Genomic DNA, 57671 nt, shown 5'->3' on the forward strand with positions numbered 1-57671 from the left:
CGGATATCGCCGAATGACATTCAAAGCTCCTACCGCACCGGTCAAAGCTTTGAATCACATCCAGAAATCGCTGGGAATCACTTTCGGGCATCCCGTAGCCCCTCAGAGGAGAGAACCCTCACCCGCCGCTGGGGCGGCGACCTCTCCCGCAAGCGGGAGAGGCTCGGACCGAACTCGCGGAAAGATCGCCTTCGACAAACTGACACTGATGCCAACTAAATCTTATTGCTCTCCGCCGCGATCCCCAGCCGCCGGACGATCTCGGCGCCCACGGCACGGGCCTCGAGCCGCGAGCCGATGCGGGGGCTACGAAAGCGCCGCCCGGAGTGCAACCGGATCACGACGATGCAGTGCTCGTCCTCGGATCGGCCGCGGCGCTCGACCGTGATCGCCTTCACGTCGCGGCCCTCGATATGGTCGGCGCGCGGCGTGCCGTCGCCCCACAGGCGTTCGACGCGAATATCCCCTTGCCGGATGATCCAGAAAGCGCCGGTCACGAGGTTGGCGTATCTGTGCACGGCGAACGCGGCGATCGCGCCAACCGGCAGCAGCATGATGTCGATCGGTCCGGGCGGCAGTCCGCGCCAGAGTTTGTAGGCGTAGGGAACGGCGCACAGTGCGACGGCGATCAACGCCACGATGCGGATGTCGCGCGCGGAAAACGGCTCGAGGGGTTCGCCGAGATGCATCTCGGGATTGCTGGCATCGAGCGGATTGCTAGGTGCCTCGACATTGGGAACGCCGAATTGCGCGGCGATCTGGGCCACGGTATCGCGCACATGCGTGACGTCGGACATCGGTGGGGACGTCAGGCGTTCCCCGGAGGCCAGCGTGAAGGCCAGCTGGAAGCGGGCTTTCGCCCTCTTACTGCCGGGAACCTGCAATTCCCTGATGTGGTCCTTCGGGACGACCCGCGTTCGGAGCTTTCCGAAGGGACGCTGTCGCCCGATCAGGATCTCGTTCGGAGTGATGATCCACACCACCGCCGGCGCCAGCATGATCCCGCAGACGAATGCCGCGCCTAGGAGGAGAGCGGCCACCGAGATCGTCACTTCCAGTGCGTCGTGCGTGAACAGGCCGGGCGTGAAGCACAGCGCAACCGCGGCCGCAGAGCCGGCCATGATCAGCCGCTGCGCGATCGAGGAGCCTTCACGAAGGCGAATGTCGGTGCTGGTGGTCGCGTCGTCCATCGCGGGCGGCTGATTTCCGGGGCTGCGAAACTCCACGGACGGCTCCGTGGAGTCAAGCAACAAGGACGACAGATGAAGCCAGTGGGGCGATGCCGGCGCGGCATCAGCTGTTCACGTTCAGGAGCCGCGCCACCGTGCGGTCGATCTGGTCGTAGCTGCCTTCGCCTTCGTGCTGGAACACGATCTTGCCGGTCTTGTCGATGATGTACTGCGCCGGCCAATATCGGTTGCGGTAGGCGTTCCAGGTCTTGGAATCATTGTCCTGCGCCACCGGATAGGTGATGCCGTGGCGTTTCAGCGCAGCCTGCACGTTGGAGGCGGAACGCTCGAACGGGAATTCCGGCGTGTGTACGCCGACAACGACGAGACCTTTGTCCTTGTACTTGGCGTAGAGATCGGTGACGTGCGGCAGCGTGTTGACGCAGTTGACGCAGCCATAGGTCCAGAAGTCGACCAGCACGACCTTGCCGCGCAGCTCGGCCATGCTCAGCGGCTTCGAGTTGAACCAGGTGTTGATGCCGGTGAAGTCGGGCGCGGTCTGCTGGCTCGCGGCCGCGGTGACGAGGGGCGCAGCGCGTGCGGCCTCGTCGCAGATGCCGGGGATGACGGCGCCTGATACGGTCATGCTGATCAGGGCGGTGGCCACAGCGAGCAGTTTGAAAGCCATGGACGAGTCCTCCGGTTGAGATGCGCGATGATCACAGGCCGATCTGGCCAGTCGGGTAGAAGCCGGTGAGCCACGCCACGATCAGCGTGTCGTATTGAAAATAGGCCGCAACCGCGAAGGCGATCACAACGATGCCAAAGCCCTGCTGCAGCCGCGGCGAGATGCGGGCGAGGCTGCGCACCCGTGTGCTGGCGGCCTGCCCGCCATAGGCGATCGCCAGCATCGGGATCGCCGCGCCGATGGCGTAGGCGACCAGCAGCGTGCCGGCCCAGGTCAGATTTTTGGAGGTCGCAACCAGCGTCAGGATCGAGCCCAGCACCGGACCGGCGCAGGGCGTCCAGACCAGGCCGAGCGTGGTGCCGAGCATGATCCCACCCAGTGCGCCCTCGCGCTGGGTGGCGCTGGAGCTGCCGAGATCGAGCCAGCCATTGAGCCGGATCGACAGCCATTCGAACGGTGCCGGCCACAGCATCAACAGGCCGAAGCCGAGCAGCAGGATGGACGCGGCCTCGCGCAACACGTTCGGATCGAAATCGAACAGCCGCGTGATTGCTCCGAGCAGCAGCGCGGTGGCCGAGAACGAGATGACGAAGCCGAGCGCGATCATCGCGGGGCGCACGTGCCCCGCGCGCCCGATCGAGGCGCCGAGCAGGATCGGCAGCATCGGCAGCGTGCACGGCGCGGCGATAGTCAGGATTCCGGCAAGGACGGCGAAGAGAAGTTCGAGCATGGAGGCACTCGTGCATGAGGTCACGAGGGCTGTTCGGGATGGATGTGTCAGACGTTACGCAGCGTCACGCCTTCGTGACGGGAGATGCCGGCCACGGCGATGGTGCGCCCTCTCCAGCGAGCGGGTGAGGCCGCCAGCCCGCGGCGATAGGCTTAACCCCAAACACAAAACGACCCGGAGGGGGGCATCCCGTCCGGGTCGCTGGAGGTCCTTGGGAGGTTTAAAGCGTATGTGAGTTTTATAGGAGGGAAGTTTTTCCGCCTGATGTTGTGCTTTGTTTCAATTGTTTCGTCGGCGGTAACACTTCCGTGTCCGGGGATGGGGCCACAGGAGCGGTCCTATCCCGTTGAATCCATCGAGCTTAGGCGGCGAAACGATCGACGCCGGCGCCCTTAAGCAAATCGGCCAGTTGTTTGCGGGCGTAGAACATCCGCGTCTTCACCGTGCTCTGGGGGATGCCGATGATCTGACCGACCTCCTCCACCGACTTCTCGTGGTAGTAGATGAGATTGATGATCTCGCGGTGGGCAGGCGACAGCTTCTGCACGCAGGCGCGGAGGATGGCGCTGGTATCGTTGCGATCGAGCGAGGTCTCGGGCGTCTCGGCATCGTCGGGGATCTGGCGCACGTCCTCCTGGTCGATGTCCTCGAAACGCCGCTGGCGCATCGCGGTCAGCGCCTTGAAGCGGGCGATCGAGAGCAGCCAGGTCGAAACCTGCGAGCGGCCTTGGAACTGGCCGGCGGTCCGCCACACGTCCAGAAACACCTGGCTGACCAGATCTTCCGCCGTGGTGGCATCGCGCACGATGCGCAGGATGAAGCGGTACACCCGAACGTTATGGCGGCAGTACAGCATGTGCATGGCCGTCCGGTTGCCGTCGGCGATGCTTTCGAGAAGCATATCGTCCGAAGTCGCCTGAACGGCAATGATGCTGTGGCTGGCTTGGGCGTTGATGGCAATGACGTTCGGCATGGACTTAGCTCCCCGTAGCGCCGCAACCGAGCGGCGTTTCCTTGAGCCGAGTGTTAATGAGCCAACGTTTCGGGACGTCTGCACGAAAAGGAGAAAATGGTTTCGTGCGTCGCCAAATTGTTTCTTCGGAAGGGGTGCGACGAAACATTCGGGGCAAAAAGTCGTGGAATTTCAATGTGCGGAAAATACGGGAATGGGGATTCGGGGCCGGACAGGCACGCCGCGGAACGAATTTCGGGGGATTGCGTTTGGTGGCGCCGTTACCCGTCATTCCGGGGCGATGCATAGCATCGAACCCGGAATCTCGAGATTCCGGGTTCGCCCTTCGGGCGCCCCGGAATGACCAGAGCCCTTACGCCTTCTCGCCGGCCGGCGAGAACAGATAGCCGCCGCCGCGGATGGTGCGGATCACGGCGGGCTTGGCCGGGTCGGGCTCGATCTTGCGACGGATGCGCATGATGCGCAGGTCGACCGCGCGGTCGAAGGCCTCGGCGTCGCGCGCGTTGGCGAGCTCCAGCAGGCGCTCGCGCGACAGCACGCGTTTCGGATTGGCCGCGAACACTTTGAGCAGCCCGAACTCGGAGGCGGTCAGCGGATGCTCGTTGCCCTCGTCGTCGCGCAAGGCCTGCGCTTCGAGATCGAGCCATTTGGTGCCGAAGCGCACCAATTGATCCTTGTCCGACTTTGCGGCCGCGGCGTCAGGCGCCGCCGCCTTGGCCGGCCCGCTTCGCCGCAGCACCGAACGGATGCGCGCCATCAGCTCGCGCAGCTCGCACGGTTTTGCCACGTAATCATCGGCGCCGAGCTCGAGCCCGACGACGCGGTCGATCGGGCTCGCGGTTGCCGTCAGCATGATCACGGGCACGTTGATGCGGCTCTTGAGATCGCGGATGATCGAGAGCCCGTCTTCCTCGGGCATGTTGAGGTCGAGCACGACGAGATCGGGCATGCTGCCCTGGATCGCGGCGCGCAAGGACTTGCCGCCGTCGCACAGCGTCACGGTGAAGCCGTGCATCTTGAGGTAATCGCCGACCATCTCCCGGGCCGGGGCCTCGTCGTCGACGATCATGATGTGCTGGCTTTGAGTCATGGTCTTGAGATCACGGCATTTCGGTCGCGGGGAGGGTGATGGTGAAGGTCGAGCCCTTGCCAGGGCCGTCGCTGTTGGCGGTCACCTCGCCGCCATGCATGTCGATAATACGCTTGACGATGGACAACCCAAGCCCCGTCGAGCTCTCGCCGGCGGTCGGCTTTGCGGACAGGCGCTGGAACCGTCCGAACAGGCGGCCGAGATCCTCCGGCGACAGGCCGGCACCCTCGTCGCTGACGCGGACGGTGGTTTCGGTGCCCTCATGGGTCACGGCGACGGTGATCTTGCCGCCGATCGGCGAGTATTTGATGGCGTTGCTGATGAGGTTGTCGATCGCCTCGCGGATGCGGTCGGTATCGCACATGGTGACGATGTTGGGCGGTGCGGCGACGCTGATCGTCTGCTGCTTGTTGACGGCGAGCGGCTGGTTGGCATCGGCGACCTCCTTGACCAGGGCCGCGACGTCGACCGGCTCGCGGCGGATGGTGATGTCGAAAGCATCGGCCATCGCATCCGAAATCAGGTGATCGACCATCGTGGTCAGCCGCTTGGTGGCGTCGCGGATGTGATCGACTTGAGCAACCACGCCGCTTTCCGATGCGCCGGTCGAGATCAGCTCCTTCAGCATCTCGGTGCGGCCGAGGATGACGCCGAGCGGATTCTTCAGATCGTGCGCGACGGTGCCCAAAATCTCGTTCTTGAAGCCGTTGGCGCGCTGCAGCCGCAGCCATTGCGCGGACAGGCGGCGGTTCGCCTGCATCAGCGCGCGGGTGCGCTGGGCGACGCGATCCTCCAGCTGCGTATTGGCGTCCTGAAGCTGCTGATAGAGGATCACATTGTCGAAGGCGATCGAGAGCCGGCTGGAGAAGATCTCGACCAGCGAACGGTCGGTCTCCGACAGTTCGCGCTCGGCCTGGAGCAGCACCACCACCTCGCGGCCGCTTCCGGTGCGCAAGTAAATCACGCTGCGGTGGTCGGCGAATTCGTTCTTGCGGCGCTGGAACGCGGCTTCCACCATCTCGCGCAGATCGGGATCGAGCGCCTTCGATGTCGTGCTGCCGATGAAGCGGCTGTAGCAGCCGCTGCCGGCGAGCACCGAGAGCTCGGGATCGATGCCGCCATTGTCGCGCAAGACCAGGATGCCGGCGCAATCGACGTTGAGCAGCGAGGCGAGCTGGGTCAGCACGCCCTCGGCGAGCCGCTGCATCGACTTGAAGTCGTACAGCGTCGAGGCGGCGTCGATGATGATCTCGAGTCCGCGCCGCGTCTGCACCATGCGCTCGAGCTGCTGATAGGAGCGCAGCGCCGCGGTCAGCGAGGTGAACAGCTTGTCGGCGGTGAGCTCGGTCTTGGCCTTGTAGTCGTTGATGTCGTACTGCACGATCACGCGCCGCTCGGGCGCCTGGCCGGGCTGCCCGGTGCGCAGGATGATGCGGACGGTCTCGTTCTTGATCTCGTTGCGGATGAATTCGACGAGCTCGAGGCCTGCGACGTCGGTCTCCATGATGACGTCGAGCAGCACGGCGGCGATGTCGCCGTGCTCGGCCATCAGCTTGCGGCCTTCTGCCGCGGAATAGGCCGACAGGATCTCCAGGCTCTGGCCGTTGAGGCTGTAGTCGGACAGCGCGAAACGGGTGCCGTCATGCACGGCCGGATCGTCGTCGATGACGGCGATCTTCCATTTCCGGGTGTTGGCATCCTCCGACGCGGTACCGGTGTCGTCGATCAGGTGGAGGACATCGTCCTGTTCGGCCATTGAGAAGTCCCGTCACTTTCTGTGCTTTGCGCGCCGCCCTTGGCAATGCGCGGCATGATAATGCGAAAAGTAGTGCCTTGTCCCAGCTTGGATTCCAGCATCATGCGGCCGCCGAGCTGCTGGGTGACGAGGTTATAGACGATATGGAGGCCAAGTCCCGTGCCGCCTTCATTGCGCCGGGTGGTAAAGAAAGGGTCAAAGGCCTGGCGCTGCACGTCGGGGGTCATGCCGGCGCCGTCATCGGTGAAGCTGATCTCGATGTCGTCGGTCCCGCGCGGCCGCGCCGAGATGATGATGGTGCCGGCACGTCCGTCGGCGAAGGCGTGGTTGGCGGCATTGAGGAACAGGTTGGTCAGAATCTGGCCGTAGGAGCCGGGATAGCCGTCGAGCAGGAGCCCTTCGGGCACGTCGACCTGAAGCGTGATCGGCGAGCGCTTCAGCACCGGGCGCAGGCTGGCAATGATCTGCTCGGTGGCCTCGCTGAGCGAGAACTGCCGCCGCTCGGCATGGGAGCGGTCGACAGCGACCTGCTTGAACGACTGGATCAGCTCGCCGGCGCGCTGGAGGTTGGCCACCAGCTGCTGCGAGGCCTCGCGCGAGGACTGCACGAACTCTTCGAGCTGCGAGCGGCGCAGGCCCCCATCGCCCTTGAGCTGCGCCTCGAAGATCTCGCTTCGCCGGGCAAAGCTCGAGGCGACCGTCAGGCTGATGCCGATCGGATTGTTGACCTCGTGGGCGACGCCGGCAACCAAGCCGCCGAGCGCGGCGAGGCGCTCGGCGTCGATCAGATTCTGCTGTGCGGTGTTGAGCTCGAGCAGCGCACTCTCGGCTTTTTCCTTCGACGCGCGCAGCTCGTCCTCGGTCTGGCGCTTGGCAATCGCGTTCTCGCGGAACACTTCCACGGCGCGCGCCATCGCGCCGACCTCGTCGCGTGCCTTCGTGCCCTGCACCTCGCGGCCGAGGTCGCCGAGCGTGATCGCGCGCATCGCCGTCATGAGCTGCTGGAGCGGCAGGCGGATCGACAGCGCGATCAAGACGCCGGCGGCGAGGATGATGCCGAGGAAGATCACCGCAACGGAGAGCACGCGGCGAGAGATGTCGGCCAGCGTGCGGTCGAAAGTCTCCTGCGCCTTCTGCTCGCGGTGGCGCATCTTGGTCGAGAGGTCGTCGATGGCGCCGATCGCCTCGGCCTGGCTGGCATCGATGGTGTTGCGCAACAGCTCGGTGCGGCTCGCGAGCTGCTCGGACAGTTTTGCAAAGCCCTCGCGCAAGGACGCGGTGCGGTCCGCGAGCCGCCGCAAGGCCATGCGCTGGAGGTCGTTGTCGGCGAGGTCGATCATGACCGGAATGGTCTTCTCGATCGTCTCGGTGTTGCGCCGCGCGTCGTCGGCCGCGCCTGACGACAGCGACAGATAGTAGGAATTGGCCGCGACCAGCATCGCGGTGAAAGCCTCGCGGGATTTTCCGAGCGAGGGCCAGATCAGCGCGTCGCGATGGCCGGTGGCGCCTTCGATAATGGAATACAGGCCGGCCATGTCCCTGGCCGGACCCTGCACCTGCTCCTCATAGGTCTTGGCGATGGTGGCCTGCACGCTGCGCAGCTCGCCAAAGCCGTTGAGGAAGCGGTCGGTGGTGCGCTCGAGCTCCTCGACCGAGCCTGACAGCATCGGGTCCTTGGTGGCGCGGCCCGTCAGCGTGCCCAGCACCGCCTCCCGCAGCAGCAGGATCTCGGCAAACAGGTCCGGGCTCGGCTGGTTGATGTAGCGGTGGATCAGGTTTTGCAGCCGCCCGGTCTCGCTTTCGAGCAGCGCCAGGATCCGGTCGGACTCGCGCACCTGGCGCACGTCGTCCCAGGCCGAGCCCAGCACTTGCACACCGTTCCAGATCATCGCGACCAGCACCACCACCACGGCGGAGTTCAGCGCCGCGATTGACAGGATGCGCCAGCGGATCGGCACTGCCCGGAGCGCGGCGACGATGCGCGCGCGCACCCGTCCGAGCGGGCCGGGCGGTCTTTCTGCGGTCTCGCTGTGTCCGAGCCCAGCCAAGAAGCTCTACTCCACCTTGCGAATGCGTTCGATCAGCGCGGCCGCGGCCGGATCACGCCCAGCCTTGGCATAGATTGGAGCCATCGCCTCCTCGAACGGCTTGCGGTCGACGTCCTTGATGACCGTGACGCCCGCGTCCTGGGCCTTGCGCTGCGACTGCTCCTCGAGGTCGCGCCATTTCTCGCGCATGAAGCGGCCAGAGCGCTGCGCGGCCTCCCTGAAGATCACCTGCTCCTCCGCCGAGAGGCTCTTCCAGGCCTTCAGCGAGATCACCAGCACTTCCGGGCTCATCGTGTGCTCGGTGAGCGCCAGATGGCCGGCGTGTTTGTAATGGTCTGTCGTCACGAAGGATGGCCAGTTGTTTTCGGCGCCGTCGATTAGGTGGTTGGCAAGCCCGGTGAGCACCTGCCCGTAAGGCAGCTCGACCGGTTCGGCGCCGAGCGCGCGCATCATCTGGCTCATCAACTCCGACTGCTGTACCCGGATCCGCATTCCCTTGAGATCGGCGACGCTGCGGACCGGGCGGAGAGCGTTGTAGATCGACCGCGCGCCGGAATCGTAGAAGGCGAGCCCGACGAACCCATAGGGCTCGAAGCTGCCGAGGATCTCGCTGCCGATCGGCCCGTCCAGCACCTTCTGCATGTGCTCGATGGACCGGAACAGGAACGGCATGGCCAGCACATTCATCGCCGGAACGAAATTGCCGATCAGCGCCACGTTGGTCCGGTTGAGGTCGATCGCGCCAGCGCGGGTCTGCTCGATGGTCTCCTTTTCCTCACCGAGCTGGCGGGAGTGGAACACCTTGATCTCGTGCCGGCCGCCGGTGTGCTCGGCGATCAGCGCCCCCATGTAGCGCAGCGCCTGGACGGTCGGGTAATCCTCGCTCTGGGTATCGGCGGCGCGAAATTCGCGCGCAACCGCGTCCGTCGCGCAGACGGCAAGCAGAAGCGCGACGAAGATCACCCCGGTCCGCGAGAGTTCGGCACGGCTCAGCACTGGCACACTCAACCCCTCAGTGGTGCAGTCTATGGCGGAAGGAAAAGGTTCAACGCAATCTAGCAGATGGTAAAGGGAAGGCCATCCCGCTCCGGACGGTGGCCGATTGTGCGGCGCGGCCGCTGCGCATTCCCGGTTGAAACTGCCAATGCCGCGCCTTAAGCAGGGCAGCCGCCTTTTGTCGCGCGCGCCGGGAAGAGCCATCGTGATTTCAGCATTGCGCTTTTTGCAGGTCGCCGCCGTCTTTGCGGCTGTCGCCTGGGCCACTCCAGTGCGTGCCGTCACGGACATCGCGCTGTGGCACGCGATGTCCGGCGAGCTCGGCCGGCAGCTCGACAAGCTCGCCGCTGACTTCAACGCTACGCAGTCCGATTACCGCATCGTGCCTGCGTACAAGGGCAATTACACCGAAACGGTGACGGCGGCGATCTTCGCCTTCCGCTCGCGCAGCCAGCCCGCGATCGTCCAGGTCAACGAGGTCGCCACCGCCACCATGACCGCGGCGAAGGGCGCGATCTATCCGGTGTTCAGCCTGATGCGGGACCAGGGCGAGCCGTTCTCGCTGAGCGATTACCTCCCCGCCGTCTCCGGCTATTACACCGATGCGGCCGGCAATCTGTTGTCATTCCCGTTCAATTCTTCGACGCCGATCCTCTACTACAACAAGACCATGTTCCGGGATGCGGGCCTCGATCCGGAGACGCCGCCGAAGACCTGGCCGGAATTGGGGCTGGCTGCAAAGCGCCTGCGCGAGCGCGGCGCTCCTTGCGGCTTCACCACGTCCTGGCCGTCCTGGATCCATGTCGAGAATTTCTCCGCCTTTCACAATCTGCCGCTGGCGACACGGGCGAACGGCTTTGCCGGGCTGGATGCGGAATTGACCATCAACAATCCGTCTCTCGTGCATCACATCGCAGTGCTCAGCGAGTGGCGGAAGACCAAGCTGTTCGACTACAGCGGCCGCGGACAAGCGGCCGAGCCGCGTTTCCAGAACGGCGAATGCGGCATCTTCATCGGCTCCTCGGCAACGCGGGCCGACATCAAGGCGAATTCGAAGTTCGAGATCGGCTACGGCATGATGCCGTACTGGCCCGACGTGAAGGGCGCGCCGCAGAATTCGATCATCGGCGGTGCCACGCTCTGGGTGCTGCGCGACCGGCCGCGCGAGGAATACAAGGGCGTGGCGCGGTTCTTCGCCTATCTGTCGCAGCCCGGCGTGCAGGCCGCCTGGCATCAGAACACCGGCTATCTGCCGATCACCCGCGCCGCCTTCGAGCTGACGCGGGCGCAGGGCTTCTATGAACGCAATCCCGGCTCGGCGATCTCGTTCGAGCAGATCACGCTGCATCCGCCGACGGAGAACTCCAAGGGCATCCGGCTTGGCTCCTTCATTCTGATCCGCGGCGCGATCGAGGACGAGCTGGAGCAGGCTTTTTCCGGCCACAAGAGTGCGCAAGCCGCGCTGGATTCCGCGGTCGAGCGCGGTAACAAACTCTTGCGCCAGTTCGAGCGTGCCAGCCCGGAGCGGTAGGCACCTCGGTGCCGTCGCAAAGGAGGTGCGCTCCCTCCCCCGCAGGCGGGGGAGGGCAGGGGAGAGGGTTGTCTCCGCAACGGGACAATCCCCTAGAGGAGAAAACCCTCACCCGACGCTTCGCGTCGACCTCTCCCGCAGGCGGGAGAGGTGCACGATCGCCGTGGCTTGCACCAATTCAACAAAAGAAGACTCTGCCTCTCATGAGTAAGCGCCAATGACGATCACGCAGTCGCAACAACTCCCTCACTTCACCGACGCAGAAAGCTTCCGCGTCTATCGCGCTGATCCATCGCAATGGCTGGGAAACGCGCTCGACATCGCGCGCGGCCACGGTCTCGATGCCAGCGAGCCCCAGGTATTTTCCACCGGCACCAATCTCGTCATCGGCCTCGGTGAAAAACTCATCCTCAAAATCTTCCCGCCGCTGCTGCGCGCGCAATTCATCTCCGAGCGCGGCTCGCTGACGCAGCTTGCCGGCCGCTTGCATCTGCCAATTCCGGAGATCGTCGCGGAGGGGATGCGCGACGGCTGGCCATACCTGATCATCACGCGCCTTGCCGGCACGCTGGGCTCGGAGGCCTGGCCGCACTTGGCGGAAGACCAGAAGGAGCGCGTGCTGCACCAGATCGGCGAGACCATCGCCTCCGTGCAGCGCGCCCCGCTCGGAGAGCTCGCGCACATCGAGCCGCGCTGGGACGATTTCATGCGCCAGCAGATGCAGGGCTGTAAGGCGCGGCACTTGCGTCTTGGCCTTGCGCCGAAATTCCTCGGAGGTCTGGAAGATCTCCTGCGCGATGCGGCAAAACTCATTCCAATGGATGCGCCGCCGGTGATCTTGATCGGCGAATACATTCCGGAGAATTTTCTGCTCGCCTGTGATGACGGCCAATGGTCGCTCGCCGGCCTGTTCGACTTCGGCGACGTCCTCGCGGGATCGCGCGATTACGATCTGCTCGGGCCCAGCGCGTTCATGGCGGCGGGGCGGCCGGGCAGGGTGCGCAGCCTGCTCGACGGCTTTGGCTATGCAAAGCTCGATTTCGCGCTCAAGCGGCGCCTGATGGCCCTGATGCTGCTGCACCGCGCCAGCGACCTCAACAGCCATATCTGTGTCGAAGGCTGGCAGGAGAGGGCGAATGACCTGGTCGAATTGCAGGAGCTGATCTGGCCTGGGTGATCCCGCCCCACAGTCCGGGGCGCTGCGGAGCGGCAAGGCCGGAATCATTGTCCCGCGCATTCTGCGGCTGGATAGATTCCGGGCTCGATGCTGCGCATCGCCCCGGAATGACGGCCAATCCTCATCGCTTCAGCAGGTCGCCACGCTACCTGCTCAAGGGATTCTGCTATCGCCTTCTGAATGGGCCTCTGTATCGCCGGCCTAATATTTAGGCAATTTCCTGTCCTTGTATGCAGAAGAGGAGCGTGCCGCATCGGCTTTGAGAGGCCTCCTGTTTACATTCTCGTGGAATACCAATCTCTTAGGATCGGGCTAAGCCTCCATTAAGCCTTGGCACGAACCTTGCGAATCCGGCTCCAACCAAAAACGTTGTGTTGGAGCGATTTCATGAAGCGCCGCGATTTCCTCAAGTCCGTTTCCGGATTGGCCGCTGGCGCGGCGCTTCCGGCCATGCCCTCGATGATCTCCTCGGCCAAGGCCGATGCGCGCTCCGAGACGCTACTGATCGTCTCCGAGGGCGGCCCCAACAATCTCGACATCCACGGCGTCGGCACCAACGTGCCCGGCTATGAGGTGTCCTGGAATTGCTACGACCGCCTGATCAGCCACGAGATGAAAAGCGGACCCGGCGGCGTGCCTTATTACGACCGCGACAAGTTCAAGGGCGAGCTCGCCGAGGACTTGAAGATCGACGACATGTCGGTCACCTTCAAGCTGAAGAAGAACGCCAAATTCCACGACGGCGCGCCGGTCACCGCCAAGGACGTGAAATGGTCGCTCGACCGCGCTGTCAGCGTCGGCGGCTTCCCGACCTTTCAGATGAGCGCGGGCTCGCTGACCAAGCCGGAGCAGTTCGTCGTGCTCGACGACCATACGGTGCGCGTCGATTTCCTGAAGAAGGACAAGCTGACGATTCCCGATCTCGCGGTCATCGTGCCCTGCATCGTCAATTCCGAGCTGGTGAAGAAGAACGCCAGCGAGAAGGATCCCTGGGGCCTCGAATTCACCAAGCAGCAGACCGCGGGCTCCGGCGCCTACAAGGTGACGAAGTGGACCGCCGGCACCGAAGTCATCATGGAGCGCAACGAGGATTGGGTCGGCGGTCCCTTGCCCAAGATCAAGCGCGTGATCTGGCGCATGGTGCCGCAGGCCGGCAACCGCAGGGCCCTGCTCGAGCGCGGCGATGCCGACATCTCGTATGAGCTGCCGTTCAGGGATTTTCAGGAGATGAAGGCGAACGGCAAGCTCAATGTGGTGTCGCTGCCGTTCTCCAACGGCATCCAGTATATCGGCATGAACGTCACCAAGCCGCCGTTCGACAATCCCAAGGTGCGGCAGGCCATCGCCTATGCATTGCCGTATCAGAAGATCATGGACGCGGTGCTGTTCGGGCTCGGCAATCCCATGTTCGGCGCGCCCAAGGACAAGCCGACCGAAGTCGCCTGGCCGCAGCCGCACAAGTTCAACACCGACATGGACAAGGCGAAGGCGCTGCTCAGCGAGGCCGGCTACGCCAACGGTTTCGAGACCACGATCTCATTCGATCTCAACTTCGCCGGCGTCAACGAGCCGCTCTGCGTGCTGGTGCAGGAGAGCCTCGCCCAGCTGGGCATCAAGACAACCATCAACAAGGTGCCCGGCGCTAACTGGCGCACCGAATTGAACAAGAAGGAGATGCCGCTTTTCACCAACGTGTTCTCGGGCTGGCTCGATTACCCCGAGTACTTCTTCTACTGGTGCTATCACGGCAACAATTCCGTCTTCAACACGATGAGCTACAAGTCGGCGGAGATGGACAAGCTCATCGACGGCGCGCGCACGGCCGCAGCCACCGGCGACAAGGCAGCCTATGAGGCCGACGTAAAAGGCTTCGTCGATCTCGCCTATTCCGACCTTCCGCGCATCCCGCTGTACCAGCCCTTCGTCAACGTCGCGATGCAGAAGAACATCAGCGGCTACCAATACTGGTTCCACCGCCGCCTGGATTACCGCGCGATGGCGAAGGGGTGAGTAGGGTGAATGGCGAATAGCGAACAGTGAATAGCGTTCTGGCGAATGGCGAATAGGAGTAGCGAATGGTGTGCAACGAGGCGGACGTTCTGCTGCTCGCCACTCGCTATTCGCCATTCGCCCGAGAGCCGCGGAACGAGAGGCTTGCCGCATGTTAGCAATCATCGGCAAGCGGTTGATGTTCGCGATCCCCTCGCTGATCGGCGTCGTCATCGTCACCTTCCTGCTGACGCGCGCGCTGCCAGGCGATCCCGCCGCCTACTTCGCCGGCCCTGCCGCGACCAAGGAAGCCGTCGAGCAGATCCGCAAGAAGCTCGGTCTCGACAGGCCGCTGATCGAGCAATTCTTCCGCTACACGGGCGATCTCGCTCATGGCGATTTCGGCAACTCGCTGACCACCGGCCAGCCGGTCGCGGCCGAGATCCGCAACCGCCTGCCGGCGTCCGCCGAGCTGACGCTGCTCGGCCTCTTCGTCTCGATCGCCATCGCCATTCCGCTCGGCGTGCTGGCGGCAACGCGGCCGGGATCGTGGATCGATCATCTCTGCCGCGTCACGACGACGGCCGGCGTGTCGCTGCCGGTGTTCTTCACCGGCCTCGTGCTGGTCTATGTCTTCTATTTCCGCCTCGGCTGGTCGCCGGCGCCGCTCGGCCGGCTCGACGTGTTCTACAGCGCGCCGCCGACAGTAACCGGCTTCTACCTGATCGACACGCTGCTCGCGCGCGACATTGAGGCGTTTCGCTCCGCGCTGAGCCAGCTGATCTTGCCCGCGACGACGCTCGCGATCTTCTCGCTGGCGCCGATCGCGCGCATGACGCGCGCCTCGATGCTGGCGGTACTGGCTTCGGAGTTCGTGCGAACGGCCCGCGCCAGCGGCCTGTCGCCGGGGACCGTCATCGTCACCTACGCCTTCCGCAACGCCATGCTTCCGGTCATCACCACGTTGAGCATGGTGTTCTCGTTCCTCTTGGGCGCCAACGTGCTGGTGGAGAAAGTGTTCGCCTGGCCGGGCATCGGCTCCTATGCGGTGGAAGCGCTGATCTCGTCCGACTTCGCGCCGGTGCAGGGCTTCGTTCTGACCATGGCCGTCATGTACGTGCTGCTCAATCTCGTGATCGACATTTTGTACGGCGTGATCGATCCGCGCGTCAGGCTGGAGGGCTAGCGCATGAGGTTTGGTCGGTTGCGAGCCCCAAGGAAGGTGGGCTCCCTCCCCCGCTTGCGGGGGAGGGTTGGGGAGAGGGTGTCTCCACAATCGAGAACCCCCAAGAGGAGAGAACCCTCACCCGGCGCTCCGCGCCGACCTCTCCCGCAAGCGGGAGAGGTGAGGCACCTTCGCTACGCGTTAGCTCAATCAAGCGCTATCTGGACGACATCATGAGCACCGTTGCGCCTGCGGTCGAACCCGTCGGTCCTGCGCGGACCTCCGGCCTCGTCGCGATCCTCGATCAGACCCGGTACGTCCTTGGCGAGAACAAGGTCACGGGCTTCGCCTTCGCGCTGCTCATCCTGATCCTCCTGGCCGCGATCTTCGGCCCCTATGTCGTGCCGTATGATCCGCTCGCCTCCGATACCGCCGCCGCGCTGAATCCGCCGTCGGCGGCGCACTGGTTCGGCACCGACCAGCTCGGCCGCGACATTTTTAGCCGCGTCGTGGTGGCGACGCGGCTCGATGTTTTCATCGCGGTCGCCTCCGTCGCGCTGGTGTTCTTGATGGGCGGGCTCGCCGGCATCGCCGGCGGTTATTTCGGCGGCTGGACCGACCGCATCGTCGGCCGCATCGCCGACACCATCATGGCTTTCCCGCTGTTCGTGCTGGCGATGGGCATCGTCGCTGCGCTCGGCAACACCGTGCAGAACATCATCCTCGCAACCGCGATCGTGAACTTCCCACTCTACGCCCGCGTCGCTCGCGCCGAGGCCAATGTCCGCCGCAATGCCGGCTTCGTGCAGGCGGCACGTCTGTCCGGCCGCGGCGAATTCCGCATCCTCCTGGTGCACATCCTGCCGAACATCATGCCGATCATGATCGTGCAGATGTCGCTGACCATGGGCTACGCCATCCTCAACGCCGCCGGCCTGTCCTTCATCGGGCTCGGCGTCCGCCCGCCGACCGCCGAATGGGGCATCATGGTCGCCGAAGGTGCGGGCTTCATGGTCTCGGGCGAGTGGTGGATCGCGCTATTCCCCGGCCTTGCTTTGATGATCGCTGTGTTCTGCTTCAACCTCCTCGGCGACGGCCTGCGCGACATCGTCGACCCGCAGCGGAGAACGTGATGGCTGTTGTCCGCGCGAATTTTCGACCGAAATTCTGCAATGAAATCAAGTGCCTTCTACTGTGCATGGGGTTGTTTTCGCCATTTTTGATTGGGAGGTCCTCGTGACCGCCCGGCCCCTGCTCGAGGTCCAGGACCTCACCGTCGAATTCACCACCCGTCGCGGCATCGTCAAGGCGGTGCAGCAGGTCAGCATCTGCCTCGCCAAGGGGGAGACGCTGGCGATCGTCGGCGAGTCCGGATCCGGCAAGTCGGTGACCTCCTATGCGGTGATGCGCATCCTCGATCGCGCGGGGCGGATCGCCGAAGGTTCGGTCATGTTCTCCGGCATCGACGTCAAGGCCGCGACCGAGGACCAGATGCGCGATCTGCGCGGCCGCGAGGTCTCGATGATCTTCCAGAATCCGCGCGCTGCCCTGAATCCGATCCGCAAGGTGGGCGATCAGATCGAGGACGTCTTGCGCACCCATGTGCAGCAGGCCCAGGTCGCCGATCACGGCGAGAAGGCGATCGAGGCGCTGGAGCAGGTCAAGATCGCCCGGCCGCGCGAGCGCTACCACGCCTATCCGTTCGAGCTGTCAGGCGGCATGTGCCAGCGCGTCGTCATCGCGCTCGCGCTGGCCTGCAATCCGCAGCTCCTGATCGCGGACGAGCCGACCACCGGCCTCGACGTCACCACACAGAAGGCGGTGATGGACCTGATCGTCGAGCTGACCAAACGACGTGCGATGTCGACCATCCTGATCACGCACGACCTCGGCCTCGCCGCCGCCTATTGCGATCGTGTGGTGGTGATGGAGAAGGGAAGAGTGGTCGAGACCGCGAAGGCTGCCGACATCTTCGCCAGCCCGCAGCACCCCTACACCAAGAAGCTGATGCGCGCGACGCCGCGGCTGGGTGCATCGTTGCGAGACTTGCTGCCGGAGGAGGGGGCTGGAGCGGCGCAATCCCCATTCGTCATGGCCGGGCTTGACCCGGCCATCCATCACACTTCGAAAGACCTCTCTCAGTCGATGGACCCCCGGGTCAAGCCCGGGGGTGACGAGAGTACAAAGCCCCTCCTCCTCGTCGAAAAGCTCGTCAAGGAATATTCCCGCCAGGGCGCGACCGCCGTGCTCGGCAAATTGTTCGGCCGCAAGCCGCCCGTCGAGCCGGAGGTGTTCCGCGCCGTCGACGGCATCAGCTTCTCGATTCGCGTCGGCGAGAGCGTCGGCCTGGTCGGCGAGTCCGGCTGCGGCAAATCGACGACGTCGATGATGGTGATGCGCCTGCTCGACCAGACCTCGGGCCTGATCCAGTTCGGCGGCGATGACATCGGCAGCATCGCGCCTGCCGCATTCGCCCGGCTGCCGCAGCGCAGCCGCATCCAGATGGTGTTCCAGGACCCGACCGACAGCCTCAACCCGCGCTTCACCGCCGCGCGCGCCATTGCGGACCCGATCATGCAGCTCGGCGACATCAGCGGGCGCGACGCGCTGCGCGCCCGTTGCGAGGAGCTGGCCACGATGGTCGGCCTGCCGCACAACTTGCTCGATCGCTTCCCGCATCAATTGTCCGGCGGCCAGAAGGCCCGCGTCGGCATCGCCCGCGCCATCGCCCTGCATCCAAAACTCGTGATCCTGGACGAGCCGACGGCGGCGCTTGACGTGTCGGTGCAGGCCGTTGTCCTCAATCTGCTTCAGGACCTGAAGCAGCGCCTAGGTATGAGTTATCTGTTCGTCTCGCATGATTTGAATGTGGTGCGCTTGTTGTGCGATCGTGTCATTGTGATGCGGACGGGACGGATCGTCGAAGAAGGCTCTTCCGAGAAGGTCTTGAGCGATCCGCAGGACGACTACACCAAGGAACTGCTGACGGCGATCCCGCATCCGCCGATGCAGGTTCACTGAGATAGTGTGGGAGCGTGATGGCCGAGCCGCAAGACAATCATATCGACGACTATATCGAAGCCGTATCGAAGGCGCTTGCGCTACCGGTCGAGGAGGCCTTGAGACCCGCCGTTCGCGCCAATCTCGAAGTCTCGCTGCGGCTTGGCCGCCTCGTCGACGAATTCGCGCTGCCGGACGAGACGGAGCCGGCGCCGATTTTCACGGCCTGATGTCGCCATGACCATCAAGCCAGAGATGACCGCTGCTGAGATCGCGAGCGCGGTTGCGGGCGGCAGGATGTCGGCGCTCGCTGCCACGGAAGCAGCTCTCGCGCGTATCAAGCAGCACGATACGATCCTCAATTCGTTCACCGACGTCACCGCCGACCGTGCCCGCGCCAAGGCGCGCGCGATCGATGCCGACATCGCGGCGGGAAAGAAAGTCGGTCCGCTCGCCGGCGTGCCCTTTGCAGTGAAGAACCTGTTCGACGTAGCTAACCTCGTGACGCGCGCGGGCTCGAAGATCAACCGCGACCTCGCGCCAGCCAGGCGCGACGCCACGTTGATCGAACGGATGGAAGCAGCCGGCGCCGTGCTGGTCGGCGCGCTCAATATGGGCGAATACGCCTACGACTTCACCGGCGAGAACATCCACGACGGTCCCTCGCGCAATCCACACGACACCACGCGGATGACCGGAGGCTCCTCGGGTGGATCGGGCAGCGCCGTTGGCGGCGCGCTGGTGCCGATCGCGCTCGGCTCGGACACCAATGGGTCGATCCGGGTGCCGTCCTCGTTCTGCGGCATCTTTGGTTTGAAGCCGACGTACGGTCGGCTGTCGCGGGCGCGCTCGTTCCCGTTCGTTGCGAGCCTCGATCATCTCGGCCCGCTGGCGCGCTCCGTCGCCGACCTCGCGCTCGCCTATGACGCGATGCAGGGACCGGATGCCGACGATGCCGCATGCAGCACGCGTGAGGTCGAACAGGTGGCGCCGCTGCTCGGCCAGTCCATCTCGGGCTTGCGCATCGCGATCGCCGGCGGTCACTTTCAGAAGAACGTGTTTCCGGAAGCGGTCGAAGCCGTCAGCCGCATTGCCAAGGCGCTTGGCGCGACTGAGATCGTCGACATTCCCGAAGCCTCGCGCGCCCGCGCGGCGGCTTATGTCATTACCACCACCGAAGGCGCCTCGCTGCATCTCGATCGCCTGCGCAAGCGCCCGAACGATTTTGATCCTGCCGTGCGCGACCGGCTGATTGCGGGCGCCATGGTGCCGGCGCCGCTGGTCGACCGCGCACAAAAATTCCGACGCTGGTATCGCGGCCAGCTCGCCGAAATCTTCAAGTCGGTCGACGTGTTGCTTGCGCCGGCAACGCCGTGCACTGCGCCGAAGCTTGGCCAGGTGAATTTTACGCTCGACGGCGTCGAGCTGCCGGTGCGCGCCAATATCGGCATCCACACCCAGCCGATCTCCTTTATCGGCCTTCCGGTCGTCGCCGTGCCGGTGCCGCTCGAGCCGCTGCCGATCGGCGTGCAGATCATCGCCGCGCCGTGGCGCGAGGACGTCGCGTTGCGCGTCGCGTACGCACTGGAGAAGATGGGCGTGGCATCGGCGCCGTCGCCAAGGGGACTTTGAGGATTTTGAGATGGAGATCGATCTTCCCGACGTGATCGCCGAAGTCAGAGCCGCGTTCGAGCGCTATGAGCAGGCCCTGGTCAGCAACGACGTCGCCGTGCTCGGTGAGCTTTTCCGCAACGACCCCCGCACGCTGCGCTACGGCATCGGCGAGAACCTCTACGGCTATGAGGCGATCTCCGGCTTCCGGGCCGGCCGCTCGCCGGTCGGCCTGAACCGGCGCACCGCGAAGACCGTGATTACGAGCTATGGCCGCGACACGGCCGTGGCCTCCACCTTGTTCTATCGCGACACCGTGCCCGGCAAGGTCGGCCGGCAGATGCAGACCTGGATTCGCTTTCCGGAGGGCTGGCGCGTCGTCGCCGCCCATGTCAGCATCATCGACGAGCCGAAAGAGACCGTATGACGCTTGACGACTTTCCGCACGGAGCGCTGCCGGTCGAGCCGGTGGTGCCGCGCGTCGACCGTCCCTCACAATCGCTGCACAAGGTCACGCGCGCCGAGGAGCTACGTCTTCAGCTCGCCGACGAGATCGTGCGTGGAACTTTGGCTCCCGGGGCGCCGCTCGACGAGACCGACATCGCGCGCCGCTTCAGCGTCTCGCGCACGCCGGTGCGCGAGGCGTTGCGCCAGCTGGTGGCGAGCGGTCTTGTCGAGGCGCGCGCCCATCGTGGGGCAGTGGTGGCGCAGCCCTCGATCGAGCGGCTGAAGAGCATGTTCGAGGCAATGGCGGAGCTCGAGGCATTGTGCGCCGGCCTTGCCGCAGAGCGCATGTCGGCCGCCGAGCGGCATGGTCTGGAGGCCATCCACGAGGAGCTACGGGTGCTGAGCTATGCCGGCAATCCCGAGCGTTTCCACGATGTCAACGAGCGCTTTCACAACGCGATCTATGCGGGATCGCAGAACGGCTACATCGCCGAGATCACGCTCGCCACCCGCGTGCGCGTTCAGCCGTTCCGCCGCGCCCAGTTCCGCAATCTCGGACGGCTCGCCAAGTCGCAAGCTGAGCACGACCGCGTCGTCGTCGCCATCATGCGCGGCGACAAGCAGGGGGCCGCGGCAGCCATGCGCGCGCATATCGAATTGGTGCGCGGGGAGTATGAGATCTATTCGGTGTCGGTGTAGGGCGACTCGCTCGGTGCGGTAGGGTGGGCAAAGCGAAGCGTGCCCACCATCCTAACATCCTTGCGGATGGATGGTGGGCACGGTGCTTCGCACCTTTGCCCACCCTACCGCACCTATGTCGTCGCGGCTTCCGCCATATACTTCCGCCAGCCGCCATACGCCGTGATGTCGCGTGCGTCTGGCAACGCCTCCGGCTCGACGAGAAACCCTTTCACGCTGCGGCCGTCGGTAAGCCTGATCGTGCCGATCGCCATCGGCGAAGGAATCGCATTGACGAACTTGCCGAAGGCAGAGGACGACAGGGACCAGATCTCCAGCTCGATTGCGGCGCCCTTGCCGGCTTCGACGCGCAGCATGCCCGGCTTGGGCGGCGTGGTCTTGAGTGCATAGAGCTGGTAGTCCGGCGCGGTCTTGGTCGCTTCGATCAGGCGTCCGTTCAGCGCCTTGAGCTCGCCATTCAGCGCCATGCCGGAGAGATGGGCGCCGACGACTGCGATCGGAATCTCCTCACCGCTGCTTGCGGGCAGCGGCGCGAGCGGTGCTTGCGCCACGCTCTTTGCGCCGAGACGGAGCTTCGTATCCGCATGGAACACACGGCCGATGCTGGCGAGCAACGCGTCGCATCCTGCGGGGGCGAGCAGCGTAATGCCGAACGGAATGCCGTCGGCGCGCATCGACGCCGGCACGGCAAGGCCGCAGAGGTCGAGCAGATTGACAAAGTTGGTGTAAGTACCGAGCCGGCTGTTGAGCTCGACCGGATTGGCCAGCACCTCCGCGCTCGTATAGGCGGTCGGCGCGGTCGGCAGCACCAGCGCGTCGATGTTCGCAAATGTGCGCTCGGCGATCTTGCGCAAGCTCTGCAGGCGGTAGAGCGCGGAGAAGGTCTCCTCCGCCGTCAACCGCGCGCCGGCCGCCGTGATCTCGCGCGTCACGGGGTGGATCGCATCGGGTGCGGACGCGAGCAGATCCTTGATCACGAGGTAGCGCTCGGCGACCCACGGCCCCTGGTAGAGCAGCCGCGCCGTCTCATAGAATGGCTCAAGGTCGAACTCGACGAGATCCGCGCCAAGCGCGGTCCAGCGCTTCAGCACATCGCCGTAAGCGGCTTCCGCCGCCTTGTCGCCGAAGAAGATCAGCTGCCCGTTGCGTGGCACGCCGAGGCGCAAATTCGCCGGGAACGACGTGAGCTGCTGAAGCGGCCGGTCGCGCGAGAACGGGTCGGCCTGATCCGGGCCGGCCATCACGGAGAGCGCCAGCGCAGCGTCGTCGACTGTCAGTGCGAACACCGAGATGCAGTCCAACGTGCGGCAGGCGGGCACGAGGCCCGCGGTCGAGATCATGCCGAGGCTCGGCTTCAGCCCGACGATGTTGTTGAGCATCGCCGGCACGCGGCCGCTGCCGGCGGTGTCGGTGCCGAGGGAGAGCGGCACGAGCCCGGCGCCGACGGCCACTGCCGAGCCCGAGCTCGAGCCGCCGGGAACGAGATCCTCATGGATCGAATTTTTGGGAATGCCGTAGGGCGAGCGCACGCCGACGAGGCCGGTCGCGAACTGATCGAGATTGGTCTTGCCGATGATAATGGCGCCCGCAGCGCGCAGGCGCTCCACGGCGGTGGAGTCGCGCGTTGGCGTATAGGCGAAGGCGGGACAGGCCGCGGTGGTCGGAAATCCCAGCGCGTCGATATTGTCCTTCACCGCAACCGGCACGCCGTAGAGCGGCAGGCTCGCGGCATCCTTCGTGGCAAGTCTCTCGGCCTCCGCGATCGCGTCCTCCTCGTCGCGCAGGCTGATGAAGACCGCGGGATCGTTGTGGTTGCGAATGCGCTGGTAGGTCCGTGCGACCGTCTGCGCCGGCGTCAGCGTGCCCGCGCGATGCGCGGCCACAATCGCGGCGATCGTTTCAGGCTGCTCAGCCCCCATGACGACAAAACTCCGGCAACTGGTTCACCCCGGCTCGAAGCAAGCGATGTGCCATTGTGTACAGTATAGAGGTTGGGCAAGTACCCGGATAATATCGTGAGATCAGGGCCTTGCCGCGAGCTGGGCGTCGAGCGCACGCGCTCGGTTAGGGGCATCTGCTTAAATTATGAGCAGCGGGGGTCAGGTGAAGTCGGCGAGAATCCGAAGCAGGTGCTGCCGGTTCTCCCTGCCGATCTTCGCCTCGACATGCCGCTCGTGCTCCGCGGCAAGTCGTTTGAACTTGGCCAGTTCCGTCGCGCCCTGTGCGGTGAGGTGCAACGCGTGCGAGCGCCGGTCCGTCTTCGACTTGACCCGCTTCACATATCTGCGCCTTTCGAGGCTGTCGAGCAGATGCACCAGCCGCGCGCGCTCGATGCCGAGGCGCTTGGCTACGGCCATCTGCGACAGGCCGGGATTGGCACCGATCACCGTCAGCACCGAATATTGCGTCGGCCTGATGTCGACCTCACCGAGCGTCCTGATGAAGTCCTGAAAGATCCATATTTGGAAGCGCCGCACCGCGTAGCCGGCGTGCCCGACCAGCGCATCGAGGCCGACCTCGTCGGAGTCACTCCGCTGCACTGCGCCGTTGCCGGCGCGTTTGCGTGGGGACGTCTGGGCTGCGCTGCTTGTCACATCGTGTCTCCCTCGGCGCGACCTTAGCGCCTCGACGGGCGGTGCGAAAGATTGTTGTTGACGACAACAATTGTCCCGCCCAACATTGCGGCCAAGCAGCCCGGAACGAGGCGGCCGCCGATCCCGAATCGGGGCGGAGGAGGAAACCCCATGATGACCGCCCCACGCGGTGACGCTGCAAGCCTGTTCGCAACGCCAAGGACGGTCGCAGAGCATCGCGCCGACGGCAGCATCGTGCTGCGCTCGCCCGAGCCACTTGGCGCGAGCGCGCGCTGCACCGGCGACTGGCTGGAGCAATGGGCGCGGCAAACACCCGATACGATCTTCCTCGCCGAGCACGGCAGTGCCGATGCGCCCTGGACTACCGTCACCTATGCGCAGGCGCTGCGGCAGGTGCGGGCGGCCGCGTCCTGGATCCTGGCGCAGGGCCTCAGCGCCGAGCGACCGCTCGCTATCCTCTCCGACAACAGCATCGATCACGCGCTGCTCGCGCTCGCGGCGCAGCATGTCGGCGTGCCCTCAGCGGCGGTTTCACCCGCCTATTCGCTGATGTCGAAAGATTTCGACAAGCTCAGGAGCATGATCGCGCTGCTCGCGCCGGGTGCGATCTATGTCTCCGCAACCAAGCCATTTGCGGCGGCCCTGGCCGCGATCAGGCCGTTGCACACGGCGCAGATCATCAGCGGTCATGCCGACGACGCCGATGCGCTGTCGTTCCGCACCATTGCGGAGACGCCAGAGACGCCCGACGTCGCCAAAGCCTTCGCCGCGGTGACGCCGGATACCATCGCGAAATTCCTGTTCACCTCGGGCTCGACCGGTACGCCCAAGGCGGTCATCAACACCCAGCGCATGCTGACCTCGAGCCAACAGGCCAAGGCGCAGGCCTGGACGTTTCTCGAACCGAGCCGCGGCGATCTCGTGATCCTCGATTGGCTGCCCTGGAGCCACACCTTCGGCGCCAACCACAATTTCAACCTCGTGCTGCGCAATGGCGGCTCGCTCTATATCGACGGCGGCAAGCCAGCGCCGGGTCTGTTTGCGATGTCGCTCGCCAATCTAAGAAGCGTGATGCCGACGGTCTATTTCAACGTGCCGCGCGGCTTCGACATGCTGATCGCGGCACTGCGCGGCGACGAGGAGCTGCGCCGCCGCTTCTTCGGCGAGGTGAAATTCGCTTTCTATGCCGGCGCGGCGCTGCCGCAGAATCTGTGGGATGCGCTCGAAGATCTCTCGATCAAGACCGTCGGCCGTGCGTTGCCGATGGTCTCGGCCTGGGGCTCAACCGAGACGTCCCCGCTCGCGACCGATTGCCATTTCCTCGCAGAACGCTCGGGCAATATCGGCGTGCCGATTCCCGGCACCGAGCTCAAGCTCGTCGCCGCCGGCGACAAGCTGGAAGTTCGCGTGCGCGGTCCCAACGTCACGCCGGGCTATTGGAAGGCGCCGGAGCTGACGAAGCAGGCGTTCGACGACGAAGGATTCTATCTCATCGGCGACGCCGTAAGGTTTGCCGATGCCAAGCGGCCTGAGCGCGGCCTGTTCTTCGATGGGCGCGTCGCGGAAGATTTCAAGCTAAATTCCGGAACTTGGGTCAGCGTCGGCACCTTGCGTGTCGCCGGCATTGCCGCATTGGCGCCGCTCGCGCAGGATATCGTCGTCACCGGCCATGGCGGCGACGAGGTGCGGTTCCTGGTGTTTCCGAATATCGCAGCCTGCCGCGCTCATGCCGGGCTGGGCGACGCGGCGGCTGTGAACGACGTGCTGGCGCATGACAAGGTCAGGACCGCGATCGCGCAGGGTCTGACGCGGCTGAAACAGCAGAGCAGCAACTCCTCCGGCCATGCCACGCGCGCGTTGCTGCTCGCCGAGCCGCCATTGGTCGACGGCGGCGAGATCACCGACAAAGGCTACATCAACCAGCGCGCCGTGCTGACGCGTCGTGCCGATGCGGTGGCACGGCTGAACGATGATGCGTCGCGCGAGTGGGTTGGCTTATAGCTATTAGCTAGCGAGACGAACAGGCACTCGCTTTCCACGTCGTCATTGCGAGGAGCCCTTGCGACGAAGCAAATCCAGACTGTTGCCGCGGAAGGATTCTGGATTTGCTTCGCTGCGCTCGCAAATGGCGGAGAGTGGGGCAGGAAGTGAAAGAGCTCGCCCAATACGCCAGTCACCCTGCCGCATTATCTTGTCGATTATTTTGTTGCCCAAGCAACTAATTTGTGCGAACCGTTCCAGAGAAGGATGACGGCGGACGAACCGCTGCGTCTGATCCTGGAGGAAACAATGCGCGGCCAGAATGGTGCCGTCGGCAAGTGCCGGCGCAAGCCTGGACACGAAAGGAGCAGACGGCCGGCGCGCGATCTGTCAGGCCTCAGTGCTGCCGGTGACCGCGCCGAGATTTTCGTGCAGCCGACGGAGCAGGTCGATCAGCACCTCGCGCTCGTCCTTGCTGAGGCAGGACAGGAGGCGCCGCTCGCGTTCGAGCGCCGCGATGATCACCTTGTCGTGGGTGGCGCGGCCCTTCGCCGTGAGCGAGATCGAATGGGTGCGGCCATCGTTCGGGTCGGTGCGGATCGACACCAGCCCACGCTTTTCGAGCCCCGCGAGCGTCCGGCTCACCGGGCCCTTGTCGAAGCCGATGACGTGGCAGATGCGCGAGGCCGGAATTCCGGGCTCGATCGCCAGCAGCGACATGATCCGCCATTCCGTGACGTTGACGCCGAACTGCCGCTGATAGAACGCGGTCGCGCTGTTCGAGAGCTTGTTGGCGATGAAGGTGATGAAGGCCGGGACGTAACGATCGAGATCGAGCGTCGGCCCGAATTCGGCGGGCGCAGGCTTTTGGCGGGCTCTATTCAAGGACGGCGGCATATCGGGGTTCTGAGTCGCGGCTTGTCCCATGACCTAAGGGTAAGCGCGGCCGTTTCACAAGTTCAAAATGAGGGAGGTCTTCCATGACTGCATCCGGCTCCCCTGTAGCAGCTGACGTCGCGGCCGTGCCGCATCTCGACGTCGATCCCTTCGCGATGAGTTTTTTTGCCGATCCCTATCCTACACATGAGCTGCTGCGGGAGGCAGGCCCGGTCGTCTATCTCGACAAATGGAGCGTGTACGGCGTGGCGCGTTATGCCGAGGTCCACGCCGTGCTGAACGATCCCGCGACCTTCTGCTCCAGCCGCGGTGTCGGCCTCAGTGATTTCAAGAAGGAGACGCCGTGGCGGCCGCCCAGCCTGATCCTGGAGGCCGATCCACCCGCGCACACCCGCACCCGCGCCGTGCTGTCAAAGGTGCTTTCCCCCACCGTGATGAAGCAGGTGCGCGACCGCTTTGCCGCAGCGGCCGAGGCGCGGGTCGATGCGCTGCTGGAGAAGCGCAGCTTCGATGCAATCGCGGATCTTGCCGAGGCCTATCCGCTCTCGATCTTTCCGGATGCGCTCGGGTTGAAGCCGGAAGGTCGCGAGCATCTGATTCCCTATGCGAGCGTCGTGTTCAACGCCTTCGGACCGCCGAACCAGTTGCGCCAGGAGGCGATCGAACGTTCGGCGCCGCACCAGGCTTATGTCGCCGAGCAGTGCCAGCGCGAGAATCTGGCACCCGGCGGATTCGGCGCCTGTATTCATGACCGCGTCGATGATGGCGAGATCACCGCGACCGAAGCGCCACTGCTGGTGCGCTCGCTGCTGTCGGCCGGGCTCGACACCACCGTCAACGGCATCGGCGCCGCGGTCTATTGCCTCGCGCGCTTCCCGGATCAATGGCAGCGCCTGCGCGAGGATATCTCGCTCGCGCGTGGCGCTTTCGAGGAGGCCGTGCGCTTCGAAAGCCCGGTGCAGACCTTCTTCCGCACCACCACGCGGGAGGTCGAGCTGTCCGGCGCGAAGATCGGCGAAGGCGAGAAGGTGCTGATGTTCCTCGCCGCCGCCAACCGCGATCCGCGGCGCTGGGACAAGCCCGACAGCTACGACATCACCCGCCGCACCTCGGGCCATGTCGGGTTCGGCTCCGGCATCCATATGTGCGTCGGTCAACTCGTCGCCCGCCTCGAAGGCGAGGTGATGCTGGCGGCTCTGGCGCGCCGTATCGCGAAAATCGAGATCGCGGGTGAGCCGAAGCGCCGCTTCAACAACACGCTGCGCGGGCTCGACAGCCTGCCTGTCACCATTATCCCGGCCTGACGAGGAGCTTCATGCCCGCCATCACCTTCATCCATTTCAACGGCAGGTCTGATCGTGTCGAGACCAGTGATGGCGAAAGCGCCATGCAGGCCGCGACCCGCCACGGCGTCGACGGCATTCTGGCCGAATGCGGCGGCAATGCCATGTGTGCGACCTGTCACGTCTATGTCGACGAGAGCTGGCTCGCGCGCCTGCCAGCAATGGCCGACGAGGAGGATGCGCTGCTCGAGGGCACCGCAAGCGAGCGGCTTCCGAACAGCCGGCTGTCCTGCCAGATCCACCTCACGCCCGCGCTCGACGGGCTCGTCGTGAGGCTGCCGGCGCGGCAGGTCTAAAATCTGAACCGCGACGGCAACAATCGGCGTGGCAACACATTCAACAGGGGAGGGAACGATGAAGCATCTGAAGTGGACGCTCGCACTGGCTGCGAGCCTGATGGTCGGTGCGGCAAGCGCCGAGATATCCGACAATGTCGTGCGCGTCGGCGTGCTCAACGACATCTCCGGCATCTTCCAGGACACCAACGGCATGGGCTCAGTCGAGGCGGCACGCATGGCGGCCGAGGATTTCAACGGTGGCGGCAAAGGCATCAAGGTCGAGATCGTCTATGCCGACCATCAGAACAAGGCCGATGTCGGCAGCGCCATCGCGCGCAAATGGCTCGACGTCGAAGGCGTTGATGCCATCGTTGACGTGCCGAACTCGGCGGTCGGCCTCTCCATCAACTCGCTCTTGCGCGATAGCCGCATGACGTTCCTGGCGTCCTCGACGGCAAGCTCCGATCTCACCGGCAAGGCCTGCTCGCCCAACACCATTCAATGGGTCAACGACACCTGGGCGACCGGAAACACCACGGCGGCCGCGATGATGTCACGTGGCGGCAAGGAGTGGTATTTCCTCACGGTCGACTACGCGCTCGGCAAGGGAATCGAGGCCGAGGCACAGAAATACATCGAGGCGCATGGCGGCAAGGTGTTGGGTTCGTCCAAGCATCCGCTCGGGACCTCCGATTTCGCGTCCTTCCTGTTGCAGGCGCAAAGCTCGAAAGCGCAGGTTATCGGCCTTGCCAATGCCGGCGGCGATACCATCAACGCAGTGAAACAGGCCGCCGAATTCGGCATCCAGCAGAGCGGCCAGAAGCTGGTTGCCTTCCTGCTCTTCATCAACGACGTCCACGGCATGGGCATCAAGGTCGCGCAGGGACTCCAGCTGATGGAAGCCTTCTACTGGGACATGAACGACGACACCCGCGCTTTCGCCAAGCGCTTCGCCGCGCGGCCCGGCATGAACGGAAAAATGCCGAGCGGCAATCAGGCCGGCGTCTATGCCTCCACGCTCGCCTATCTCAACGCCGTCGCCGCCACGGGCAGCGATAATGCCAAGAGCGTCGTGCCCGAGATGAAGAAGTTCAGGGGCAAGGACAAGCTGTTCGGCGACACCACGATTCGTCAGGATGGCCGGGTCGTGCACCCAATGTACCTGTTCGAGGTGAAGAAGCCCGAGGAGTCGAAATACCCGTACGATTATTACAAGTTGGTCTCGACGATTCCGGCGGACCAGGCGTTCCGCCCGCTGGCGGAGGGCGGGTGTGAGTTGGTGAAGTAGCGCGAGCTGCGCGCGCTGCTGCACCCTCTCCCCTTGCGGGCCCCCTTGTGGGAGAGGGTGGCTTCGCAAAGCGGAGCCGGGTGAGGGGTTGTCTCCTCACGAACTCCCTTTCGAGTTGAGAGAACCCCTCATCCGGCGCTTCGCGCCACCTTCTCCCACAAGGGGAGAAGGAGAACTACACCACCTTGCTACTGCCCTGCGTGATCAGTCGCGCCGCCCGCTGGTCGCGGGCGTAGATCCAGAGCCAGCTCAGCGCGACGCTGAGGCGGTGGCGGAGGCCGATCAGAAAGTAGATGTGGGCGATGCCCCAGATCCACCACGCGATGGTGCCGCGCAGCTTGATGCGGCCGAAATCGATCACCGCGAGCCGCTTGCCGATCTGCGCGAGGCTGCCGGCGTGCTTGTAGCGGAACGCACCCTTCGTCTGCCCACGCAGCCGAGCCTTGATGGTCTCGGCGACATGGCGGCCCTGCTGCTTCGCCGCCGGCGCGATGCCGGGCACCGGCTTGCCCTCCCAGGCATCGATGCTGACGGTATCGCCGATCGCGAAGATCTCGGGATGCCCCGGAATGGTCAGGTCCGCCTCGACCTGCACGCGCCCGGCGCGATCGCTTGGTGCGCCCAGCCATTCGGCAGCGGGCGAAGCGCGCACGCCGGCGGCCCAGATCCTGGTCTTGGCGTTGAGCCGCGTGCCGCCGAACACCACGCCATCGCGGTCGATCTCGGTCACGGGTTGCCCCAGCACGACCTCGACCCCGATCTTTTCCAGCGACGCCTGCGCGTAAGCCGAGAGGTCGTCGGCAAAGCCCGCGAGCACGCGCGGGCCGGCCTCGATCAGCACGACACGCGCCTTGGTCGTGTCGATGTTGCGGAAATCGCCGGGCAGAGTGTGGTGCGCCATCTCGGCGATGGTGCCGGCAAGCTCGACGCCGGTCGGGCCGGCGCCGACGATGACGAAGGTCAGCCGCGCCGCGCGCCTCTCCGGATCCGTTTCGCGCTCGGCGCGCTCGAATGCCACCAGGATGTGCCGGCGCAGCGTTGTCGCGTCCTCCAGCGTCTTCAGGCCGGGCGCGAATTGCTCCCATTCGTCGTGGCCGAAATAGGCGTGCCGCGCACCGGTGGCGAGCACCAGTGTGTCGTAGGGCACCTCGCTGCCGTCGTCGATCAGAACGCAGCGACGTGCCGTGTCGACGCCGCTCACTGTGGCAAACAGCGTTGTCACCTCACGGCGATCGCGCATGAGATGGCGAATTGGCCAGGCGATCTCGCTGGTCGCCAGCGAGGCGGTCGCGACCTGATAGAGCAGCGGCTGGAACAGATGATGGTTGCGGCGGTCGATCAGCGTGATCTCGACCGGCGCGCCCGCGAGCCGATAGGTCGTCTCCAGCCCGCCAAAGCCGGCTCCGACGATGACGACGCGGTGCGGTGTCGTGGTCATGATGCGTCCCTCGAATCGCGCTGCTCTATTTGTTCATTTAAGTGCGGTTCTGGGGCCGCGGTCCAATAGGCGTCATCAATCGTCGAATAGGCCAAGTGTATCGATGTGGCGCGAAAAAGCGCCGCAGCCTTGACCATGACTTGGCCGAAGTGAGTAGAACTATATTTCTTGCCATCTCCAATTGGGGCGAAATATGGTGCAGGGGCGGGCCCTGAGCCATTGGCGGCTCGACAGATTTTGCGTCAATAGAGACTGGCCCGAGGGGCGGCGATCACCCCGCCTCCGGGACCGATAATCAAGGAGGGGAGTGGCTATGAGGACGGCATTCTGGCTGGCGGGCGCAGCGGCGCTGGTGCTGGCAAATCCGGCGTGCGCCGGCGACACCATCAAGATCGGCTTCGTCTCGACCTTCAGCGGCCCGACCGCCGTGATCGGCAATGACATGCGCAATTCTTTCGAGCTCGCGCTCGATCATCTCGGCCGCAAGATGGACGGCAAGCCGGTCGAGGTGATCTACGAGGACGACGGGCAGAAGCCGGATGTCGGCAAGCAGAAGACCGAGAAGCTGGTGCAGTCCGACAAGGTCGATTTCATCGTCGGCTACATCTGGTCGAACGTGCTCCTGGCCTCGCTCAAGACCGCGGTGGACTCGCAGACCTTCCTGATCTCGGCCAATGCCGGTCCCTCGCAGCTCGCGGGCGAGCTGTGCTCGCCTTACGTGTTCTCGACCTCCTGGCAGAACGACCAGACGCCGCAGGCGATGGGCCTCTACATGAACCAGAAGGGCGTCAAGAGCGTGTTCCTGATCGGGCCGAACTACGCTGCCGGCAAGGACATGCTCGCCGGTTTGAAGAGCACGTTCAAGGGCGAGATCAAGGGCGAGGAGTACACGGTCTGGCCGAGCCAGCTCGACTTCTCCGCCGAGCTCTCCAAGGCGCGCGCCTCCGGCGCCGAGTCGATCTTCGTGTTCTACCCCGGTGCCGCCGGCGTGCAGTTCCTCAATCAATATGCCCAGGCCGGCCTCAAGAGCACCATGCCGCTCTACACCGTCTTCACCATCGACGAGCTGTCGCTGCCGCTCCAGAAGGAGAATGCGCTCGGAGTGCCCGGCGCGCAGGAATGGGTCAATGATCTCCCCAACGAGCAGAACAAGCGCTTCGTCGCCGATTATCGCAAGAAATATCCCGGCCTGCGGCCGACCTACTACGGCGCACAATCGTATGATGCCGCCCAGCTCATCAACAGCGCCGTGGTCGCGGTGAAGGGCGACACCAGCAAGAAGGATGCGATGAAGGCCGAGATGGAAAAGGCCAACTTCAAGTCGCTGCGCGGCTCCTTCAAGTACGGCAACAATCACATCCCGATCCAGAGCTTCTATCTCCAGGACGTGGTCAAGGACGCCGAAGGCCAGCTCGCGCTGAAGACCGTCGCCACCATCGTCGAGAACGACCAGGATCGTTTCCACGACAAGTGCAAGATGAAGTGAAGCCTCTACTCTCCTTCTCCCCGCCTGCGGGGAGAAGGTTGGGGTGAGGGGGAGTCTCCGCGAGTTGCATGAAAATTGGGAGAAGCGCTCTCTCAACACGTCATTGCGAGCGCAGCGAAGCAAATCCAGAATCCCTCCGCGGACAGATTCTGGATTGCTTCGTCGCAAGGGCTCCTCGCAATGACGTGGAGAGAGTTTTACAGTCTCGGCATGCTCGCAGGCCGTACCTCGCGGGCCTGCGCTGCGAGCCTGATGCCGGCATTGGCCGCGCCAAAGCCCTGATAGCGCCGCCGTTCGACGATCTCGAAGAAGAAGCGCTCGTCGAAGATGTGGGTGTAGACCTGGAAGAATTCGCCGTCACCCTCGCGGTCGTAGAGGATGTGGTTGGCGCGCAGTTGCGCCATAAGCTCGGGCGAAAGATCGTATTTGGCTTCGATGTCGTCGTAGTAATTATCAGGGATGTCGAGGAAATCCGCGCCGCGCTTGCGCATCTCCGCGACCGTCGCAAAGATGTTGCGGCACGAGAATGCGACGTGCTGCACGCCCGAGCCGAAGAACTCGGAGATGAAGCGCGACGGCAGCGTGCGGTTGGCGGAGGAGCCGTTGAGCACGAAGCACAGGCTCTGGTCTGCGTTGATGATGGCTTGGCTCTGCACCAGGCCTCTGGGGTCGACGATCTCCATCTGCGGCAGCCGCGTCAGGTCGAGAATGCCGGTGTAAAACAATAGCCAGGACAGCATCTCGTCATAGGGCATCGACTGCGCGATGTGATCGACCGCCAGCAGCGCGTCCGGGCTCGCCTCGCTCGGTACCGGCTCGAAATCGGTGTCCCAGTTCTTGCCGGCCTGATCCAGAAAATAGAGCAGGCTGCCGCCGACGCCGTGGATCGCTGGGATCTCGAGTTCGCCCGGCCCGACCGGCTGGTAGAAGGTGCGCGCCTTCAGCGCTTCGGCGCGCTGCATGGAAAGGCCCGCATTGTCGACGTCGAGTGCGATCGCACAGACGCCGGGGCCGTGGGTGACGTAATGCGAATGCGCAAAGCCGTCGGTCTCGCAATTGATGACGAGTTCGATCTTGCCTTGCGACCAACGCTCCACCGCCTTGCTGCGGTGCTTGCCGGTCTTGCGAAAACCGAGCTGCGCGAACAGGCGAGCAAGCTCGCCGGCCTTGGTCTCGTTGACGGCGAACTCGACGAAGCCGGTACCGTGGGTTCTGGATTTCGGCGCCAGCGGCTCGCGGACAAGCTTTGGCCAGTCCGGTGCGAGCTGGTCCTCCAGCAGGATCAGCGAGCGCAGGCCGTCGACCGCCGTCTGGGCCGCCGAGCCGGCGCGGAACTGGTCGTTGAAGATCTCCAGCGACAGCGGCCCGGCATAGCCGGTCGCCGCCACCGCCGCCATGAACTCGCGGACCGGGAGGTCACCCTGGCCCGGGAAAGAGCGGAAGTGCCGGCTCCAGGAGAGGATGTCGAGCTCGAGCTTCGGCGCGTCCGCAAGCTGCACCAGAAAGATCTTGTCGCCGGGGATCGAAGCCATCGCGCGGGTCGGAAAGCCGGGCGCCAGCGCATGAAAGCTGTCGAGGATGATGCCGATTGCCGGATGATCGGCGCGGCGCACGATCTCCCAGGCGTCGCGGTAGTCGTTGACGTGCCGTCCCCAGGCCAGCGCCTCGTAGCCGACGCGCAAACCACGTTTCACCGCACGTTCGCCGAGCTCGCGAAAATCGTCCGCGGCACGGTCGATGCCGCCAAGCGAGACGGGCGAAACGTTGGAGCAGATCAGCAAGAGATCGGTGCCGAGCTCTTGCATCAAGTCGAACTTGCGCATCGCGCGGGCAAAGTTGCGCGAACGCTGCGGCTCCGGCATGCCTTCGAAATCGCGGAACGGCTGGAACGCGCAGATCTCGAGATTGAGGTCCTTGCAGAGCTGTGCCACGTCGCGCGGGCCCGCGCCGAACGACAACAGATCGTTCTCGAAGATCTCGACTGCGTCGAAGCCGGCTGAGGCGATGGCGCGCAGCTTTTCGTCGAGGGCGCCGGAGAGAGACACGGTTGCGATCGAACGCTTGTTCATGCGGCGCTCTCCTCCATGGCGCCGCCCAGGAACAATTGCCCGATGCGGGGATCGTTCAGAATGCGCTTGGCGTCGTCGATCATCCGGGTCTGGCCGAGCTCGAGCACGATGCCGATGTCCGAGATCTCCAGCGCCGAACGAGCGTTTTGCTCGATCATCAGGATCGTGACGCCGCGTTCGCGCAAGCTTTTGAGGATATCGAAGGTCTGCTGCACCATCAACGGCGACAGGCCGATCGAGGGCTCGTCGATCAGCACCAGCTTGGGTTCGAGCAGCAGCGAGCGGGCGATCTCGAGCTGCTTCTGCTCGCCACCGGACAGCGTGGAAGCCTGCTGAATCGTTTTTTGCCGCAGCGCCGGAAACAGGTCGAGTGCCGCCTCGATCCGCTTGGGAAGATCGAGGCCCTTGTCCGCAGCGACGCCGCCGAGTTCGATGTTGTGGCGCACGGACAGCTCGGGAAAGATGTTGCGGCCCTGCGGCACGTAGCAGATGCCGGCATTGAGCAGCGCGCGCTGGCTCAGGTTCGTGACGTCGCGGCCGGCAAAGCTGATCTTGCCCTCGCGCAGCTTGAGCAGGCCGAAGATTGCCTTGAAGACGGTGGACTTGCCGGCGCCGTTCGGGCCGATGATCGTCGTGATCGTGGCTTGAGGCACGGCGAAGGTCGTGCCGTTCAAAATCGTCATCTTGCCGTAGCCGCCGACGAGATTGTGAACAGAGAGGATCGGGTCGCTCATGGCTCGCGCTCCCTAATGTCCGAGATAGGCTTCGATCACGGCGAGGTTTTTCCGCACCTCATCCGGCCGTCCCATCGCCAGCACCTTGCCTTCCGCCATCACCATCACCCGCGAGCACAGCGACATCACGAATTCCATGTTGTGCTCGATCACGACGAAGGTGGCGTTCTTCTCGCGGTTGATCGCAACCAGGCGGTCCTTGAGGTCCGCCAGCATCGACGGGTTGACGCCGCCGGCGGGCTCGTCGAGCAGCACCAGGCGCGGTCCGCCCATGAAGGCCATGGCGGCATCGAGCAGTTTTTGCTGGCCATAGGAGAGGCCGCCGGCCGGCTCGTCCGCGAGATGGTCGAGCTTGAAGAAGCCGATCATCTGGTTGGCGGCGTCGGTCAGCCCGGCATCGGAGCGGCCGACGAGGCGCGAGGCCATGTTGCCCTGGTGCTCCTGTCCGGCCAGAATCAGGTTCTCCCGCACCGAGAGCTTTGGAAAAACCTGCAGGAGCTGGAAGGTGCGGCTGACCCCCAGCTTGTTGAGTTCGGAGGGCCGCAGGCCCGTCACCACCTTGCCGTCCAGCCTGACCTCGCCGCCTGACGGCGTGAGCTGGCCGAGGATGCAGTTGAACAGCGTCGACTTGCCGCAGCCATTCGGTCCGATCAGGCCGAGGATCTCGCCCTCGCGCACGTCGAAGCTGACGCCATCGACGGCGCTGATGCCGCCAAAGTTCTTCTTGATATTGGTGACCTCGAGGACTGCGCTCATTGCACCGTCTCCAGGCGTGACTTTGCGACGGCGCGCAGCGCGGACGCCGCCTTGGTCCGTCGCGCTGCCATCGCGCGATCGAGGATTCCCAGAATGCCCGTCGGCGACCAGATCAAGAGCAGCATCACCGCAACCGCATAGAGCATGAGATAATAGCCTTCGGTGAAGCGCAGCCATTCCGGCAGCAGCACGGCAATCATCGCGCCCAGGAACGGACCGAAATAGAAGCCGGCCCCGCCGACGATCACCATCATCAGCAGGTCGAGCGAGAGCGACAGGTTGAACGGCACGGGATCGATATATTGCGTCAGCGGCGCATAGAGCGCGCCGGCGACGCCGCCGAGCGCCGAGCCGATCGCAAAGGCCATCAGCGTGTAGCGCCGGGTGTCGACGCCGAGCGATTGCGCGCGCAGCGGATTCTCGCGCAGCGCCATGAAGGCGCGGCCCCAAGGCGAGCGGATCAGCCACCACACCGCAAGCGACACGATCGCGAGCGAGCCGAGGCAGAGATAATAGAAGGGCAGCGGCTTGTTGGTCGCTAGCCCGAAGACGTGCGGGCGCGGGATGTTGGAGATGCCGTAGATGCCGCCGGTGAGCCAGCTCTCGTTGCGGAACACCAGGAAGGCGAGAGTGGAGAAGGCGAGGGTGACGAACGCGAGGTAGTGGTGCTGCACGCGCAGCGCGGGATAACCCAGCACCCAGCCGACCGCAAAGCTCAAGGCGATCGCGACCAGAATCGCGGCCGGCAGCGGCCAGCCATGGGTGGTCATGATCGCCGCCGCATAAGCGCCGATGCCGACGAAGGCGCCCTGCGCCAGCGAGACCTGGCCGGCATAGCCGAGCGTAAGGTTGAGCCCCATCGCGGCGATGCTCATCACCGCCCATTGGCTCAGGATGAACAGACCGTAACGATTGAAGTTCATGGGGACGATGATCAGCGCGGCGATGGCGATGAGGCCGAGCGCAATCTGCAGGGGTTTGCCAAAGCTGATCATACCGTGCGCTCCTCGGCGCGGCCGAGCAAGCCCTGCGGCCGAAACAGGATGACGGCGATCAGGAAGATCATCGGAACGGCGGCGCGATATTGCGTCGAGACATAGGCGGCCGCGAGATTGTCGAGCACGCCGATCAAGAGACCGCCGGCGATTGCGCCGCGCACCTGGTTGAAGCCGCCGACGATCGCGGCGATGAATGCCGCCTGGCCCAGCACCTCGCCGGAGGAGAACTTGGCGAGATAGATCGGCGTGATCAGCAGTGAGGCCAGCGCGACCAGGAAGGCGTTGATCAGGAAGGTCAGCAGGATCATGCGCTCGACCGGCACGCCGATGATCCGCGCCACCGTCGGGTTCTGCGCCGCCGCCTGCATCTGGTGGCCGAGCGAGGTGCGGTTGAGCAGTGCGGTCAAGCCGAAGACGGCGAGGATGGCGAGGACGAGGACGCCGATACTTTGCAGCGACACCGCATGGCCGAGGATGGAGATGTCGCCTGTCGGCACGATCGACGGGAAGGGCGAGGCCTCGGCGCTGAAGAACTGCTTGACGGATTCCTTGATGCCGATGGCCAGCGCCATGGTCGCGATCGCCAGCGGCAGCACGCCGTGGCGCATCATCGGATCAACCAGCAGCAGCTTGAAGGCGAGACCGAGCAAAATCATCGAGAGCAGGATGCCGAGGATGATCGCGAGCCAGAACGGGGCGCCGGCATGCATCGCCGCCAGCATCAGGAAAGCCGGCAGCATCACGAACTCGCCTTGGGCGAAATTGATGGTCTGCGAAGTCTGCCACAGCAGAGTGAAGCCGACCGCGACCAGCGCATAGATCGCGCCGGTGGCAAGTCCCGCGACCAGAAGATCGAACAGACTGGACATTTTCCCCTCTCGCCGTTCTGCCTTCCCGTTCGTCATGCTTGCGGGGAGAGGCGTAGGCGGCCTATCGCCGCCGTTCTTAAGAATGCCGATGCGAAGCATCGGCTACGGTGAGGGCGAGCCTTCGCGAGCACGGTAATAGTTGGACTCGCGGAAGCTCCCCCTCACCCGGAATTTGCTGCGCAAATTCCGGTCTCTCCCCGCAAGCGGAGAGAGACGAAAGAACCTCACTTCACTTTCGGCAGCACCTGCTTCACGACCTGCTTGCCTTCGACCACCTCGACCAGGAAGCTCTGACGGTCGATGTCTCCGGTGTCGCTGAAGGTGACGTCCATCAAAATACCCGGCTCGTCGGCGGCCTTGATGGTCAGGCCATGCAGCGTGTCGGCAAACTTCTTCGGGTCGACCTTGCCCATCTTCTCGGTGGTGGCTTTGACCATGTAGACGGCGAGATAGCCCTTCAGGCCGTTATGATCAGGCACGTAATTGTACTTCTTGGAAAATTTCTCGCGGAACGCCTTGATCAGATCGACCGGGGCATCGGTGGTGAGGCCGACATGGCCGCGCGCGCCGTTGGCGGCATCGCCAGCGAGCTCGATCACCTTCTGGCCGATCAGCGTGGTCTCGCCCATCAGCGGTGCGGTGACGCCCTGCCGCTTCAGTTCTTTCAGGATGCGCGCGCTCTCTTCCTCATTGAGATAGACGAACACGGCATCGGGATTGGCAGCCTTGATCTTGCCGACGTCGGCGGCGAAATCGGCCTGGCCCGCTTCGGTGGAGAGATCGGCAACCACCTTGGAGCCGAGCCGGTCGAGCTCCTTGACGACGACGTCGCGGCCGCCGCGGCCGAAGTCGTTGTTAACCCAGACCACCGCAACCGTCTTCGCCTTTATCTCGTCGTGAATGTATTTGGCGACCTTCGGCATCGAGGATTGCTGGCCGAACGAGGTGCGGAACAGGAACTTGTTGCCCGCCTGCGTCAGCTCGGCGGCTTCGCCGCCCATGATCTGCGCGATACCGGCTTCGGCCGCGAGCGGCGCGGTGACCTTCACCGAGCCGGAATAGCCGGGACCGAGCAGCACATAGGGCTCGGCGTCGAGCGCCTTCTGCACCTGGGCGCGGGCGACGCCGGGGTTCGACTGCGAGTCGGCGTGGGTGACCTCCAGCTTGCGGCCGAGCACGCCGCCCTTGGCGTTGATCTCCTCGATCGCGAGGTCGATGCCGTTCTTCCAGTTGGTGCCGACGGTGGCGCCGCCGCCGGAGAGCTCGGCGACGTCGGCGAGCTTGATCGCCTGGGCAAGGGCGCTCGTTGCCGACATGGCGGTGAGCAGCGCGCCCACCAGTAGCGTTGATTTCATCGTCCTCTCCTCCCGTTTCAAATCTTGCAAGCGGCCTTGTTTCCGGCCGCTTCGTCTCAAGCTGCCTGATAGGCGGCGGTGCGCGCAACCATCACGGCATCAAAAGCCTCTCCCATGATCTCGGTCGATGGAGCAAGGCCGGTGAACAGTTCAAAGGCGTCGGCGGCCTGATAGATCGCAAGCTGCCGCCCGGTCATGATCCGAGCGCCTTTCTGTCGCGCTGCGGCAAGCAGCGGCGTGATCAGCGGCGAATAGACGGCATCGGCGACCCACAGGTCTGCCCTGAGCAGCGCCGCCGGCACCGGGGTGTCTCGGTTCGGCAGCATGCCGACCGGCGTACCATTGACGAGACCGGTTGCACCATCGAGCGCGTCCTCGACGTTTCCGGCCACCCTCGCGCAGCCCCGCCTGGCAAGCAGCGAGGCGAGTTTCTCGGCGCGCGCCGGCTCGCTGTCGAAGATGCGGATATCGGTCACCTCCAGGCTCGCCAGCGCAAACGCGATCGCCTTGCCGACGCCGCCTGCGCCGATCACGGCGACGGAGTTGGCTGATGGTGCCAGCAGCGGGGCCACCGCGCGCGCAAAGCCTGTGGTGTCGGTGTTGTGGCCGGTCAGCTGGCGGTCCCTGACGACGACGGTGTTGACCGCGCCCATGGCGGCAGCGTCCGGCGCCAGCGCATCGAGCAGTGGGACCACCGCTTCTTTGTAAGGGTAGGTGACATTGACGCCGGCAAAGCCGAGCCGGCGCACGCCTTCGAGCATCATGCGGAGCCCGGCCGCATCGGCACCGGCCACTTCGATGAGCTGGTAGTGGCCGCGCAGGCCGAGCGCCTCGGCGGCGCGCTCATGCATGGCGGGGGACGCGGAATGCGCGATCGGCGCGCCGATCAGGCCGGTGAGAAGCTTCCTGCTGGCGGCGTATTCGCGCTTCGACATGGTTCGCTATCGTTTCGTTGGGAGCGTCCGGTCCCGGCCATTAGCGGGGAAATCCGCGCAATTCCAGCCGCGACGATAGCCTTTCCCCTGCCTAACACAATTACCCTTTTATCCGGCAAACCTAACATAGTGTTATTTCTTCCGCCCGCGTGCCGAAACGGCCTTGCCGTTGCCGCGGGACGGCTCGACCGCGCGCATCTCGGCGCGCAGGGCATCAATGAAATACTCGGCATGGAGCGACAGCGGCGCGCCACGCTTCACCGCGATATAGGTGTCGAACCGCGTCGGCTCGGTGATCTTCAAGAGCTCGATTCCGGGATAGCCGCCATGGGCCACCGTGAACTGGTCGATGATGGCGATGCCGAGCCCCGCCTTCACCAGGGCGCAGACGGTGGTGCCAAAGCGCGCGCGGATGGTAATGTTGTAGTCGAGGCGGTTGCGCGCAAAGATCTCGGCCATGATCCGTCCGTAAGGGTCGTTCGGGTCGATCCCGATCAGCGGATAGCGGGTGATCTCGGCGGCGGAGACCTGCTTGCGGCCGGCGAGCTCATGTCCCGGCGGCACGATGCAATAGAGCTCGCCCGAGGCGAGCGGCATGAAGTCGAGCCCGGAATGTTCCAGCCGGTAGCTCATCGCCACGCACTCGCCGCGGCCGAGCATCAGATAGTCGATGGCTTCCTCGAGTTTGAGGATGTTGATGTCGATGCCGAGGTCCGGGTAGCGGCGGCGGACGCGCTCGATCGCGCGCGGCACCATCACCTGCGAGATGCTCGGCACCGAGCCGATGCGCAGCTCCGACAATCCGCCGCGGCCGATCTTCGAGATGATCTCGGAGAGGTCGTCGACCTTCTTGTAGACGCCGTTGATCTGCTCGAAGATGTTCTCGGCTTCCGGCGTTGGGAAATAGCGCCCGTTCTGGCGCTGGAAGAAGCGGATGCCGAGCGAGCGCTCGGTGTATTTGACGAGGCGGCTGATCCCCGGCGCCGAGACGTTGAGCAGCTTCGCCGCGCCGCCGATGGTGCCCGTCACCATCACGGCACGTATCACTTCAACCTGGCGCAGCGTCATCATGTCCGGGCGTCCGAAGGATGATCGTGATCTCGATCATCTCACGAGAGCCGAGATGTCATCGAGCGGCAAGTGTCTGTCAACATGGACGGAGGAGGCAAGTTGCTCGAAGAGACGTTGAGCCGCGTCCGGGGCACGAGAGTGCGGCTGGGATCCTCAAGCTTCCCGCTCGGGAGCCGGGAGAAGGCAACGGCCAAATTGTTTTCGACGAAAATCGGCACGCTCAAATGGAAGCGCGTCGCTCGGACGCATGCGGTCGCGATCGCGATCCGCCACAGAATCATGGGCAGCGCTGGAGGCCTCGACGGTCAACGGCGTGCTCGCTGAACCGGACGACCTTCACCACCAGATGACGTCGCACTAGACGCATCTCTCGCTAAAGCTTCAACGACATTCCCACCCTCCTTCGGCTTGCCCGGGGGAGATGATCGTTTGGGTGCGGCAGGTTGCCCCATACCGCACGGCAACCTTCTTGCATTGCAAAGCAGGTGTCGGCCACGTGCGCCGGGATGCAACAAAGTGCATGTTTGCTGTCAAATCGCACTTGCCTCGGAACGATACTGCCATTACCCATTTTTCGGCCTTGAACAGGCAGGGAGAGCTCTTTCACTGATGGCGACCGTGTTCGAACATCGGCGCGACACTGCGTGCGCCTGAAAGAGTCTTGATGCTGCTCGTCGTCGAACAGTTCTTGAACGGATTGCAGTTCGGCCTGCTGCTGTTCCTGCTCGCCGCCGGCCTGACGCTGGTGTTCGGGATCATGGATCTCGTCAACCTCGCGCACGGCTCGCTCTACATGATGGGCGCCTATTTCGCCGCGACCTTCGCGGCGTGGACCGGCAGCTTCCTGCTCGGTGCGCTGATGGCGCTTGGCGCAACGCTCATGCTCGGCATCGTGCTCGAGATGACTGCGCTGCGGCATCTCTACGGGCGAGACCATCTCGACCACGTGCTCGCGACCTTCGGCCTGATTCTGTTCTTCAACGAAGCCGTGCGGCTGATCTGGGGCCCGGCCGGCCTTGCGTTGCCGCTGCCGGCCTGGCTCACCGTGCCGGTCCCGATCCTGCCCGGCATTCATTATCCCGCCTATCGCCTCGCCATCATCGCGGTCGCGCTGCTGGTCGCGCTGTTGCTCTATCTCGGCGTGATGCGCACCCGCATCGGCATGCTGATCCGGGCCGGGGCCTCCAACCGCGAGATGATCGGCGCGCTCGGCATCAACATCAAGCTGCTCTACACGCTGGTTTTTGGCTTAGGTGCCGCGCTCGCAGGCCTTGCCGGTCTGATGCAGGCGCCGATCCTCACCGTGCAGATCGGCATGGGCGAGAACATCCTGATCCTCGCCTTCGTCATCATCGTGATCGGCGGCATCGGCTCGATCCGCGGCGCGTTCCTGGCCGCAATCTTCGTCGGCATGATCGACACGCTTGGCCGCGCCTTCCTGCCGAACCTGCTCCGGCAGGTGCTGAGCGGCGCCGCGGCCTCCACCGCCGCGCCCGCGCTGTCATCCATGCTGATCTATCTCCTCATGGCGATCGTGCTGGTGGTGCGGCCGGAGGGGCTGTTTCCGGCCAATCGTCGATGAAGGCTTTCACTGTGAGCAAGGCCGTCACGGCCCTGATGCTGGCGGGCCTCGTGCTGCTGCCGCTCTATTCGCACCTGACCGGCAACATCTTCATCCTGACGCTGTTCACCCGCATCATCATCCTGGCGCTGGCGGCGGCGAGCCTCAACCTCATCATGGGTTTCGGCGGCATGATGAGTTTTGGTCACGCTGCCTATCTCGGCATCGGCGGCTACGCAGTCGGGATGCTCGCGCAGGAGGGCGTCGGAAGCGGCTTCATCCAGTTTCCCGTCGCGCTTGCGGCCTCCGCGACTTACGCGCTGGTGATCGGCGCGCTGTCTTTGCGCACGCGCGGCGTCTATTTCATCATGATCACGCTCGCCTTCGCGCAGATGGCCTATTACGTCGCCTCTGGCCTGGCGCGCTACGGCGGCGACGACGGTCTCACCGTTTACAAGCGCAGCGACTTCTCCGGACTGATCAATCTCGGCGACCGCACGCAGTTCTATTATCTCTGCCTCGCCTGCCTGCTCGGTGTCATTTTCCTGATCTGGCGCATCGTCAACTCGCGCTTCGGCCTCGTCGTGCAGGGCCTGCGCTCCAACGAGCAGCGCATGCAGGCGATCGGCTTCCCCGCCAAACGCTACCAACTCGTCTGCTTCGTCATATCAGGCACCATGTGCGGCCTTGCCGGCGCGCTGCTTGCCAATAACACCGATTTCGTCAGTCCCGCCGTGATGTACTGGACCCGCTCCGGCGATCTCATGGTGATGGTGATCCTGGGGGGCATGGGCACGCTGTTCGGTCCGGTCATGGGCGCGGTGGTGTTCCTGCTGCTGGAAGAGTTCTTGTCGCAGATCACCGAATATTGGGCGCTGATCATGGGCCCGCTCTTGCTGCTCATTGTCCTGTTCGGCCGCGGCGGCATCATGGGCGCGCTCGGGAGGGCTGGCCGTGGCTGAACCCCTACTCCGTGTCGAAAAGCTGGTGCGCCGCTTCGGCGGCATCGTCGCGACCGACAACGTCTCGCTCGAGGTCGCTAGCGGCGAGTTGCACGCCATTATCGGCCCGAACGGTGCCGGCAAGACCACCCTGATCAGCCAGCTCACGGGGCACCTCGAGCCGCATTCCGGCAGCGTCTCGCTGGCGGGGCGGGACATCACCTATCTGCCGGCCTATCGCCGCTGCGCGCTGGGCCTCGCCCGTTCGTTCCAGATCACCTCGCTGCTGCTCGACTTCACCGCCGCCGACAATGTCGCCCTGGCAGCCCAAGCGCATGCCGGTACGTCGTTCCGCTTCTTCGCCAATGCGCGCAAGGAGAAGAGCCTGCGCGATGCCGCCCATGCCGCGCTCGATCGCGTCGGCCTGTTGCACCGCGCCGATGTCGTGGTGTCCAGGCTCAGCCATGGCGAGCGGCGCGAGCTCGAGCTCGCGGTTGCGCTCGCGAGCAAGCCGAAGCTCCTGCTGCTCGACGAGCCGATGGCAGGCCTCGGCGTCACCGAATCGCAGCGCATGGTGAAGTTGCTGCAGGAGCTGCGCAAAGAGGTCTCGATCGTGCTCGTCGAGCACGACATGCCGGCGGTGTTCGCGCTCGCCGACCGGATCTCGGTGCTGGTTTATGGCCGCGTCATCGCCTCCGGGAATCCCGCCGCGATCCGCCAGAACGAGGATGTCAAGCGGGCCTATCTCGGCGATCAGCATGTGGTGACGCATCATGGCTGACACGCTGCTGGGCGTCGAGGGCATCGAGACCTGCTACGGCCTGTCCCAGGTGCTGTTCGGCTTGTCGCTGTCGATCAAACCGGGCGAGATGGTCTCGCTGATGGGCCGCAACGGCATGGGCAAGACCACCACCATCCGCTCCATCATGGGCCTGACGCCGGCGCGCGCAGGCAGCATCCGTTTCGCGGGCGCCGAGGTGCGGCAGCTTCCGTCATACCGGATCGCCCAGCTCGGCGTCGGCATCGTGCCGGAGGGACGCCAGATCTTCCCGAACCTCACCGTGCGCGAAAATCTCGTGGCCGCCGCCGCCGATCGTTTCGCTAGTCCCAATCCCTGGACGCTGGCCGCGATCTACGTGCTGTTTCCGCGCCTCGCCGAGCGCGCCTCCAACATGGGCAACCAGCTCTCCGGCGGCGAGCAGCAGATGCTCGCCATCGGGCGTGCGCTGATGACCAACCCGAAGCTTCTGATTCTGGATGAAGCGACCGAAGGCCTCGCGCCGCTGATCCGCGAAGAGATCTGGAACTGCCTGTCGCTGCTCAAGAGCCGCGGACAGTCGATCCTGGTGGTCGACAAGAATGTCGATCACCTCGCCCGCATCTGCGACCGCCACTACATCATCGAGCGCGGCAAGACGGTCTGGAGCGGCACCTCCGACGAGCTGATGGCCGCGCCGGATCTTCAGCATAAATATTTGGGAATCTGAGGCCCCTGAGGAGCGCGACGTCCGCCCCCAGCTTCGCCGTTGCGAGCAGGATCCTCGGCGGCAGTCTGGATTTGCTTCGCTTCGCTGGCAATGGCGGTCGTGAGAGCTGCGCCCTCACCAATAAATCCCGTGGCGATGCAGTTCGCGGATCACGCGCGCTTCGAAGGAGGGCTGGCGTCGCTTCGCCTTGCTGCTGCCGGTCGTGCCGCTCGCGGGCGTTGCAGTCGACTGCGCGGCCGTTGCGGCGGTTGCAGCAGGTGCGGCTGGTGGCGGCGTGGGCGTCGTCGTTGTGGTCTGAACGGCAGCCCGCCCTTCTGGAGCCTGGGTCGACTGCGGCGCGACCGTCGCGGCGGGCTGCTCAGCCGCCTGTTGGCTCGCATCGGTTGCGGCGAGGCTCAGGCTTCGCGGGCCAGCAGCAAAGGCTTCTGTTGCAACCAGCGACAGGACCGCGATCAGAATCAGCTTGCGCATGGAAGTGCCCATTTTGGCCAATGCGTATTACCTATTCGGTCCGGCAGGGAAGCTAACGCGCTAGCCGATGCGTCCCGATCTCAATCAGGGTGGTCCGGCAGGAGAGGTGATAGATCAGGCTGAATAATTGGTCCCACACGATCGAACTCCGTTGTTCATCACGGGCTAATCTAGACCCGGCGTCTTTCCGCCGGTTTTCGAGGGATGGGGAAAATGACTTCGTCGGACGGCAGTCAGATGTCGTCGGAACAGGTAGGACGAAGTCGCCTCACGGAGGCGTGAGAGCCTCGATTAAAACATCTCGAAATATTCGCGGTGCTCCCAGTCGGTTACCTCAGACAGGAAGCGATCGATCTCGGCGTTCTTGATGTGGGTGTAATAGTCGACGAACTCAGGCCCGAGCTTTTCGCGGAAGAACGGATCGTCCTTCAGCGCAGTGACCGCGTCGCGCAGCGACTTCGGCAAGAGCGGCGCCTTGGTCTCGTAGGGGGTGTCCGCCGATGGGCCGGGATCGAGCTTGCGGTCGACACCGTCGAGGCCGGAGAGAATCTGTGAGGCCATGTAGAGATAGGGATTGGCGGCGGGCTCGCCGATGCGGTTCTCCAGGCGCGTCGCAGCATCGCCGGGCGCGCCGAGCACGCGGATCATCACGCCGCGATTGTCGCGGCCCCAGATCGCGCGGTCCGGCGCCAGCGAATAGGAGCGGTAGCGCTTGTAACCGTTGATGGTCGGCGTGGTGAACAATGTGGAGGCGCGGGCGTGGTCGAGCAGGCCGGCGAGGTACGCCTGGCCGAACGCGCTGAGCGGCTCGCCGCCGTCCTTCGCCGCTTCCTTGGCCATGAACAGGTTCTCGCTATTTCCGCGCGAGACGATCGATTGGTGCAAGTGCCAGCCGCTCGCGAAAACGTTCGGCAGTTTCGGCCGGCACATGAAGGTGGCGTGATAGCCATGCCGGCGCGCGATCTGCTTTATGGCGGAGCGGAACAGCACCATGTTGTCGGCGGGCTCCAGCCCCTTCTTCGGCGCGAAGGTGAACTCACACTGGCTGGGGCCGAACTCGACCTCGACCGAGCGCAAGGGCAAGCCGAGCGCGACGATGTCACGCCGCAAAATCTCCAGCACCGGCTCCATCTGATCGAAGCGCTGCTCGGTGAGATATTGATAGCCGTGGCTGAGCAGGCCGACCGAGGGCGGCGTGCCGGGCTGGCCGGCGTCCTCGGGCCGCATATGCGCGTCGTCGAGCTTGAAGATGTGGAATTCGACCTCGAGCCCAGCGACGAAATCATGGCCGCGGCTTGCGAGGTCATCGAGAACCTTGCGATACAGCGCCCGCGTTGCGAACGGCACGGCGCGGCCATCGTTGAAATAAAGGTCGCACAGCACCCAGCCTGTGGCGGGCGCCCATGGCAGCACGCGAAAAGTGCTGGGATCGGCGACCATCAGCACGTCGGCTGCGCCCTCCATCTCCTTCATGCCGAAGCCGCCGCCGGAGGTGAACACCGGAAACACCGTGCGATGCGAGCTGTCCTTGGCAAGCATCGTCGTGGTGATGGAGCAGCCGCTCTCCAGCGACGCGAGAGCTTCAGCGGCGATGATGGTCTTGCCGCGCAAGATGCCGTGCTGGTCGGGGAAGGCGAGGCGGATGACCTCGAGGCTCTTTTCCTCGACGACGCGGCGCATGCCCGCCGCCGCGTCCCTCTGCTCATCCGACCACAGCGCATGGCGCGCGACGAAAGTCACTTTGATCGTTCCTTCTCGCCCGGTGAGAGGATAGCCCACGCTGTCATCGTCCGCGAAGGCGGACGATCCAGTATTCCAGAGACGGTCGTGTGTCCACGAGAGGCCGCGGCGTACTGGATGCTCCGCTTTCGCGGAGCATGACAGTGGAGAATGTGGAGGCGCGGTCGCGACCCGCCGGCGGCGAAAGGCATCGTCACTCCGCCGCCGTCAGCCGGTGCACGTTGTCGGCGATGTCCTTCGGCACCGGCGCGGTCCATGGCGCGCCGCGGCGGCGCTTGACGTCGACCTCCATCCAGTAGGTCTCCCAGCCCCGCGTCGGGCCAATGCCGTCCATGGTCGCCGGTCCCTGGATGCTGCGCGCGTTGGCCTCGTCCAGGAACAGCATCGGCTTCTCGCCGCCCGACACCTTCTCGATCTCCTGCCGCAGCAGGCGGCGATATTGCACGATCGCCTTGTCGCTCTGACCGAGATGCTCCTTGGTGCGGTCCTGGATCGCGCCCATCGATTCCACCGCCCACTGGTCGTGGACGTTGATGTCGGTGCCCATGCCGGTGTAGGTCGCGGTCTGCTGTTCGTGCGGATCGAAGCCGTAATCGTTGCTGCGGTTCTTGCGCGATTTGTAGTCGGGCAGCTCATAGAGCTCGAGCCGCTGCTCGCGCATCTTCGTCTTGTCCACCGGGTTCGTGTAGCTGGTGAAGATCGCGTACCAATAGCAGTTCTCGTCATCGATCGGCACGTGCCACTGCGTGATCGTCATCTCCGTGCTCATGGGGATGACGAAGCCGTGCGGGAAGAGCTGATTAGTGACGCGCACATGGGTGCGCTCCTCGTCGATCTCGCGCAGCGCGATCAGCCTCAGACCGTATTCGGTGTGCTCGACATTGATAATTGGACGGTCGTATTCGCGCAGGATCTTCGTCATCGGCAAGTCAGAGCCGGCGGAGGCACCGCGGAATTGCTTGCCGTAGGCGGTGGACGTGTCCTCGTCCTCGAAGAAGCGGTGCAGATAGGAGGCGTGCGCGGGGTCGATGCCGACCTCCAGCGCCTGGAGCCAGTTGCAGGCCATGTGGCCCTTGAAGGCGAACGTGTGCGTGCCGGGCGCAACAAAGCAGTCGAGCTCCGGGAATGCCGGCGGCGCACCTTCGCCGAGATAAGCCCAGAGGATGCCGCTCTTCTCGACCACGGGATAAGAGCGCTGGCGAATGTTCTGACAGAGCTTGGAATCCTTCGGCTCGGCCGGCGTCTCGATGCACTGGCCGGTGGCGTCGAACAGCCAGCCATGGAAGGCGCAGCGCAGGCCGCCATGTTCGAGCCGACCGAAGGCGAGGTCGGCGCCGCGATGCGCGCAATGGCGGTCGATCAGGCCGTACCGTCCGGTCTCGTCGCGGAACAGCACCAGGCTCTCGCCGAGCAGTTTTACGGGACGGATCGGCCGCGCACCCTCTAGCTCGTCCACCAGCGCCGCCGGCTGCCAGTAACTCCGCATCAGTCTGCCGCAGGGGTCCTTGGCCCCGGTGCGGGTGATCAGGTCGTTCTGCTCCTGGCTCATCATGGCGCGTACGTCCTTGTGCAGGGAGTTTGTTCGCCTATTGAACTAGTGGGCGAATTATGACATGCCTGGGCGCGGCAGCAAGCACTATTTTGCAGGATCATCCGAAGCCATGCCCAAGCTGAAGCGGAGCGAGAGCGAGGAGCGCGCGACGGATTTCGTCGAGAGCCTCGATCGCGGTTTGCGGCTGCTGCAGTGCTTCGGCACCACCGCCGGCCCGATGACGCTGAGCGATCTTGCCCGCGCCGCCGATCTGCCCCGCGCCACCGCGCGGCGCATGCTGTTCACGCTTCAGCGCGGCGGCTTCGCTTCCGGTGACGGAAAGCTGTTCTCGCTGACGCCCCATGTGCTGACGCTGGCAGCGTCCTACCTGCGCTCGAACCAGCTCGTCGTGGTCCTTCAGCCGGTCCTTGATCGCATCGCAACCGGCGCGCAGGAGATCGCGTCGCTCGCGGTGCTCGATGGCGATGACGTCGTATTCATCGCGCGCGGAAGCCCTGCGCGCGTTTTCTCCGGCGGCCTCGAGATCGGCTACCGGCTTCCGGCCTTCTGCACCTCTGTCGGTCGCGCAATGCTCGGCCAGTTCGATGACGCCGATCTTGCAGCGCGACTGAAGACCATGAAGCGCGAGGCGCTGACGCCGCAGACCGAGGTTGATCCAAAAGCGCTACTCGCGCGCATCACTGCCGACCGCGCGCAGGGCTATTCGCTGGTCGACCGCGAGGCGGAGCCGCATTTCCGCTCGATCTCGGTTCCCGTCCGCCGCTATGACGGCGTGATCGTCGCCGCCATCAACATGGGGGCTCACGTCGACCGGGTGCCGGCACAGGAGCTGCTCGACCGTTTCCTGCCGCTGTTGCGCGAGGGCGCGGAATTGGTGCGCTCGCAGCTTCTGTAGCTGCATTCCCGTCGTCTCGAAAGCGGTGCTATAATGAGCAAGCACAAGAGAACAGGGAGGACGCCATGCACCATACCATGGTTCCCAGCGATCGCGTGGAGCACGTCGCCGTGTACGGACGCGACGGGACGAAGCTCGGCACGATCGAGCGACTGATGCTGGACAAGATGAGCGGAATGGTCGCCTATGCCGTGATCAAGACGGGCGGGCTGCTCGGCACCCGTCACCATTATCCTCTCCAGTGGAGCGCGCTGAAATACGATCCAAGCCGGCAGGCGTTCCAGACCGAGTTGACGCTGGACGAGCTCAGCAGCGGCCCATGCGAGTTCGACGGCGATGCTTTCGACTGGGGCGACCGCTCGCGGTCCTACCCGCATCCGCATTACTGGTCGGTCTAGCCGCGTCGCAGCTCGTGTGGGCGGGCTAAAGGTCGGCAGCACCACGCTCGATCAGTTCGGGTTGCGCATCCAGTCGGCGAGACCGGACAGCGCCTTGGCGAGGTCCTGCCGCGCGTTCGTGTCAGTGACCGTCTCCTCCAGCGCGCTGCGCATGCAGGCCATCCATGCGTCGCGCTCGGCATCACCGATCGCAAAGCCGATGTGGCGCTGGCGCAGCCGCGGATGGCCTTTCTCGACGGAGTAGAGCCGCGGGCCGCCGGTCCATTCGGTCAAATAGCGCTTCAGCACGTCCCTGATCAGACCGAGGTCGGCCGCATGCATCGCGCGGATGACTTTCGCTTCCGGCAGGATGTCCATGCGCTCGTAGAAGCCATCGACAAGGCGCTCGATCGTGGCACTGCCGCCGATCCGCTCGAACATGGAGATTGCGACGTCGCTATCGCTCATCGGTCTTCCCAAAGCTTGCTGTTGGGCTGGGATATAGCGAAATTGGAGGGTGTAGATGCAGCGAGAAAGGGATCCTACAGCGCGAGGCTGCGGAGGCCGAAGCTGCGCGCTTCGTTCTGCAGCACCGGGCGGACCGCGTCGATCAGCCGTGCGGCCGCGGCATCGACGGACAGGCCCGCGGTATCCACCACCGCGGTGGCGCGCGAATACAGCGGTTCGCGGCTGAGCAGGATGTTGCGCAGCTCGGCCATCGCCGAGCGATCATCGGCCATCGGGCGCAGATCGCCCTGGCGGCGGACGCGGGCCATGTGCTCCTCCGGCTCGGCCTTCAGCCAGATCGTGTAGAACGACGACAGGATCTGGTCGAAGGTCAGAGGCTCGGAGACGATGCCGCCGCCGGTCGCCAGCACCATCAGCTCGTTGCGCGCAAGCAGCTGCTGCAGCGCCGCCTGCTCCATGCGGCGAAAGCCTTCTTGGCCGTACAGCGCAATGATCTCGGCGACCGAGAGCCCGTTCTGCTGCTCGACCTCCTTGTTGAGCTCGACGAAAGTCCAGCCGATCTTCTTCGCCAGCATCCGGCCGAGAGTGGATTTGCCGGCGCCGCGTAGGCCGATCAGCGCAATGCCGCAGAACGGCGCGCGCCGCGGTGCAGACGCGCTGCCGCCGGCGAGCAGATCCTTGGCCTGCGCAATCTGCGCCGGTGTCGCCTTGCGCAGGAGATCGCGGAAAATCTGCCAGTCTGGCGTCGGATCGGCGCTAGGAAGCAGGTCTTCGAGATGTGCGCCCATCGCGTCGGAGACGCGGCGGAGCAGCACGATCGAGACATTGCCCTTGCCGCTCTCGAGTTGCGCGATGTAGCGCTCCGAAATCCCTGATACTTTGGCGAGCACTTTGCGCGACATGCCGCGCAGCGCGCGCATGGTGCGCACGCGCTGGCCGAGCTGTTCGAGAAATCGGGATTCGGCGTCGGGACTTTCGATCATGAGTCTTCTTTAGCGGATGTCCTGCGGCGCGTTTTAATGAAACATAATGCCTGCTGGCATTGACAGCAAGCCGCCACGGTGTCTTTCTATGAATTATAATTCTAAATTGGGGAGACGTCCGTGAGCGAGGGATCCTACAACGCGGTGACCTGGCTGCTCGACCGTAACGTCGAAGAGGGCAGGGGAGGCAAGCCCGTCTTCGACGACACCGTCTCGCGGCTCACCTATGGCGAACTGCAGCACCAGACGCGCCGCGCCGCGAACATGCTGCGCCGGCTCGGCATCCGTCGCGAGGAGCGCGTGGCGATGATCATGTTGGATACGGTCGACTTCCCGATCGTGTTCCTCGGCGCGATCCGCGCCGGCATCGTGCCGGTGCCGCTCAACACGCTGCTGACCTCCGATCAGTACGCCTACATTCTCGCCGATTGCCGCGCCCGTGTGCTGTTCGTGTCCGAGGCGCTCTATCCCGTCATCAAGGACGTCGTCGGCCGCATGCCCAATCTCGAGCACGTTGTGGTCTCCGGCGCCAAGCAGAACGGCCACAGGCAGCTCGCCGAGGAGCTCGCGGGCGAGAGCGACCAGTTCACCACCGCCGCGACACATCCGGACGAGCCGGCGTTCTGGCTCTATTCGTCGGGCTCCACCGGCATGCCCAAGGGCGTGCGCCATCTGCATTCGAACTTGCAGGCGACCGCGGATACCTACGCGAAGCAGGTGCTCGGCATCCGCGAGAGCGACGTCTGCCTGTCCGCCGCAAAACTGTTCTTCGCCTATGGCCTCGGCAATGCGCTGACCTTCCCGATGTCGGTCGGCGCCAGCGTGATCCTGAACAGCGAGCGGCCGACGCCGGCACGCATGTTCGATCTGATGAACCGCTACAATCCCTCGATCTTCTACGGCGTGCCGACGCTGTTCGCGGCCATGCTCAACGACGAGACGATGAAGGCCGAGCGCTGCGGCAAGGCGTTGCGCATCTGCACCTCGGCCGGCGAGGCGCTGCCGGAATCCGTTTGTCTTAGCTGGAAGGCGCGCTTCGGCGTCGACATTCTTGACGGTGTCGGCTCGACCGAGCTGCTCCACATCTTCCTGTCGAACGCGCCCGGCGACATCAAGTACGGCTCCTCCGGCAAGCCGGTGCCGGGCTATGCAGTGCGGCTCGTCAACGAGGCCGGCGAGGACGTCGCCGATGGCGAGATCGGCGAGCTCCTGGTCGATGCGCCCTCCGCTGGCGAGGGTTACTGGAATCAACGCCACAAGAGCCGCCGTACTTTTGAAGGCCCGTGGACCCGAACCGGCGACAAATATGTCAGGGATGCCGAGGGCCGCTATACCTTCTGCGGCCGTGCCGACGACATGTTCAAGGTCTCCGGCATCTGGGTCTCGCCCTTCGAGGTCGAGAGCGCACTGATCACACACCCCGCCGTGCTGGAAGCCGCTGTCGTGCCTGAGGCCGATCCGGAAGGGCTATTGAAGCCAAAAGCCTTCGTCGTGCTGCGTCCGGGTGCGAAGACGACGGACTTGCAGGAGATGCTGAAGGAGCACGTCAAGCAGAAGATCGGCCCGTGGAAATATCCGCGCTGGATCGACGTGGTGGATTCGCTGCCGAAGACGGCGACCGGGAAGATTCAGCGGTTCAAGCTGCGGGAGGGCGCGCATTAGTCGCTCGTCATTCCGGGGCGATGCGAAGCGTCGAACCCGGAATCTCGAGCCTCCAAGACAATCTCGAGATTCCGGATCAGCTCGCGCTGCGAGCTGTCCGGAATGACGCAAAGAACGGGAACGACAGCATGACCAACCTCGCCCTCACCGGCTTCCTCGACATCGGCACCGCCAGCCTCGAATACAAATGGCTCGCGCCATCGTCCACCGAGGCTCCCACCATCGTCATGCTGCACGAAGGCCTCGGCTCGGTCGGCCTCTGGGGCGACTTCCCGGACAAGCTTCAGCAAGCCACAGGCGCCGGCATCTTCGTCTATTCGCGCGCAGGCTATGGCCAGTCGAGCAAGGTCACGCTGCCGCGGCCGCTCGATTACATGCAGCGCGAGGCGCTCGACGTGCTGCCGAGGCTGCTCGACATGATCGGCTTCAAGCGCGGCCTCCTGCTCGGCCATTCCGACGGCGCCTCGATCGCGACGATCTATGCCGGTGCGCATCAGGATCATCGCCTCAGCGGCCTCGTGCTGATCGCGCCGCATTTCATCGTCGAGGACGTCTCGGTGAAATCCATCGCCGCGATCAAGACGGCCTTCGAGACCACGGACCTTAGGGCCAAGCTCGCGCGCTGGCATCAGGACGTCGACAACGCCTTCTATGGGTGGAACGGCGCCTGGCTCGATCCAAAATTCCGCGACTGGGACATCTCGGAATACCTCGCCTACATCCGCGTTCCCGTCATGGTCCTGCAGGGCGTGGAGGACCAATACGGCACCCTGCGTCAGGTCGAGATCGCGCAGGAGGAGTGCTACTGCCCGGTCGATGTGAAAATCATTTCAAGTGCGGGGCATTCCCCGCATCGAGAGGCGCCGGCGGCGACGCTCGAGGCGATCGCGCAATTCGCGAAAGCGGCCCTGCGCGACGATCAGGGCCTGCAAGGACGCGCCGCATGATGGCGGCGGCGTGACAGGTCCGAGGCCCGTAGGACCGGAACGGGCTCGTAATATCAACGCGGCCATGGCCGGCATTGACATGAAACAAAGTGCATGACGTGGCGGCCAAGGGCTAGACGCATCCAAAAAGATGCATTATTGTGCATCTAACGCTACGCGAAAATGCATAATCAAGCTTAGGGTGTGACCCATGGCCGGGGAAGATCGGCGCCTCGCAGGCGGCGCGACGTTCATCGATTTCCAGACAGACCCGTCCCGCTACCGGCATTGGAAGCTCGCATTCGACGGCGAGGTCGCGACGCTGACGATGGATGTCGACGAGAATGGCGGTCTGTTCGAAGGCTATCTTCTCAAGCTCAACTCCTACGATCTCGGTGTCGACATCGAGCTCGCGGATGCGATCCAGCGGCTGCGCTTCGAGCATCCCGAGGTGAAGGTCGTCGTGATGCGCTCGGCCAAAAACCGCGTGTTCTGCGCCGGCGCGAACATCCGCATGCTCGCCGGCTCCACCCACGCTCACAAGGTCAATTTCTGCAAGTTCACCAACGAGACCCGCAATGGCATGGAGGATTCCTCGGAGAATTCCGGCCAGCGCTTCATCACCGTGGTGAACGGCTCAGCGGCCGGCGGCGGCTATGAGCTCGCGCTTGCGACCGACTACATCATCCTCGCCGATGACGGTTCGTCTGCCGTTGCCCTACCCGAGGTGCCTTTGCTCGCCGTGCTGCCCGGCACCGGCGGACTGACCCGCGTCGTCGACAAGCGAAAAGTGCGCCGCGACCACGCCGATTTCTTCTGCACCATCGAGGAGGGCGTGAAGGGCAAGCGCGCCGTGCGATGGCGCCTCGTCGATGAGATCGCGCCGAACTCAAAGCTGGAGGCGAGGATCGCCGAGCGGGCCAAGGAATTCGCGGCCGCCTCGAAGCGCAAGGGAAGCGGCAAGGGCGTCGCGCTGACGCCGCTCAAGCGCCTGATCGACGAGACCAGCATCCGCTACGGCTTCGTCACGATCGACATCGATCGCACCGCGCGCATCGCTACGATCTCCATCAAGGCGCCGGAAGCGGCGCCGCCGGCCGACATTGACGGCATGATGGCACAAGGGGCTTCGTTCTGGCCGCTCCAGGTCGCGCGCGAGCTCGACGACGCCATCCTGCATCTGCGCATCAACGAGCTCGAGATCGCCATGCTGGTGTTCAAGAGCCATGGTGACCGCGCCCATGTGCTCGCCAGCGACGTCTTCCTCGAAGCCAACAAGGCGCACTGGCTGGTCAACGAAATCAGGCACTACTGGAAGCGAGTCCTCAAGCGCATCGACGTCACCTCGCGCACGCTGGTCGCGCTGGTCGAGCCCGGCTCCTGCTTCGCCGGCACGCTCGCGGAACTCGTGTTCGCCGCCGACCGCTCCTACATGCTGATCGGCACGCGTCAGGGCGACAACCGTCCGCCGCCGTCGATCGAACTGTCCGCGATGAATTTCGGTCCCTATCCGATGAGCCACGGGCTGACGCGGCTTCAATCGCGCTTCCAGGCCGATCCGTCCGATGTCGCGCGCGCGGAGGCGACACTCGGCACCGCGCTCGACGCCGAGCAGGCGGAAGAACTCGGCCTCGTCACCTTCGCGCTCGACGACATCGATTGGGACGACGAGGTCCGCGTGTTCCTCGAGGAGCGCGCCAGTTTCTCGCCCGACAGCCTCACCGGCATGGAAGCGAGCCTGCGTTTCGTCGGTCCTGAGACGATGGAATCAAAAATTTTCGCGCGCCTCACCGCGTGGCAGAACTGGATCTTCCAGCGCCCCAACGCTGTCGGCGAAGAAGGCGCGCTGCGCCGTTACGGCAGCGGTCAGAAGCCGAAATTCGATATGACGCGAGTCTAGCGAATAGGAGTGGCGAATGGCGACTAGAAGAGTCCATTCGCTGCTCACCATTCGCTACTCGCGAGCCCGCAAGATGATGACAGTTGTCAAGTAATCAGTCCCCCACGGGAGGTCCACCATGAACATCATGAACGTCGACTACTCGACCAAGATCCCGAACAACGTCAATCTCGCCGAAGACCGCCAGGTCCTCAAAGCGCTGGAAGGCTGGCATCCCGGTTACATGGATTGGTGGAGCGATATGGGCCCGGAGGGCTTCCAGGAATCGCTGGTGTACTTGCGCACCGCTTATTCGGTCGATCCGCGCGGCTGGGCCAAGTTCGACTATGTCCGCATGCCCGAATATCGCTGGGGCATTTTGCTGGCGCCGCAGGAAGAGAACCGCGTCGTGCCGTTCGGCGAGCATTACGGCGAGCCGGCCTGGCAGGAAGTCCCGGGCGAGCATCGCGCCATGCTGCGCCGCCTGATCGTGATCCAGGGCGACACCGAGCCCGCCTCGGTCGAGCAGCAGCGCCATCTCGGCAAGACCGCGCCGTCGCTCTATGACATGCGCAATCTGTTCCAGGTCAATGTCGAGGAAGGCCGCCACCTCTGGGCGATGGTCTATCTGCTCCAGAAATATTTTGGCCGCGACGGCCGCGAAGAAGCGGACGATTTGCTGCGCCGGCGCTCCGGCGATGCCGATGCGCCGCGCATGCTGGGCGCCTTCAACGAGGCGACGCCGGACTGGCTGTCCTTCTTCATGTTCACCTATTTCACCGATCGTGACGGCAAGATGCAGCTGCATTCGCTGGCGCAGTCGGGCTTCGATCCGTTGTCGCGCACTTGCCGCTTCATGCTCACGGAAGAGGCGCACCACATGTTCGTCGGCGAGACCGGCATCACCCGCGTCGTGCAGCGCACCTGCGATGCCATGCGCGAAGCCGGCATCTCCGACCCCACCGACATCGCAAGAGTCCGCGCGTTAGGGGTGATCGACCTGCCGACCATCCAGAAGAAGCTGAATTTGCACTATACCCTATCGCTCGACCTGTTCGGCTCGGAAGTGTCGACCAATGCGGCCAATGCCTTCAACGCCGGCATCAAGGGCCGCTATCACGAGACCCAGATCGAGGACGATCACCAGCTCAAGAACGCCACCTATCCGGTGCTCAAGTTCATCAACGGCGAGATCAAGCTGGTCGACGAGCCGGCACTGACCGCGCTCAACATGCGCCTGCGCGACGATTACAGCCAGGACTGCGTCAAGGGCATGCTGCGCTGGAACAAGGTGATCTCGACCGCGGGCTACGACTACAAGCTGACCCTGCCCAATGTCGCCTTCCACCGCCACATCGGCGAGTTCAAGGATATCCATGCCACGCCCGACGGCATCCTGATCGACGATACGACCTGGGCCAAGCGCAAGGACGAATGGCTGCCGTCGGCAAGCGACGGCGACTTCATCACCTCCTTGATGCAGCCCGTCACCGAAACCGGCAAGTTCGCCTCCTGGATTGCGCCGCCAAAGGTCGGCATCGACAACAAGCCCGGCGATTTCGAGTATGT

50 protein-coding genes (1 of these 50 running past the window's edge) are annotated in these 57671 nt (G+C 64.4%); 25 read left to right on the forward strand and 25 right to left on the reverse strand.

Going from position 1 to position 57671, the window contains the following annotated elements; genetic code table 11:
* Positions 1–215 precede the first annotated feature (215 nt).
* The 8 genes from IVB12_RS36520 to IVB12_RS36555 form a co-directional block, all read right to left on the reverse strand.
* Positions 216–1190, reverse strand: coding sequence for a hypothetical protein (locus IVB12_RS36520; RefSeq protein WP_247308144.1), 975 nt, complete (start codon positions 1188–1190; stop codon positions 216–218).
* 103 nt (positions 1191–1293) lie between these two features.
* Complete coding sequence (locus tag IVB12_RS36525) at positions 1294–1857, reverse strand: thioredoxin family protein (protein WP_247307622.1); 564 nt, start codon at positions 1855–1857, stop codon at positions 1294–1296.
* Positions 1858–1888: 31 nt separating this feature from the next.
* Positions 1889–2587, reverse strand: a complete 699-nt coding sequence (locus IVB12_RS36530) for a cytochrome c biogenesis CcdA family protein (RefSeq protein ID WP_247307624.1) — start codon at positions 2585–2587, stop codon at positions 1889–1891.
* A 361-nt stretch (positions 2588–2948) separates the two neighbouring features.
* Positions 2949–3560 carry a sigma-70 family RNA polymerase sigma factor gene (locus tag IVB12_RS36535; protein WP_247307626.1) on the reverse strand — a complete coding sequence of 204 codons (612 nt, stop codon included), beginning with the start codon at positions 3558–3560 and terminating at the stop codon, positions 2949–2951.
* Positions 3561–3912: 352 nt separating this feature from the next.
* Positions 3913–4650 carry a response regulator gene (locus IVB12_RS36540; protein ID WP_247281892.1) on the reverse strand — a complete coding sequence of 246 codons (738 nt, stop codon included), beginning with the start codon at positions 4648–4650 and terminating at the stop codon, positions 3913–3915.
* A 10-nt stretch (positions 4651–4660) separates the two neighbouring features.
* Positions 4661–6406: a DUF3369 domain-containing protein gene (locus IVB12_RS36545; RefSeq protein ID WP_247307628.1), complete on the reverse strand. Its 1746-nt coding sequence runs from the start codon at positions 6404–6406 to the stop codon at positions 4661–4663.
* On the reverse strand, positions 6376–8454 hold the full coding sequence (locus IVB12_RS36550; protein WP_247281890.1) for an ATP-binding protein: 2079 nt from the start codon (positions 8452–8454) through the stop codon (positions 6376–6378). The genes IVB12_RS36545 and IVB12_RS36550 overlap by 31 nt, the downstream gene beginning before the upstream one ends.
* 6 nt (positions 8455–8460) lie before the next feature.
* Positions 8461–9456: a TRAP transporter substrate-binding protein gene (locus IVB12_RS36555; protein WP_247307632.1), complete on the reverse strand. Its 996-nt coding sequence runs from the start codon at positions 9454–9456 to the stop codon at positions 8461–8463.
* A gap of 142 nt (positions 9457–9598) precedes the next feature.
* Here IVB12_RS36555 and ugpB point away from each other — a divergent pair, with 142 nt between their 5' ends.
* The 10 genes from ugpB (at position 9599) to IVB12_RS36605 (ending at position 21069) form a co-directional block, all read left to right on the forward strand.
* Positions 9599–10981, forward strand: a complete 1383-nt coding sequence (gene ugpB, locus IVB12_RS36560; protein ID WP_247307635.1) for a sn-glycerol-3-phosphate ABC transporter substrate-binding protein UgpB — start codon at positions 9599–9601, stop codon at positions 10979–10981.
* Positions 10982–11198: 217 nt separating this feature from the next.
* Complete coding sequence (locus tag IVB12_RS36565; RefSeq protein ID WP_247307638.1) at positions 11199–12158, forward strand: aminoglycoside 3'-phosphotransferase/choline kinase family protein; 960 nt, start codon at positions 11199–11201, stop codon at positions 12156–12158.
* Between the two features lie 387 nt (positions 12159–12545).
* Positions 12546–14168, forward strand: coding sequence for an ABC transporter substrate-binding protein (locus tag IVB12_RS36570; RefSeq protein ID WP_247307642.1), 1623 nt, complete (start codon positions 12546–12548; stop codon positions 14166–14168).
* 151 nt (positions 14169–14319) lie between these two features.
* The gene (locus tag IVB12_RS36575; RefSeq protein WP_247307644.1) at positions 14320–15333 is read left to right on the forward strand and encodes an ABC transporter permease; all 1014 of its coding nucleotides are present in this window, start codon (positions 14320–14322) and stop codon (positions 15331–15333) included.
* Positions 15334–15545: 212 nt separating this feature from the next.
* Positions 15546–16445, forward strand: a complete 900-nt coding sequence (locus IVB12_RS36580; protein ID WP_247307646.1) for an ABC transporter permease — start codon at positions 15546–15548, stop codon at positions 16443–16445.
* A 103-nt stretch (positions 16446–16548) separates the two neighbouring features.
* Complete coding sequence (locus IVB12_RS36585; RefSeq protein WP_247307648.1) at positions 16549–18333, forward strand: ABC transporter ATP-binding protein; 1785 nt, start codon at positions 16549–16551, stop codon at positions 18331–18333.
* Between the two features lie 17 nt (positions 18334–18350).
* Positions 18351–18542 carry a DUF4089 domain-containing protein gene (locus IVB12_RS36590; RefSeq protein ID WP_247307650.1) on the forward strand — a complete coding sequence of 64 codons (192 nt, stop codon included), beginning with the start codon at positions 18351–18353 and terminating at the stop codon, positions 18540–18542.
* Between the two features lie 7 nt (positions 18543–18549).
* Complete coding sequence (locus IVB12_RS36595; protein WP_247307652.1) at positions 18550–19944, forward strand: AtzE family amidohydrolase; 1395 nt, start codon at positions 18550–18552, stop codon at positions 19942–19944.
* 10 nt (positions 19945–19954) lie between these two features.
* Positions 19955–20350 (forward strand): oxalurate catabolism protein HpxZ, encoded by a 396-nt coding sequence (gene hpxZ / locus IVB12_RS36600; protein ID WP_247307654.1) that lies wholly within the window; start codon positions 19955–19957, stop codon positions 20348–20350.
* Complete coding sequence (locus IVB12_RS36605) at positions 20347–21069, forward strand: GntR family transcriptional regulator (RefSeq protein WP_247307656.1); 723 nt, start codon at positions 20347–20349, stop codon at positions 21067–21069. The genes hpxZ and IVB12_RS36605 overlap by 4 nt, the downstream gene beginning before the upstream one ends.
* 113 nt (positions 21070–21182) lie before the next feature.
* Here the strand turns inward: IVB12_RS36605 and atzF are convergent, their stop codons facing one another.
* The gene (gene atzF, locus IVB12_RS36610) at positions 21183–22988 is read right to left on the reverse strand and encodes an allophanate hydrolase (RefSeq protein WP_247307659.1); all 1806 of its coding nucleotides are present in this window, start codon (positions 22986–22988) and stop codon (positions 21183–21185) included.
* Between the two features lie 180 nt (positions 22989–23168).
* Positions 23169–23663, reverse strand: coding sequence for a MarR family winged helix-turn-helix transcriptional regulator (locus IVB12_RS36615; RefSeq protein WP_247307661.1), 495 nt, complete (start codon positions 23661–23663; stop codon positions 23169–23171).
* A 150-nt stretch (positions 23664–23813) separates the two neighbouring features.
* Here IVB12_RS36615 and IVB12_RS36620 point away from each other — a divergent pair, with 150 nt between their 5' ends.
* Positions 23814–25664 carry a feruloyl-CoA synthase gene (locus IVB12_RS36620; protein WP_247307663.1) on the forward strand — a complete coding sequence of 617 codons (1851 nt, stop codon included), beginning with the start codon at positions 23814–23816 and terminating at the stop codon, positions 25662–25664.
* A 369-nt stretch (positions 25665–26033) separates the two neighbouring features.
* Here the strand turns inward: IVB12_RS36620 and IVB12_RS36625 are convergent, their stop codons facing one another.
* On the reverse strand, positions 26034–26540 hold the full coding sequence (locus tag IVB12_RS36625) for a MarR family winged helix-turn-helix transcriptional regulator (protein ID WP_247307665.1): 507 nt from the start codon (positions 26538–26540) through the stop codon (positions 26034–26036).
* 83 nt (positions 26541–26623) lie between these two features.
* On the opposite strand from IVB12_RS36625, the gene IVB12_RS36630 reads away from it, so the two are divergent.
* From IVB12_RS36630 to IVB12_RS36640, 3 genes are read left to right on the forward strand one after another with little or no spacing between them, the layout of a single operon-like run.
* Positions 26624–27844, forward strand: coding sequence for a cytochrome P450 (locus IVB12_RS36630; RefSeq protein WP_247307668.1), 1221 nt, complete (start codon positions 26624–26626; stop codon positions 27842–27844).
* Positions 27845–27855: 11 nt separating this feature from the next.
* The gene (locus IVB12_RS36635) at positions 27856–28179 is read left to right on the forward strand and encodes a 2Fe-2S iron-sulfur cluster-binding protein (RefSeq protein WP_247307671.1); all 324 of its coding nucleotides are present in this window, start codon (positions 27856–27858) and stop codon (positions 28177–28179) included.
* A gap of 58 nt (positions 28180–28237) precedes the next feature.
* Positions 28238–29449, forward strand: coding sequence for an ABC transporter substrate-binding protein (locus IVB12_RS36640; RefSeq protein ID WP_247307674.1), 1212 nt, complete (start codon positions 28238–28240; stop codon positions 29447–29449).
* Positions 29450–29624: 175 nt separating this feature from the next.
* On the opposite strand, the gene IVB12_RS36645 is transcribed toward IVB12_RS36640, so the two are convergent.
* The gene (locus tag IVB12_RS36645) at positions 29625–30887 is read right to left on the reverse strand and encodes an NAD(P)/FAD-dependent oxidoreductase (RefSeq protein ID WP_247307677.1); all 1263 of its coding nucleotides are present in this window, start codon (positions 30885–30887) and stop codon (positions 29625–29627) included.
* Positions 30888–31200: 313 nt separating this feature from the next.
* Here IVB12_RS36645 and IVB12_RS36650 point away from each other — a divergent pair, with 313 nt between their 5' ends.
* Positions 31201–32373 (forward strand): ABC transporter substrate-binding protein, encoded by a 1173-nt coding sequence (locus IVB12_RS36650; protein WP_247281870.1) that lies wholly within the window; start codon positions 31201–31203, stop codon positions 32371–32373.
* Between the two features lie 197 nt (positions 32374–32570).
* Here IVB12_RS36650 and IVB12_RS36655 read toward each other — a convergent pair whose 3' ends face one another.
* The 8 genes from IVB12_RS36655 to IVB12_RS36690 all read right to left on the reverse strand — a co-directional run bounded on the left by IVB12_RS36655 (position 32571) and on the right by IVB12_RS36690 (position 41160).
* Positions 32571–34442 carry a sugar phosphate isomerase/epimerase and 4-hydroxyphenylpyruvate domain-containing protein gene (locus tag IVB12_RS36655; RefSeq protein ID WP_247307681.1) on the reverse strand — a complete coding sequence of 624 codons (1872 nt, stop codon included), beginning with the start codon at positions 34440–34442 and terminating at the stop codon, positions 32571–32573.
* Positions 34439–35176 carry an ABC transporter ATP-binding protein gene (locus tag IVB12_RS36660; protein ID WP_247307683.1) on the reverse strand — a complete coding sequence of 246 codons (738 nt, stop codon included), beginning with the start codon at positions 35174–35176 and terminating at the stop codon, positions 34439–34441. Before IVB12_RS36660 ends, IVB12_RS36655 begins: the two co-directional genes overlap by 4 nt.
* Before the next feature lie 12 nt (positions 35177–35188).
* The gene (locus IVB12_RS36665) at positions 35189–35932 is read right to left on the reverse strand and encodes an ABC transporter ATP-binding protein (RefSeq protein WP_247307687.1); all 744 of its coding nucleotides are present in this window, start codon (positions 35930–35932) and stop codon (positions 35189–35191) included.
* On the reverse strand, positions 35929–36927 hold the full coding sequence (locus IVB12_RS36670) for a branched-chain amino acid ABC transporter permease (RefSeq protein WP_247307690.1): 999 nt from the start codon (positions 36925–36927) through the stop codon (positions 35929–35931). The genes IVB12_RS36665 and IVB12_RS36670 overlap by 4 nt, the downstream gene beginning before the upstream one ends.
* Positions 36924–37799 (reverse strand): branched-chain amino acid ABC transporter permease, encoded by an 876-nt coding sequence (locus IVB12_RS36675; protein WP_247307693.1) that lies wholly within the window; start codon positions 37797–37799, stop codon positions 36924–36926. Before IVB12_RS36675 ends, IVB12_RS36670 begins: the two co-directional genes overlap by 4 nt.
* 224 nt (positions 37800–38023) lie before the next feature.
* Positions 38024–39154, reverse strand: a complete 1131-nt coding sequence (locus tag IVB12_RS36680) for an ABC transporter substrate-binding protein (RefSeq protein WP_247307697.1) — start codon at positions 39152–39154, stop codon at positions 38024–38026.
* Between the two features lie 56 nt (positions 39155–39210).
* A complete protein-coding gene (locus tag IVB12_RS36685) occupies positions 39211–40089 on the reverse strand; it encodes a shikimate dehydrogenase (protein ID WP_247307700.1) in 879 nt (292 codons plus the stop codon).
* 132 nt (positions 40090–40221) lie between these two features.
* Positions 40222–41160 carry a LysR family transcriptional regulator gene (locus tag IVB12_RS36690; protein WP_247307702.1) on the reverse strand — a complete coding sequence of 313 codons (939 nt, stop codon included), beginning with the start codon at positions 41158–41160 and terminating at the stop codon, positions 40222–40224.
* Between the two features lie 664 nt (positions 41161–41824).
* Between IVB12_RS36690 and IVB12_RS36695 the strand changes: the two genes are divergently transcribed.
* From IVB12_RS36695 to IVB12_RS36710, 4 genes are read left to right on the forward strand one after another with little or no spacing between them, the layout of a single operon-like run.
* The gene (locus IVB12_RS36695; RefSeq protein ID WP_247307705.1) at positions 41825–42742 is read left to right on the forward strand and encodes a branched-chain amino acid ABC transporter permease; all 918 of its coding nucleotides are present in this window, start codon (positions 41825–41827) and stop codon (positions 42740–42742) included.
* Positions 42739–43683: a branched-chain amino acid ABC transporter permease gene (locus tag IVB12_RS36700; protein WP_247307708.1), complete on the forward strand. Its 945-nt coding sequence runs from the start codon at positions 42739–42741 to the stop codon at positions 43681–43683. Before IVB12_RS36695 ends, IVB12_RS36700 begins: the two co-directional genes overlap by 4 nt.
* Positions 43676–44443, forward strand: coding sequence for an ABC transporter ATP-binding protein (locus IVB12_RS36705; RefSeq protein ID WP_247307709.1), 768 nt, complete (start codon positions 43676–43678; stop codon positions 44441–44443). Before IVB12_RS36700 ends, IVB12_RS36705 begins: the two co-directional genes overlap by 8 nt.
* A complete protein-coding gene (locus IVB12_RS36710) occupies positions 44436–45149 on the forward strand; it encodes an ABC transporter ATP-binding protein (RefSeq protein WP_247307711.1) in 714 nt (237 codons plus the stop codon). The genes IVB12_RS36705 and IVB12_RS36710 overlap by 8 nt, the downstream gene beginning before the upstream one ends.
* 114 nt (positions 45150–45263) lie before the next feature.
* Here IVB12_RS36710 and IVB12_RS36715 read toward each other — a convergent pair whose 3' ends face one another.
* The 3 genes from IVB12_RS36715 to IVB12_RS36725 form a co-directional block, all read right to left on the reverse strand.
* On the reverse strand, positions 45264–45632 hold the full coding sequence (locus tag IVB12_RS36715) for a hypothetical protein (protein WP_247308147.1): 369 nt from the start codon (positions 45630–45632) through the stop codon (positions 45264–45266).
* A gap of 279 nt (positions 45633–45911) precedes the next feature.
* Positions 45912–47360 (reverse strand): glutamine synthetase family protein, encoded by a 1449-nt coding sequence (locus IVB12_RS36720; protein WP_247307712.1) that lies wholly within the window; start codon positions 47358–47360, stop codon positions 45912–45914.
* Between the two features lie 193 nt (positions 47361–47553).
* Positions 47554–48912: an aromatic ring-hydroxylating dioxygenase subunit alpha gene (locus tag IVB12_RS36725; protein ID WP_247307713.1), complete on the reverse strand. Its 1359-nt coding sequence runs from the start codon at positions 48910–48912 to the stop codon at positions 47554–47556.
* Between the two features lie 109 nt (positions 48913–49021).
* Here IVB12_RS36725 and IVB12_RS36730 point away from each other — a divergent pair, with 109 nt between their 5' ends.
* Both IVB12_RS36730 and IVB12_RS36735 read left to right on the forward strand, forming a co-directional pair.
* Positions 49022–49807: an IclR family transcriptional regulator C-terminal domain-containing protein gene (locus IVB12_RS36730; RefSeq protein ID WP_247307714.1), complete on the forward strand. Its 786-nt coding sequence runs from the start codon at positions 49022–49024 to the stop codon at positions 49805–49807.
* A 65-nt stretch (positions 49808–49872) separates the two neighbouring features.
* Entirely contained in the window at positions 49873–50205 is a 333-nt protein-coding gene (locus tag IVB12_RS36735) for a PRC-barrel domain-containing protein (RefSeq protein ID WP_247307715.1), read from the forward strand.
* Positions 50206–50256: 51 nt separating this feature from the next.
* Here the strand turns inward: IVB12_RS36735 and IVB12_RS36740 are convergent, their stop codons facing one another.
* On the reverse strand, positions 50257–50652 hold the full coding sequence (locus IVB12_RS36740; protein ID WP_247307716.1) for a group II truncated hemoglobin: 396 nt from the start codon (positions 50650–50652) through the stop codon (positions 50257–50259).
* 74 nt (positions 50653–50726) lie between these two features.
* Complete coding sequence (locus IVB12_RS36745) at positions 50727–51635, reverse strand: helix-turn-helix transcriptional regulator (protein ID WP_247307718.1); 909 nt, start codon at positions 51633–51635, stop codon at positions 50727–50729.
* A gap of 120 nt (positions 51636–51755) precedes the next feature.
* Here IVB12_RS36745 and IVB12_RS36750 point away from each other — a divergent pair, with 120 nt between their 5' ends.
* The 4 genes from IVB12_RS36750 to boxB form a co-directional block, all read left to right on the forward strand.
* Entirely contained in the window at positions 51756–53297 is a 1542-nt protein-coding gene (locus IVB12_RS36750) for a benzoate-CoA ligase family protein (RefSeq protein WP_247307719.1), read from the forward strand.
* Positions 53298–53425: 128 nt separating this feature from the next.
* Positions 53426–54244 (forward strand): alpha/beta hydrolase, encoded by an 819-nt coding sequence (locus IVB12_RS36755; RefSeq protein ID WP_247307722.1) that lies wholly within the window; start codon positions 53426–53428, stop codon positions 54242–54244.
* A gap of 190 nt (positions 54245–54434) precedes the next feature.
* Entirely contained in the window at positions 54435–56123 is a 1689-nt protein-coding gene (gene boxC / locus IVB12_RS36760) for a 2,3-epoxybenzoyl-CoA dihydrolase (RefSeq protein WP_247307723.1), read from the forward strand.
* Between the two features lie 127 nt (positions 56124–56250).
* Positions 56251–57671, forward strand: partial view of a benzoyl-CoA 2,3-epoxidase subunit BoxB gene (gene boxB / locus IVB12_RS36765; RefSeq protein WP_247308150.1) — the 5' portion only. It continues 16 nt past the right edge of the window; the window shows 1421 of its 1437 coding nt (coding positions 1–1421); it begins with the start codon at positions 56251–56253; the stop codon falls past the right edge of the window.

It is taken from the genome of Bradyrhizobium sp. 179, assembly GCF_023073535.1.
Taxonomy (GTDB): domain Bacteria; phylum Pseudomonadota; class Alphaproteobacteria; order Rhizobiales; family Xanthobacteraceae; genus Bradyrhizobium.

Excerpts from the sequence above, each read along its gene's own strand:
- IVB12_RS36520 (WP_247308144.1), bottom strand. The coding sequence starts at position 1,190 with ATGGACGACGCGACCACCAGCACCGACATTCGCCTTCGTGAAGGCTCC.
- IVB12_RS36525 (WP_247307622.1), bottom strand. The coding sequence starts at position 1,857 with ATGGCTTTCAAACTGCTCGCTGTGGCCACCGCCCTGATCAGCATGACC.
- IVB12_RS36530 (WP_247307624.1), bottom strand. The coding sequence starts at position 2,587 with ATGCTCGAACTTCTCTTCGCCGTCCTTGCCGGAATCCTGACTATCGCC.
- IVB12_RS36535 (WP_247307626.1), bottom strand. The coding sequence starts at position 3,560 with ATGCCGAACGTCATTGCCATCAACGCCCAAGCCAGCCACAGCATCATT.
- IVB12_RS36540 (WP_247281892.1), bottom strand. The coding sequence starts at position 4,650 with ATGACTCAAAGCCAGCACATCATGATCGTCGACGACGAGGCCCCGGCC.
- IVB12_RS36545 (WP_247307628.1), bottom strand. The coding sequence starts at position 6,406 with ATGGCCGAACAGGACGATGTCCTCCACCTGATCGACGACACCGGTACC.
- ugpB (WP_247307635.1), top strand. The coding sequence starts at position 9,599 with ATGCCGCGCCTTAAGCAGGGCAGCCGCCTTTTGTCGCGCGCGCCGGGA.
- IVB12_RS36565 (WP_247307638.1), top strand. The coding sequence starts at position 11,199 with ATGACGATCACGCAGTCGCAACAACTCCCTCACTTCACCGACGCAGAA.
- IVB12_RS36570 (WP_247307642.1), top strand. The coding sequence starts at position 12,546 with ATGAAGCGCCGCGATTTCCTCAAGTCCGTTTCCGGATTGGCCGCTGGC.
- IVB12_RS36575 (WP_247307644.1), top strand. The coding sequence starts at position 14,320 with ATGTTAGCAATCATCGGCAAGCGGTTGATGTTCGCGATCCCCTCGCTG.
- IVB12_RS36580 (WP_247307646.1), top strand. The coding sequence starts at position 15,546 with ATGAGCACCGTTGCGCCTGCGGTCGAACCCGTCGGTCCTGCGCGGACC.
- IVB12_RS36590 (WP_247307650.1), top strand. The coding sequence starts at position 18,351 with ATGGCCGAGCCGCAAGACAATCATATCGACGACTATATCGAAGCCGTA.
- IVB12_RS36595 (WP_247307652.1), top strand. The coding sequence starts at position 18,550 with ATGACCATCAAGCCAGAGATGACCGCTGCTGAGATCGCGAGCGCGGTT.
- hpxZ (WP_247307654.1), top strand. The coding sequence starts at position 19,955 with ATGGAGATCGATCTTCCCGACGTGATCGCCGAAGTCAGAGCCGCGTTC.
- IVB12_RS36605 (WP_247307656.1), top strand. The coding sequence starts at position 20,347 with ATGACGCTTGACGACTTTCCGCACGGAGCGCTGCCGGTCGAGCCGGTG.
- atzF (WP_247307659.1), bottom strand. The coding sequence starts at position 22,988 with ATGGGGGCTGAGCAGCCTGAAACGATCGCCGCGATTGTGGCCGCGCAT.
- IVB12_RS36620 (WP_247307663.1), top strand. The coding sequence starts at position 23,814 with ATGATGACCGCCCCACGCGGTGACGCTGCAAGCCTGTTCGCAACGCCA.
- IVB12_RS36625 (WP_247307665.1), bottom strand. The coding sequence starts at position 26,540 with ATGCCGCCGTCCTTGAATAGAGCCCGCCAAAAGCCTGCGCCCGCCGAA.
- IVB12_RS36630 (WP_247307668.1), top strand. The coding sequence starts at position 26,624 with ATGACTGCATCCGGCTCCCCTGTAGCAGCTGACGTCGCGGCCGTGCCG.
- IVB12_RS36635 (WP_247307671.1), top strand. The coding sequence starts at position 27,856 with ATGCCCGCCATCACCTTCATCCATTTCAACGGCAGGTCTGATCGTGTC.
- IVB12_RS36640 (WP_247307674.1), top strand. The coding sequence starts at position 28,238 with ATGAAGCATCTGAAGTGGACGCTCGCACTGGCTGCGAGCCTGATGGTC.
- IVB12_RS36645 (WP_247307677.1), bottom strand. The coding sequence starts at position 30,887 with ATGACCACGACACCGCACCGCGTCGTCATCGTCGGAGCCGGCTTTGGC.
- IVB12_RS36650 (WP_247281870.1), top strand. The coding sequence starts at position 31,201 with ATGAGGACGGCATTCTGGCTGGCGGGCGCAGCGGCGCTGGTGCTGGCA.
- IVB12_RS36655 (WP_247307681.1), bottom strand. The coding sequence starts at position 34,442 with ATGAACAAGCGTTCGATCGCAACCGTGTCTCTCTCCGGCGCCCTCGAC.
- IVB12_RS36660 (WP_247307683.1), bottom strand. The coding sequence starts at position 35,176 with ATGAGCGACCCGATCCTCTCTGTTCACAATCTCGTCGGCGGCTACGGC.
- IVB12_RS36665 (WP_247307687.1), bottom strand. The coding sequence starts at position 35,932 with ATGAGCGCAGTCCTCGAGGTCACCAATATCAAGAAGAACTTTGGCGGC.
- IVB12_RS36670 (WP_247307690.1), bottom strand. The coding sequence starts at position 36,927 with ATGATCAGCTTTGGCAAACCCCTGCAGATTGCGCTCGGCCTCATCGCC.
- IVB12_RS36675 (WP_247307693.1), bottom strand. The coding sequence starts at position 37,799 with ATGTCCAGTCTGTTCGATCTTCTGGTCGCGGGACTTGCCACCGGCGCG.
- IVB12_RS36680 (WP_247307697.1), bottom strand. The coding sequence starts at position 39,154 with ATGAAATCAACGCTACTGGTGGGCGCGCTGCTCACCGCCATGTCGGCA.
- IVB12_RS36685 (WP_247307700.1), bottom strand. The coding sequence starts at position 40,089 with ATGTCGAAGCGCGAATACGCCGCCAGCAGGAAGCTTCTCACCGGCCTG.
- IVB12_RS36690 (WP_247307702.1), bottom strand. The coding sequence starts at position 41,160 with ATGATGACGCTGCGCCAGGTTGAAGTGATACGTGCCGTGATGGTGACG.
- IVB12_RS36695 (WP_247307705.1), top strand. The coding sequence starts at position 41,825 with ATGCTGCTCGTCGTCGAACAGTTCTTGAACGGATTGCAGTTCGGCCTG.
- IVB12_RS36700 (WP_247307708.1), top strand. The coding sequence starts at position 42,739 with ATGAAGGCTTTCACTGTGAGCAAGGCCGTCACGGCCCTGATGCTGGCG.
- IVB12_RS36710 (WP_247307711.1), top strand. The coding sequence starts at position 44,436 with ATGGCTGACACGCTGCTGGGCGTCGAGGGCATCGAGACCTGCTACGGC.
- IVB12_RS36715 (WP_247308147.1), bottom strand. The coding sequence starts at position 45,632 with ATGGGCACTTCCATGCGCAAGCTGATTCTGATCGCGGTCCTGTCGCTG.
- IVB12_RS36725 (WP_247307713.1), bottom strand. The coding sequence starts at position 48,912 with ATGATGAGCCAGGAGCAGAACGACCTGATCACCCGCACCGGGGCCAAG.
- IVB12_RS36730 (WP_247307714.1), top strand. The coding sequence starts at position 49,022 with ATGCCCAAGCTGAAGCGGAGCGAGAGCGAGGAGCGCGCGACGGATTTC.
- IVB12_RS36735 (WP_247307715.1), top strand. The coding sequence starts at position 49,873 with ATGCACCATACCATGGTTCCCAGCGATCGCGTGGAGCACGTCGCCGTG.
- IVB12_RS36740 (WP_247307716.1), bottom strand. The coding sequence starts at position 50,652 with ATGAGCGATAGCGACGTCGCAATCTCCATGTTCGAGCGGATCGGCGGC.
- IVB12_RS36745 (WP_247307718.1), bottom strand. The coding sequence starts at position 51,635 with ATGATCGAAAGTCCCGACGCCGAATCCCGATTTCTCGAACAGCTCGGC.
- IVB12_RS36755 (WP_247307722.1), top strand. The coding sequence starts at position 53,426 with ATGACCAACCTCGCCCTCACCGGCTTCCTCGACATCGGCACCGCCAGC.
- boxC (WP_247307723.1), top strand. The coding sequence starts at position 54,435 with ATGGCCGGGGAAGATCGGCGCCTCGCAGGCGGCGCGACGTTCATCGAT.